The organism is Neobacillus novalis NBRC 102450, assembly GCF_001591805.1.
Lineage (GTDB): Bacteria > Bacillota > Bacilli > Bacillales > Cytobacillaceae > Neobacillus > Neobacillus novalis.
This window is the reverse complement of the sequence record NZ_BCVP01000039.1, coordinates 1-56503: the sequence shown is the minus strand read 5'-3', so window position 1 is coordinate 56503 and position 56503 is coordinate 1. Positions and strand designations below refer to the sequence as shown.

At 37.3% G+C, this 56503-nt stretch carries 63 protein-coding genes, 2 pseudogenes and 1 riboswitch (1 of these 66 cut by a window edge); of the genes and pseudogenes, 28 read left to right on the top strand and 37 right to left on the bottom strand.

Annotated elements, in window-relative coordinates; translation table 11 throughout:
* The 3 genes and pseudogenes from BANVL01_RS22175 to BANVL01_RS22165 form a co-directional block, all read left to right on the top strand.
* On the top strand, positions 1–100 hold the 3' end of the coding sequence (locus BANVL01_RS22175; protein WP_066083042.1) for a pirin family protein. The gene continues 743 nt to the left of window position 1, outside the view; the window shows 100 of its 843 coding nt (coding positions 744–843); the start codon falls outside the window, past its left edge; it ends in the stop codon at positions 98–100.
* An 80-nt stretch (positions 101–180) separates the two neighbouring features.
* Entirely contained in the window at positions 181–552 is a 372-nt protein-coding gene (locus BANVL01_RS22170; RefSeq protein ID WP_066083041.1) for a winged helix-turn-helix transcriptional regulator, read from the top strand.
* Positions 553–642: 90 nt separating this feature from the next.
* Positions 643–870: pseudogene (locus BANVL01_RS22165) on the top strand (hypothetical protein); the annotation flags it as partial.
* A gap of 63 nt (positions 871–933) precedes the next feature.
* On the opposite strand, the gene BANVL01_RS22160 reads toward BANVL01_RS22165, so the two are convergent.
* Entirely contained in the window at positions 934–1566 is a 633-nt protein-coding gene (locus BANVL01_RS22160; protein ID WP_066083036.1) for a flavodoxin family protein, read from the bottom strand.
* A gap of 354 nt (positions 1567–1920) precedes the next feature.
* Between BANVL01_RS22160 and BANVL01_RS22155 the strand changes: the two genes are divergently transcribed.
* The 3 genes from BANVL01_RS22155 (at position 1921) to BANVL01_RS22145 (ending at position 4409) form a co-directional block, all read left to right on the top strand.
* Positions 1921–2424: a DinB family protein gene (locus BANVL01_RS22155; protein WP_066083034.1), complete on the top strand. Its 504-nt coding sequence runs from the start codon at positions 1921–1923 to the stop codon at positions 2422–2424.
* 346 nt (positions 2425–2770) lie between these two features.
* Complete coding sequence (locus BANVL01_RS22150; protein ID WP_066083032.1) at positions 2771–3547, top strand: DeoR/GlpR family DNA-binding transcription regulator; 777 nt, start codon at positions 2771–2773, stop codon at positions 3545–3547.
* The gene (locus BANVL01_RS22145) at positions 3540–4409 is read left to right on the top strand and encodes a Cof-type HAD-IIB family hydrolase (protein WP_066083029.1); all 870 of its coding nucleotides are present in this window, start codon (positions 3540–3542) and stop codon (positions 4407–4409) included. Before BANVL01_RS22150 ends, BANVL01_RS22145 begins: the two co-directional genes overlap by 8 nt.
* A gap of 210 nt (positions 4410–4619) precedes the next feature.
* On the opposite strand, the gene BANVL01_RS22140 is transcribed toward BANVL01_RS22145, so the two are convergent.
* A complete protein-coding gene (locus tag BANVL01_RS22140; RefSeq protein WP_066083026.1) occupies positions 4620–4928 on the bottom strand; it encodes a winged helix-turn-helix transcriptional regulator in 309 nt (102 codons plus the stop codon).
* 195 nt (positions 4929–5123) lie between these two features.
* Between BANVL01_RS22140 and BANVL01_RS22135 the strand changes: the two genes are divergently transcribed.
* From BANVL01_RS22135 to BANVL01_RS22125, 3 genes are all read left to right on the top strand, one after another.
* Entirely contained in the window at positions 5124–5531 is a 408-nt protein-coding gene (locus tag BANVL01_RS22135; RefSeq protein ID WP_066083021.1) for a DoxX family protein, read from the top strand.
* A gap of 19 nt (positions 5532–5550) precedes the next feature.
* Positions 5551–6399 (top strand): VOC family protein, encoded by an 849-nt coding sequence (locus BANVL01_RS22130; protein WP_066083020.1) that lies wholly within the window; start codon positions 5551–5553, stop codon positions 6397–6399.
* A 113-nt stretch (positions 6400–6512) separates the two neighbouring features.
* A complete protein-coding gene (locus tag BANVL01_RS22125) occupies positions 6513–7112 on the top strand; it encodes an NADPH-dependent FMN reductase (RefSeq protein ID WP_066083018.1) in 600 nt (199 codons plus the stop codon).
* Between the two features lie 197 nt (positions 7113–7309).
* Here BANVL01_RS22125 and BANVL01_RS22120 read toward each other — a convergent pair whose 3' ends face one another.
* The 3 genes from BANVL01_RS22120 to BANVL01_RS22110 form a co-directional block, all read right to left on the bottom strand.
* Positions 7310–7885, bottom strand: a complete 576-nt coding sequence (locus BANVL01_RS22120; RefSeq protein ID WP_066083016.1) for a general stress protein — start codon at positions 7883–7885, stop codon at positions 7310–7312.
* Between the two features lie 109 nt (positions 7886–7994).
* A complete protein-coding gene (locus BANVL01_RS22115; RefSeq protein WP_066083013.1) occupies positions 7995–9092 on the bottom strand; it encodes a metallophosphoesterase in 1098 nt (365 codons plus the stop codon).
* A gap of 51 nt (positions 9093–9143) precedes the next feature.
* Positions 9144–9605, bottom strand: a complete 462-nt coding sequence (locus tag BANVL01_RS22110) for a GNAT family N-acetyltransferase (protein ID WP_066083008.1) — start codon at positions 9603–9605, stop codon at positions 9144–9146.
* A gap of 235 nt (positions 9606–9840) precedes the next feature.
* Between BANVL01_RS22110 and BANVL01_RS22105 the strand changes: the two genes are divergently transcribed.
* Positions 9841–10356, top strand: coding sequence for a type 1 glutamine amidotransferase domain-containing protein (locus tag BANVL01_RS22105; protein ID WP_066083006.1), 516 nt, complete (start codon positions 9841–9843; stop codon positions 10354–10356).
* 179 nt (positions 10357–10535) lie between these two features.
* Here BANVL01_RS22105 and BANVL01_RS22100 read toward each other — a convergent pair whose 3' ends face one another.
* The 3 genes from BANVL01_RS22100 to BANVL01_RS22090 form a co-directional block, all read right to left on the bottom strand.
* The gene (locus tag BANVL01_RS22100) at positions 10536–11414 is read right to left on the bottom strand and encodes a hypothetical protein (RefSeq protein ID WP_066148071.1); all 879 of its coding nucleotides are present in this window, start codon (positions 11412–11414) and stop codon (positions 10536–10538) included.
* A 29-nt stretch (positions 11415–11443) separates the two neighbouring features.
* Positions 11444–11857 carry a VOC family protein gene (locus BANVL01_RS22095; RefSeq protein ID WP_066083001.1) on the bottom strand — a complete coding sequence of 138 codons (414 nt, stop codon included), beginning with the start codon at positions 11855–11857 and terminating at the stop codon, positions 11444–11446.
* Positions 11858–12010: 153 nt separating this feature from the next.
* Positions 12011–12556: a GNAT family N-acetyltransferase gene (locus BANVL01_RS22090; protein WP_066096083.1), complete on the bottom strand. Its 546-nt coding sequence runs from the start codon at positions 12554–12556 to the stop codon at positions 12011–12013.
* A gap of 253 nt (positions 12557–12809) precedes the next feature.
* Here BANVL01_RS22090 and BANVL01_RS22085 point away from each other — a divergent pair, with 253 nt between their 5' ends.
* Positions 12810–14483 carry a ribonuclease J gene (locus BANVL01_RS22085; protein ID WP_066082997.1) on the top strand — a complete coding sequence of 558 codons (1674 nt, stop codon included), beginning with the start codon at positions 12810–12812 and terminating at the stop codon, positions 14481–14483.
* Positions 14484–15394: 911 nt separating this feature from the next.
* Here the strand turns inward: BANVL01_RS22085 and cysK are convergent.
* The 4 genes from cysK to BANVL01_RS22065 all read right to left on the bottom strand — a co-directional run bounded on the left by cysK (position 15395) and on the right by BANVL01_RS22065 (position 18943).
* On the bottom strand, positions 15395–16318 hold the full coding sequence (cysK, locus tag BANVL01_RS22080) for a cysteine synthase A (protein WP_066082996.1): 924 nt from the start codon (positions 16316–16318) through the stop codon (positions 15395–15397).
* Positions 16319–16398: 80 nt separating this feature from the next.
* A complete protein-coding gene (locus BANVL01_RS22075; RefSeq protein WP_066082991.1) occupies positions 16399–17397 on the bottom strand; it encodes an ABC transporter substrate-binding protein in 999 nt (332 codons plus the stop codon).
* Between the two features lie 15 nt (positions 17398–17412).
* Positions 17413–18174 carry an ABC transporter permease gene (locus BANVL01_RS22070; protein ID WP_066082987.1) on the bottom strand — a complete coding sequence of 254 codons (762 nt, stop codon included), beginning with the start codon at positions 18172–18174 and terminating at the stop codon, positions 17413–17415.
* On the bottom strand, positions 18158–18943 hold the full coding sequence (locus BANVL01_RS22065; protein WP_066082985.1) for an ABC transporter ATP-binding protein: 786 nt from the start codon (positions 18941–18943) through the stop codon (positions 18158–18160). Before BANVL01_RS22065 ends, BANVL01_RS22070 begins: the two co-directional genes overlap by 17 nt.
* 348 nt (positions 18944–19291) lie before the next feature.
* Here BANVL01_RS22065 and BANVL01_RS22060 point away from each other — a divergent pair, with 348 nt between their 5' ends.
* On the top strand, positions 19292–19561 hold the full coding sequence (locus tag BANVL01_RS22060) for a CD3324 family protein (protein WP_066082983.1): 270 nt from the start codon (positions 19292–19294) through the stop codon (positions 19559–19561).
* Positions 19562–19936: 375 nt separating this feature from the next.
* Positions 19937–20587 carry a FusB/FusC family EF-G-binding protein gene (locus BANVL01_RS22055; RefSeq protein WP_066082980.1) on the top strand — a complete coding sequence of 217 codons (651 nt, stop codon included), beginning with the start codon at positions 19937–19939 and terminating at the stop codon, positions 20585–20587.
* An 85-nt stretch (positions 20588–20672) separates the two neighbouring features.
* Here the strand turns inward: BANVL01_RS22055 and BANVL01_RS22050 are convergent, their stop codons facing one another.
* The gene (locus tag BANVL01_RS22050; protein ID WP_066082976.1) at positions 20673–21530 is read right to left on the bottom strand and encodes an alpha/beta fold hydrolase; all 858 of its coding nucleotides are present in this window, start codon (positions 21528–21530) and stop codon (positions 20673–20675) included.
* Positions 21531–21580: 50 nt separating this feature from the next.
* Positions 21581–22357, bottom strand: a complete 777-nt coding sequence (locus BANVL01_RS22045; RefSeq protein WP_066082975.1) for an SDR family NAD(P)-dependent oxidoreductase — start codon at positions 22355–22357, stop codon at positions 21581–21583.
* Between the two features lie 236 nt (positions 22358–22593).
* Positions 22594–22695, top strand: a riboswitch (purine riboswitch).
* Between the two features lie 130 nt (positions 22696–22825).
* Here BANVL01_RS22045 and BANVL01_RS22040 point away from each other — a divergent pair.
* Together BANVL01_RS22040 and BANVL01_RS22035 are read left to right on the top strand one after the other, a co-directional pair.
* On the top strand, positions 22826–23419 hold the full coding sequence (locus tag BANVL01_RS22040; RefSeq protein WP_066082971.1) for a xanthine phosphoribosyltransferase: 594 nt from the start codon (positions 22826–22828) through the stop codon (positions 23417–23419).
* Entirely contained in the window at positions 23419–24723 is a 1305-nt protein-coding gene (locus tag BANVL01_RS22035) for a nucleobase:cation symporter-2 family protein (RefSeq protein WP_066082969.1), read from the top strand. Before BANVL01_RS22040 ends, BANVL01_RS22035 begins: the two co-directional genes overlap by 1 nt.
* A 177-nt stretch (positions 24724–24900) precedes the next feature.
* Here the strand turns inward: BANVL01_RS22035 and BANVL01_RS22030 are convergent, their stop codons facing one another.
* Positions 24901–25488, bottom strand: coding sequence for an NAD(P)H-dependent oxidoreductase (locus BANVL01_RS22030; protein ID WP_066082967.1), 588 nt, complete (start codon positions 25486–25488; stop codon positions 24901–24903).
* Positions 25489–25607: 119 nt separating this feature from the next.
* On the opposite strand from BANVL01_RS22030, the gene BANVL01_RS22025 reads away from it, so the two are divergent.
* Both BANVL01_RS22025 and BANVL01_RS22020 read left to right on the top strand, forming a co-directional pair.
* A complete protein-coding gene (locus tag BANVL01_RS22025; RefSeq protein ID WP_066082965.1) occupies positions 25608–26039 on the top strand; it encodes a MarR family winged helix-turn-helix transcriptional regulator in 432 nt (143 codons plus the stop codon).
* 409 nt (positions 26040–26448) lie between these two features.
* The gene (locus BANVL01_RS22020) at positions 26449–27042 is read left to right on the top strand and encodes a hypothetical protein (RefSeq protein ID WP_066082963.1); all 594 of its coding nucleotides are present in this window, start codon (positions 26449–26451) and stop codon (positions 27040–27042) included.
* Here BANVL01_RS22020 and BANVL01_RS27500 read toward each other — a convergent pair.
* Both BANVL01_RS27500 and BANVL01_RS27495 read right to left on the bottom strand, forming a co-directional pair.
* Positions 27024–27189 (bottom strand): annotated as a pseudogene (locus BANVL01_RS27500) (IS1595 family transposase); the annotation flags it as partial. The gene BANVL01_RS22020 and the pseudogene BANVL01_RS27500 sit on opposite strands and share 19 nt — an antisense overlap.
* Positions 27190–27410: 221 nt before the next feature.
* On the bottom strand, positions 27411–27587 hold the full coding sequence (locus BANVL01_RS27495) for a molybdate metabolism regulator (protein ID WP_235845704.1): 177 nt from the start codon (positions 27585–27587) through the stop codon (positions 27411–27413).
* A 211-nt stretch (positions 27588–27798) separates the two neighbouring features.
* On the opposite strand from BANVL01_RS27495, the gene BANVL01_RS22015 reads away from it, so the two are divergent.
* Both BANVL01_RS22015 and BANVL01_RS28070 read left to right on the top strand, forming a co-directional pair.
* Positions 27799–28461 (top strand): hypothetical protein, encoded by a 663-nt coding sequence (locus BANVL01_RS22015; protein ID WP_218010685.1) that lies wholly within the window; start codon positions 27799–27801, stop codon positions 28459–28461.
* Positions 28458–28598 carry a hypothetical protein gene (locus tag BANVL01_RS28070; RefSeq protein WP_218010684.1) on the top strand — a complete coding sequence of 47 codons (141 nt, stop codon included), beginning with the start codon at positions 28458–28460 and terminating at the stop codon, positions 28596–28598. The genes BANVL01_RS22015 and BANVL01_RS28070 overlap by 4 nt, the downstream gene beginning before the upstream one ends.
* Here the strand turns inward: BANVL01_RS28070 and BANVL01_RS22010 are convergent.
* The 3 genes from BANVL01_RS22010 to BANVL01_RS22000 all read right to left on the bottom strand — a co-directional run bounded on the left by BANVL01_RS22010 (position 28595) and on the right by BANVL01_RS22000 (position 30323).
* Complete coding sequence (locus BANVL01_RS22010) at positions 28595–28861, bottom strand: hypothetical protein (protein ID WP_066082959.1); 267 nt, start codon at positions 28859–28861, stop codon at positions 28595–28597. The two genes, BANVL01_RS28070 and BANVL01_RS22010, sit on opposite strands and share 4 nt — an antisense overlap.
* A 49-nt stretch (positions 28862–28910) precedes the next feature.
* Positions 28911–29477 (bottom strand): HD domain-containing protein, encoded by a 567-nt coding sequence (locus tag BANVL01_RS22005; protein WP_066082958.1) that lies wholly within the window; start codon positions 29475–29477, stop codon positions 28911–28913.
* A gap of 396 nt (positions 29478–29873) precedes the next feature.
* Complete coding sequence (locus tag BANVL01_RS22000; protein ID WP_066082954.1) at positions 29874–30323, bottom strand: hypothetical protein; 450 nt, start codon at positions 30321–30323, stop codon at positions 29874–29876.
* 569 nt (positions 30324–30892) lie between these two features.
* Here BANVL01_RS22000 and BANVL01_RS26975 point away from each other — a divergent pair.
* A complete protein-coding gene (locus BANVL01_RS26975) occupies positions 30893–31183 on the top strand; it encodes a heterocycloanthracin/sonorensin family bacteriocin (RefSeq protein ID WP_082805100.1) in 291 nt (96 codons plus the stop codon).
* 438 nt (positions 31184–31621) lie between these two features.
* Here BANVL01_RS26975 and BANVL01_RS21990 read toward each other — a convergent pair whose 3' ends face one another.
* Complete coding sequence (locus tag BANVL01_RS21990; protein ID WP_066082950.1) at positions 31622–32182, bottom strand: isochorismatase family protein; 561 nt, start codon at positions 32180–32182, stop codon at positions 31622–31624.
* Positions 32183–32571: 389 nt separating this feature from the next.
* Complete coding sequence (locus BANVL01_RS21985; RefSeq protein ID WP_066082948.1) at positions 32572–33126, bottom strand: NADPH-dependent FMN reductase; 555 nt, start codon at positions 33124–33126, stop codon at positions 32572–32574.
* Between the two features lie 109 nt (positions 33127–33235).
* On the opposite strand from BANVL01_RS21985, the gene BANVL01_RS21980 reads away from it, so the two are divergent.
* Together BANVL01_RS21980 and BANVL01_RS21975 are read left to right on the top strand one after the other, a co-directional pair.
* A complete protein-coding gene (locus tag BANVL01_RS21980; protein WP_066082947.1) occupies positions 33236–33586 on the top strand; it encodes a winged helix-turn-helix transcriptional regulator in 351 nt (116 codons plus the stop codon).
* Positions 33587–34238: 652 nt separating this feature from the next.
* Entirely contained in the window at positions 34239–35045 is an 807-nt protein-coding gene (locus BANVL01_RS21975) for an aldo/keto reductase family protein (protein WP_066082946.1), read from the top strand.
* Positions 35046–35315: 270 nt separating this feature from the next.
* Here BANVL01_RS21975 and BANVL01_RS27900 read toward each other — a convergent pair whose 3' ends face one another.
* The 6 genes from BANVL01_RS27900 to BANVL01_RS21950 form a co-directional block, all read right to left on the bottom strand.
* Positions 35316–35480 (bottom strand): hypothetical protein, encoded by a 165-nt coding sequence (locus BANVL01_RS27900; RefSeq protein WP_169803208.1) that lies wholly within the window; start codon positions 35478–35480, stop codon positions 35316–35318.
* Between the two features lie 289 nt (positions 35481–35769).
* The gene (locus tag BANVL01_RS21970) at positions 35770–36066 is read right to left on the bottom strand and encodes a HesB/YadR/YfhF family protein (protein WP_066082944.1); all 297 of its coding nucleotides are present in this window, start codon (positions 36064–36066) and stop codon (positions 35770–35772) included.
* A gap of 77 nt (positions 36067–36143) precedes the next feature.
* Positions 36144–36662: a riboflavin kinase gene (locus BANVL01_RS21965; protein WP_066082942.1), complete on the bottom strand. Its 519-nt coding sequence runs from the start codon at positions 36660–36662 to the stop codon at positions 36144–36146.
* Between the two features lie 113 nt (positions 36663–36775).
* Positions 36776–37342 (bottom strand): NADPH-dependent FMN reductase, encoded by a 567-nt coding sequence (locus tag BANVL01_RS21960; protein WP_066082940.1) that lies wholly within the window; start codon positions 37340–37342, stop codon positions 36776–36778.
* Positions 37343–37355: 13 nt separating this feature from the next.
* On the bottom strand, positions 37356–38411 hold the full coding sequence (locus BANVL01_RS21955) for an LLM class flavin-dependent oxidoreductase (protein WP_066082938.1): 1056 nt from the start codon (positions 38409–38411) through the stop codon (positions 37356–37358).
* 32 nt (positions 38412–38443) lie between these two features.
* Positions 38444–39499, bottom strand: a complete 1056-nt coding sequence (locus BANVL01_RS21950) for an LLM class flavin-dependent oxidoreductase (RefSeq protein ID WP_066082936.1) — start codon at positions 39497–39499, stop codon at positions 38444–38446.
* A 134-nt stretch (positions 39500–39633) separates the two neighbouring features.
* On the opposite strand from BANVL01_RS21950, the gene BANVL01_RS21945 reads away from it, so the two are divergent.
* The 3 genes from BANVL01_RS21945 (at position 39634) to BANVL01_RS21935 (ending at position 43192) form a co-directional block, all read left to right on the top strand.
* The gene (locus BANVL01_RS21945) at positions 39634–39987 is read left to right on the top strand and encodes a winged helix-turn-helix transcriptional regulator (protein ID WP_066082934.1); all 354 of its coding nucleotides are present in this window, start codon (positions 39634–39636) and stop codon (positions 39985–39987) included.
* A gap of 483 nt (positions 39988–40470) precedes the next feature.
* Complete coding sequence (locus BANVL01_RS21940; protein WP_066082932.1) at positions 40471–42399, top strand: fructose-bisphosphatase class III; 1929 nt, start codon at positions 40471–40473, stop codon at positions 42397–42399.
* Between the two features lie 259 nt (positions 42400–42658).
* Positions 42659–43192 (top strand): YceI family protein, encoded by a 534-nt coding sequence (locus tag BANVL01_RS21935; RefSeq protein WP_066082930.1) that lies wholly within the window; start codon positions 42659–42661, stop codon positions 43190–43192.
* A gap of 273 nt (positions 43193–43465) precedes the next feature.
* Here BANVL01_RS21935 and BANVL01_RS21930 read toward each other — a convergent pair whose 3' ends face one another.
* The gene (locus BANVL01_RS21930) at positions 43466–43831 is read right to left on the bottom strand and encodes a hypothetical protein (protein ID WP_066082928.1); all 366 of its coding nucleotides are present in this window, start codon (positions 43829–43831) and stop codon (positions 43466–43468) included.
* 567 nt (positions 43832–44398) lie between these two features.
* Between BANVL01_RS21930 and BANVL01_RS21925 the strand changes: the two genes are divergently transcribed.
* On the top strand, positions 44399–45883 hold the full coding sequence (locus BANVL01_RS21925; protein ID WP_066082926.1) for a hypothetical protein: 1485 nt from the start codon (positions 44399–44401) through the stop codon (positions 45881–45883).
* Between the two features lie 493 nt (positions 45884–46376).
* Here BANVL01_RS21925 and BANVL01_RS21920 read toward each other — a convergent pair whose 3' ends face one another.
* From BANVL01_RS21920 to BANVL01_RS21885, 8 genes are all read right to left on the bottom strand, one after another.
* Positions 46377–47552 carry a GNAT family N-acetyltransferase gene (locus BANVL01_RS21920; RefSeq protein ID WP_066082924.1) on the bottom strand — a complete coding sequence of 392 codons (1176 nt, stop codon included), beginning with the start codon at positions 47550–47552 and terminating at the stop codon, positions 46377–46379.
* Between the two features lie 68 nt (positions 47553–47620).
* Complete coding sequence (locus tag BANVL01_RS21915) at positions 47621–48148, bottom strand: YfiT family bacillithiol transferase (RefSeq protein WP_066082923.1); 528 nt, start codon at positions 48146–48148, stop codon at positions 47621–47623.
* 221 nt (positions 48149–48369) lie between these two features.
* Positions 48370–48927, bottom strand: a complete 558-nt coding sequence (locus BANVL01_RS21910; RefSeq protein ID WP_066082921.1) for an isochorismatase family protein — start codon at positions 48925–48927, stop codon at positions 48370–48372.
* A 167-nt stretch (positions 48928–49094) separates the two neighbouring features.
* On the bottom strand, positions 49095–49391 hold the full coding sequence (locus tag BANVL01_RS21905; protein ID WP_066082919.1) for a DnaD domain-containing protein: 297 nt from the start codon (positions 49389–49391) through the stop codon (positions 49095–49097).
* Between the two features lie 331 nt (positions 49392–49722).
* Positions 49723–52194, bottom strand: a complete 2472-nt coding sequence (locus BANVL01_RS21900; protein ID WP_066082917.1) for a restriction endonuclease-like protein — start codon at positions 52192–52194, stop codon at positions 49723–49725.
* The gene (locus BANVL01_RS21895; protein ID WP_066082915.1) at positions 52166–53590 is read right to left on the bottom strand and encodes an McrB family protein; all 1425 of its coding nucleotides are present in this window, start codon (positions 53588–53590) and stop codon (positions 52166–52168) included. Before BANVL01_RS21895 ends, BANVL01_RS21900 begins: the two co-directional genes overlap by 29 nt.
* Positions 53591–53631: 41 nt before the next feature.
* Complete coding sequence (locus BANVL01_RS21890; protein WP_066082912.1) at positions 53632–53865, bottom strand: HTH-like domain-containing protein; 234 nt, start codon at positions 53863–53865, stop codon at positions 53632–53634.
* Positions 53866–54375: 510 nt separating this feature from the next.
* Positions 54376–55485 carry a competence protein CoiA-like family gene (locus BANVL01_RS21885; RefSeq protein ID WP_235845702.1) on the bottom strand — a complete coding sequence of 370 codons (1110 nt, stop codon included), beginning with the start codon at positions 55483–55485 and terminating at the stop codon, positions 54376–54378.
* A gap of 510 nt (positions 55486–55995) precedes the next feature.
* Between BANVL01_RS21885 and BANVL01_RS21880 the strand changes: the two genes are divergently transcribed.
* On the top strand, positions 55996–56262 hold the full coding sequence (locus tag BANVL01_RS21880) for a hypothetical protein (protein WP_066082910.1): 267 nt from the start codon (positions 55996–55998) through the stop codon (positions 56260–56262).
* Between the two features lie 47 nt (positions 56263–56309).
* Positions 56310–56503: DNA polymerase beta superfamily protein (locus BANVL01_RS21875; RefSeq protein ID WP_174524283.1), on the top strand; the 194-nt coding region annotated here is incomplete at its 3' end.

The window sequence follows — 56503 nt, the reverse complement described above, 5'->3', positions numbered from 1 at the left end:
TGGAGAACCTGTTGTTGCAAGAGGTCCATTTGTGATGAATACGGAAGATGAAATTCTCCAAGCCTATATTGATTATAGAAACGGGACTTTTCTGGACTAGTTTAGTGAATAAAGACAAAAAATAATCTAAAAGTAATCATCCCTAGCGTTGATAATTATTCTTTTAATGGAGGCAAAACAATGGACAATAAACCCGATCATTGCAGAGTAGCAACTACGATGGACATGATAATTGGGAAATGGAAAATTGCCATCATGCTAAATTTGATTCATTATGGGACGATGCGGTTTAGCGAACTGCAACATGTCATGCCTGGTGTTACCCAGAAAGTGTTGACTTCTCATCTTAGAGATCTTGAACAGGAAGGCATTGTCGAAAGGGTAGTGTATCCTCAAGTTCCGCCAAAAGTGGAATATTCCATGACAGAATATGGGAAATCCCTTCAAACCATTTTAGAATTGATGCATGAATGGGGAGAAGCCCATCTTCAAAGGAAAACACAAATGCTGTTCATTCAAGGTACTGACAATCAAAATGACAAAGATGATTAACACAAGGATAAAATAGACATCGAAATAGCAGACATTCGTTCCCTACCTCATTTTGACCAAGATGAGGAAAACAACCCACCGCAGGCAGTAAAGGATGCCATTTTAGTCGCATATTTATTGGAGCTGATTCAGGATTTAGCAGACCAGGCATTCGAAATTCATGACAGGCAGATCATGATTTTACTCTCCAAAGGGAGAAAAGCCCAAGAGGAACTTATAAAGCAAAACGGTAAATCGCTCAACGAAAAGGTGGTTCACTTTGCCGATCTGGGGGCAGCTCTAATCAAGGCCCGTAGCGAAGGCATTGATCCGTTTATTGCATCGGACTGATAATTTAGCATGTTATTTGAGTTTTAAATTCAAACTTTCCAAGCCACCTTACTATCGACTTTCATTCACATTTCCTTCTGCCGGAATCGGATACTCTTTCAGCAACCGGGCAAAATGCAGTAAATTGTAAGCAGTTATTTTTGCGTGTTGCATCGTAAAATCGTTCTCTTTCCCGTTTGCCTCAATAAAGGATGGACCAGGGCCCGCTTCCCCCACCCAATAGGTGTCCACATTTGGAGGAATCGTAAACCCAATATGCGACAATGCGTAAATTAGGTAGCTTGAGACGTTTTTCGCACCGTCTTCATTCCCGGTCACAACCACTCCGCCCACCTTGTTATAGTAAATGTACTGGCCTTTTTCGTTCGTAAGGCTGCTTCCACCATACAATCTTTCTACAACCAAAGTGGCTAGGCTGCTCTGTTCGCCAAGCCAAATCGGCGAGCCAAGCAAAAGGATATCCGCCTGCTTCACTTTTTCAAAAATCTCTGGCCATTGATCCTTATCATTCACCGCCTCATGGGTAATTCCAAAGCCGATATTATAATCAGCCATCCTGAGCACTTCCGTCTCCGCTCTGTTTTCATCAAAAATTTTTACAATCTCGTTAATCAGCGCACGGGTATTGGATTGCTGCGTGCTGTCTTTCAAACTGCAATTTAAAACTAGCGCTTTAATGCTCATTGCTACATCTCCTTAGATCATGGTAATAGTATTTCTTTACCCTGAGAATTTTTTATTAAACTAGAAATCCGGTTCGTTCGCGGTATAAAAGGCTGCTGCAACCGCATATGTAACGGCGTGACAACAAACTATGAAAGTGCCAAGTTCACGTCCCCAATTGGTTACAAATCATACATTTTATTAACTTTTAAAAAGATTACTAATACGAAATAAAACATACAATCCTGCAATCCAATCGTGAGTGCCAAGATGAGGTATAGGATCATGACAAAGTCGAAAAATATGAACAAATGTTTTATAATGTGTCTTCTGAAATAAAAAAATATTGAAATGTAGATTATGGAGGTATTGTATATGTATGTAACGATTGCAGACTTTATTAGAGAATGGAATTGGGAGGCAACGCTAACTCAAAAGGTCTTGGAAGGTTTAACTGATGATTCATTGAAACAAAAAGTTTACCCAGAAGGGCGTACTTTGGGAAGAATTGTCTGGCATTTCACAACAAATATCCCAGAATATCTAGCTCATTTTGGGTTGAAAGTAGACGAAGTTGAAAATGTAGAAAATGTACCTACCTCAGCTAAAGAAATTGCTGAAACCTTTAAAAATATAAGTTCTTATGCAGTCAAAGCCATTGAACAACAATGGGCAGACGAATCTTTGAAAGAATTGCGAACTGCATTTGGTAGGGAAGAAACAAATGCTCAAATTTTAATGGGACTAATTAAACACATTATTCATCATCGTGGACAAGTTACAATTCTTATGCGTCAAGCTGGAATCAAACCTTTTGGGGTTTATGGACCACCAAAAGAAGATTGGATTCACTTAGGTGTGGAAAATCCGCCACTTTAACATTATTTCAACGAGTTCGATAGTAATAGGAATGGGAAACCCAATAAATATAGAGTTTCCCATAATTTTGACCTATTTTCAACATTAAAGTTTAACAGAGCCTTTAAAAAAAAAGAATCTGTTTCCGTTACGGCGATAATATGATCGTTTTAATTCCTAATTTTTAATGGCTCTTTTCTAAAAGATTGTTGCTTTTATTGATTCGCTGATAAAATTGTAGATTCGCTGATAACTTATTTTTTATCATCAATTAAGTTTATTCACTTACAAAAACTTATATATACTTGCAATATTACTCGGAATACGTATAATTACTTATAAACACTTATGACTGCAGGTGATTTCCTTGTATCAAGAAGAGAGATTAGTATCGATTATGGATTTCCTTCAAAAGCATAACAGGATTTCAGTGGAACAAATTTGCACTATCTTTGATGTATCCAGAGATACAGCAAGAAGGGATCTTGTCAGGCTTGAAGAAGATAAAGCGATTGTTCGGACACGTGGAGGAGCAATTCTCCCTTCCGTTCATGATGAAGTCAAGAGCTATTCCAAGCGCTTAAATTTTGTAACTGAAGAAAAGCAGGTTATTGGAATTAAGGCTGCCTCACTCATCTATCCCGGTGACAGAGTGATTTTGGATGCCTCAACAACCGTTCAAGCCTGTGCAGAGCAAATCAAAAACATGGATTGTACGATTATTACCAATTCCATTAATCAGGCAGAAGTATTATCTTCCAATCAGGAAATCAATATTCAGCTCCTAGGAGGCACGCTTCAACAAGAGCACCGTTTCCTCTACGGCTCCACTGTGATAGAAAAACTCTCGGACTACCATGTAGATAAGGTGTTTATTGGAGTGGTAGGAATTTCCGAAAAAGGATTAACAATCGCTCATGAGGAGGATGGCCTCGTCAAACGGAAAATGATCCAGCAATCCAAGCAAGTGATTGTATTAGCCGACCATACGAAACTCGGACACACAGACTTTTTCCGATTTGCTGATTTACAGGATGTTGATCTTCTGATAACAGACCAAACTCCGTCAAAGGAGTTTAGGGAGTTGCTCTATAAAAACAATGTCGAGCTATTAACTGCTGACTTAGAAGAGGGAGATGAGTAAGTTGGTAAGATTAATTGCTGTTGATTTAGATGGCACCTTACTAAACGAAGAAAATCAGATAAGCCAGAAGAATTTGGAGGCAATCCAATATGCCCAAGCCAATGGAGTAGAAGTCGTTATTGCGACAGGGCGGGCCCATTTTGATGTCCAAAACCTTATTAAAAATACGGGCTTGAAAACCTGGATTATCGGGGCCAACGGAGCGACCATCCATCAGCCGGGCGGTGAACTGTTTCATTCTGTTCCGATCAATCCGGACGATGCATTCCATATTTTGAACTGGCTTGAGCAAGAAGAATACTATTATGAGATTTTTAGTCAAGATTCTATCTTGTCTCCGCAGAACGGCCGTGAACTTTTGGCCATCGAAATGGACAGAGTCAAAAGTGCCAACCCAGAGGTAAGCATCAAGCAGCTGAAAGAGGCCGCTGAGAAGCAATACAGCCAAACCGGATTTTCATTTATCACTTCATATAAAGAGCTGTGTGACACCAATGTCGATGTTTATAATATCCTTGCCTTTTCATTTGACGAAGAAAAGCTAAAAATAGGGAAGACACAATTTAAGCAGCTGAAAGATATAACGATGGTGACGTCTGCTAAGCATAACTTTGAATTCGAACACAAAAGCGCGTCAAAAGGTATTGCTTTAGAGATTCTGGCTAACAAACTAGAGTTGAACCTAGCCGATACGGCAGCGGTTGGTGACAGCAACAACGATTTATCTATGCTCCGAATGGCCGGAAGAAGTGCCGCTATGGGCAATGCCTCGAAGGAAATCAAGGATTCCTGCCAGGAAGTAACCCTGACAAATATTGAGGACGGAGTAGCTCATTTTATCTACTCTTTACTACGCGAGTAATGGTGATTTTTTATAATATTTATTAAAAAATACTTAAACCCACATTGGCGTAACGCAAAAAGCGGCGTGACAATGTGGGTTTAAGTATTAAAATAAGCTTAGAGTCAAGTCCTAAGCTCATTCAAGCATTGTTTAATTAAATCGTCAATTTGAACCATCGTGGTTCCACCGACTGCCTCTAAAGATGGTGCCCCCCTGCTGCCTTAATACTTATGCGTCCAACCAGTTTTGTGACCATTTTTCTATATCTTTCATAAGAGGTTCTAGTGCTAAACCTTTATCCGTTAAGGAATATTCGATCCGAACTGGAGTTTCTGGATAAACATCTCGTTTCACAATCCCCTCGTTCTCCAGAACCTTTAATCTCTCTGAAAGCACTCTGCCACTTACACCCACTGAAGATTCAATCGTACAAAAACGCTGCGGACCAGATAAAAGCTGGTAAATTATCATACCAGTCCACCTTTGGCTCAAAAACCCCATGGCTTTTTCAAATCTAGGACAAATCGACTTATCCAATTAAATCAACTCCTTACTTACTATTATAAACATTTTTAAAAATAATTAAATTACTTTTTACAGGAAACTTACTTGACTTTATTTAATTATGATAATATACTAACTTACATAAAGTAACTAACTAACGAATTGTTTTTTCTTAAAAAGCAGGTTGTTAGGTATGAACTAAATAAATAATGAAGGAGAGTTTAGTAAATGTTAAGAAAAAATGAAGTTATTACAACAATTTTAAGGGTATTTTTAGGTGCAACCTTCTTTATACATGGGTTAGCAAAATTTCAAGGCGGCATTGAAAATACGGTTGGTTGGTTTGAAAGTTTAGGTCTTCCAGGCTTTACAGCTTATATAGTAGCTCTAATTGAATTAATTGGTGGAATCGCTATTGTTTTAGGAGTAGGAACAAGGATTATTTCCATTCTATTTGCGATTGTATTGGCTGGTGCAATTGTTAAAGTTAAACTCGCTGTCGGATTTCTTGGAAATGGCCAAATGGCAGGGTACGAACTTGACTTAGCTTTAATAGCCATTTCAATATATCTCGCTACAACAAACAAATCGTTTTTAGCTTTAGATAACGTTCTTTTTCGTTCAGAGAAAGCTTAAGTAAAAGGAGGAAATTAAAATGAATTTCCATCATGAACCAATTACATTTGTAGGTCAAGTTAACTTAAAGGTCCAAAATTTTGAACGGTCGTTAGCGTTTTATCAAGAAGTAATCGGCTTTAAGGCATTAGAACAAACTGACAGGTCCGCAAACCTTACTGCGGATGGGAAGACAGTTTTATTATCCATTGAACAACCTAATAACGTTGTTCCTAAGAAGGGTAGAACAACAGGATTATATCACTATGCGCTTCTTCTCCCTAAACGCTCTGATCTAGCAAAAATAGTGCGGCATTTTCTGGAAATTGGTTTGCAATTTGGTTCTTCAGACCATCTTGTGAGTGAAGCTCTTTACTTATCTGACCCAGATGGAAATGGAATTGAAATCTATATAGACCGTGACCCTTCCGAATGGGTTTGGGAAAACGGTAAAGTGGATATGGCTGTTGATCCATTGAATTTTCCAGACCTCCTAGCTGAAGGTAAACAGCAATCATGGAAAGGTCTACCTGCTGGCACCGTTATGGGACATATTCATTTGCATGTATCCGAATTAAAAAAGACTGAAGAATTTTATATCATGGGACTCGGATTTGAAGTAGTAAACCGATATGGCGCTCAGGCCCTTTTCATTTCGGATGGTAAATACCATCATCATATTGGTTTAAATACTTGGAATGGCGTAGGTGCACCTACACCTGCTCCTAATAGTGTTGGACTTGAATCATTTACTTTGATGCTTCCAAATGAGGATAAGAGAAATAAAATTATTGTTCAGTTAAAAAATATTGGTGCATCCGTCACTGAAGAAAAAGGTTCTTTCGTTACCTCAGACCCTTCAGGTAATCGTATTTACTTACAAGTCTAATTGATGATTTTTAACTATTTTTATCTCTTGGATGACTAGCAGAAGAATGTCTCACTCCAAACCTTAGAAAAGAAAGAAATAAGCAAGTAAATAATTTACTGGTGGTGTAAAAGATGGGTTTATTAAACAAAATGTTTGGAAGATCAACTAAGGAGGAAGAAATCATGACACCTGAAAAATTAAAAATTGGAATCATTTTAGGAAGCACACGTCAAGGACGTGTTAGCCCACAAGTAGGAGAATGGATAAAAGGTATTGCTGACAAACGTGGAGAGGCCAATTATGAAATTGTAGACATTGCTGACTACAATCTTCCGTTTTTAGGAACAACCGATGGAACAGAACCAGGAATTGCGGCTTGGAATGAAAAACTTGCTAATTTGGATGGATTCGTATTCATCGTTCAAGAATATAATCATAGCATCACGGGGGCACTAAAAAATGCACTTGATTTTGCTCGTGAAGGATGGAATAACAAAGCAGCAGGGATCGTAAGTTATGGTTCAACTGGTGGAGCTCGTGCAGCTGAACATTTACGTGGAATTATGGGAGAATTAATGATTGCTGATGTTCGAGTACATCCAACATTGTCCTTATTTACTGATTTTGAAAACGGAACGGAATTCAAACCTGCTGAACTTCATCTAGATAATGTTAATGCAATGCTTGACCAGGTTATCGCTTGGAGTGGTGCATTAAAAACATTGCGATAAAATTCCGAATTGTTGCATGAACTAAAAACGGTGCCTGCCACTGCGCTATTACTTAATAGCACTTGGTGTCAGGCACCATTTTCAATTTGTTTATGCGGCGCTAGTCCTTTTACATACAAAAAATAGCCAATAGTGATCATAAAGAAAAATGGGCGCCTGCCCAAGTTGGGGACAGCCACCGTTGTCCATTTCGTTCATTAAAAACCTCTGTTGTTGTTGTCCAAGCGAGTGTTGGCTGGATTGTCGGATATGATCGGATCATTTGGAGTTATTGTTCCGCCAGTTACACCCTGGTTAACGCTAGTATCAAAATAGTCATCCCTAACACGGTTTTCACGGCGTTCAACTACGACTAGGATTTTTCCTTCATTAACATAGCCTTCATAACGGTCCGCTTCCTCTTCAGGTAGGCCCATTCCAATTAAAGCTCCTGTCAATCCGCCTGCCCCTGCACCGACAGCAGCGCCAGTGAGTGTTGCCGCTATTGGTCCAGCTGCTATAAACGGCCCGATGCCGGGTATCGCAAGAGCACCTACTCCTGCCAACAAACCGACAAGCCCTCCTAGCGCACCGCCTGTCGCCGCACCGGCAACAAGACCTTCTTCAGTCTTTGTACCAGTTACATCATTAATTTCGTCTACCTGTTCATTGTTTTTCCCAATAACCGAAATTTCCTCAGCTGCATAGCCCTGACGTTTTAAATCTTGAACCGCCTGGATGGCCTCATTTTCAGTATCATAAACTCCCACCAGGTGCTTTTCATGTGTATACATTGAAATTTCCTCCTTTGGACGAGTAGTCTTTTTTTAACTACCCGCCACTAGGTGGAATGAAACACCTATTTTGTTGATGAACCTCGATTGGTGCATGGGACCACAACATTCAACTACAGATGAAATTTTGTTCAACCCAGCCGACTGCACCGTCTTTTTTAATCAAGCTATATCCCGAACAGCTATCATCTAAAAGAGAGACGATGTCGCCATTCTTTACACTAATCTGAGCGCAGGATATATCTGTCTTCGCCTGGAATTGCCCTTTCTCATTTCTATGAATATATTCATTTTTAACATATCGCAGTTGATTCGTTCCCGGCTGCTTGCATAATGTAAAATGATTCTCTCTTTCAACCGGCACAATTTCGTAAAATGGATAGGAAATAGAACCGGACATCTTCGGATCCGCCTTAAAATCTCCACCTACCTTACATGTCGGGTAATGATCAACATAGGTAAAGGAATAGGCAGTTTCATTGTTCGTTCTTTGCATGATCAAGGCATTTAATTGTCCGCTTTCTTTAACGTTGTTTCCGCCATCAATGGCAATGATTTTTTTCTCGTGGTCAATAATTGGGTTATGTACCAAAACGTCGGTAGAATAATTTCCTACTGGCCAGTGCCCGACAACCACATATTTATCGGAACGGTGGGACTTTTCTAAAAAGGCTGGCAGTGAAACCGCTGTATCCCGATCTGTTTGTTTCCAGTCATCAATGTCGGCCAACCCTGCATGAACAAAAATATATTCATCGGTTTCAATAGCCGTAGGCAATGCGGTCAACCATTCTATTTCTTTGTAAAAATGCTTTGTCAGGCATTCCTTGATATGCTGGACCGTTGTCTCTTCGGTGATTTCAACCCCAATTTGCTGCAGCCATTCATGGAAGATGGAGTCCTTTCGTGCCCGCAGGTAGCCCAGTAACTGTGGATTTTCGTTTAACAGTTCTTCAACTAAGGTTTCGCAATTTCCTTCAATCACATGAACCCTTGGATTCGTTGCCGCAAGTTCCATGACATAACTGACAACGCCTTTGCTATTGCTGCCTTTTTCGCACAGATCACCATTTATAATCAAGTAATCCTCTGTGCTAAATTGAACTTTTTCTAGTAGCGCTTTAAAAAGGGCTAATTCTCCATGTATATCAGAAATCACAATCACTCTTGAATCCTTTGGAATCGATAGTTGTTTAATTTTATCCATTTAAAATACCCCTTTTATCAAATCGACCTCTAACTTGTACTCTATGTACGTTTACAAATCTCTCTCAAACATCACCATATCCAATGCCCTTATCCCATTCTCATAAATTGGTGTTGGATACTTTTTAAAGAAATTCTTTTTAATTTCTACCATTCTAAACCCGAGCTTTTGATAAAATGCTATGTTAGCAATACTTGAATTAGCCGTACCGACAAGCATTTTATTTAATCCCTTCATTTTATATAAATCGAAAGACTCATTAATTACTAATTTTCCTATGCCTTTTCCTCGGTAATCCTCGATAATAGCAATATTTTTAAGTTCAACGATTCCGTTCTGAAGGAAAATAAATTGAGCGACCCCTACGATTTGTCCCTCGCAAAGAATGGCGAACATCTCACCATCATTTATGTACTCGCTAACGATTTCTTCACTTTCATCCGCTAAAAGTAGATAGTCTAGAAATGAATTTCTTTTCTCCGTTTCAATTGCCTTCAATTGAACTTCAAGCATAAGCAGCATCCCTCCATATTACACTCTAATTTTAGCATAAGTTGGTAATGGGTATTGATTGTGGGGTAACGAAAAAGCCCAATTTCTCAGTAAAATGGCGAAATTAGGCTTTTTCATATTGGAATTTTTTTACCTTGTCATAAATTCGCTAACTATCGTTACTCCCTATAGAAAGTTTCAGCCAATGTAAAGAAGGGTACTTTAATCCGTAGTAATGGATAAGGAGTTGATTGCAATGAGTAAAAAAATTGCTGTTTTAGTAACGGATCATTTTGAGGATTCCGAATATGCGGAGCCCGTTCAGTCCTTGAAGGAAAAGGGCCATGAGATAACTGCAATCGAAATGGAAAAGGGAAAAACCGTAAAGGGGAAGCAGGGACAAAGTGAAGTCGTCATTGATGAAAGCATTGATGATGTCTCTCCTGAGGACTTTGATGCACTTTTCCTTCCAGGTGGATTTTCGCCGGATATACTTCGTGCAGACGAGCGTTTTGTACGCTTCACCAAAGCATTTATGGATGCTAAAAAACCTGTACTAGCCATTTGCCACGGCCCCCAGCTGCTGATCACAGCAGAAACGCTTGAAGGGCGTGATGTAACGGGATATAAGTCCATTCATGTAGACTTAAAGAATGCCGGCGCTAATTTGCATGACAAAGAAGTCGTCGTGTGCCAGAATCAGCTGGTCACCAGCCGACAGCCGGATGACATACCAGCCTTTGTACGAGAATCCTTGCGAGTTTTGGGTTAACGAAGAGAGCAGGAGGTGCTTCCTTCTGTCTCTTTTTTATGCCTTATAAAGATGGAAAGTAGGAAAAAAATTAATGTACCACTTCTTCATTTTAGATTTTATATTTCTAGGAAGAGTACTACGAACTTTACAACAAAAAGTAGGAATTTTATTAGTAATCTGATATTCTTCTAGTGATTTTAATAATAGTCAGCGGGGAGGTATTCTCTCCATTCTTTCCATGTTTCCATGTAACCACTTAAGTCCTGCGGATGTACTTTAATACATACTCCGATACGGTTATATAATTGAAAAAGAACTTCATCCAAAATTCGTTCCTTAGTAAAAGAAGCATAACTATTCCACAACGAAAATAATGACAATAGCGTGCTTAAATTTAGACTATCTGGAGAAGAACAAAATGCATAAGTAAAATCGTATACTTTTGGACCAATTAAAGGTGATGGGTCAATAACTCCTTTTAATTGATGATCCAAATATACAAAATTATGAACACCCGTATCCCCATGTAGATAATACTTCACTTCTTGATGATGATAGGTATCCAATTTATTTACCAATTTCACTATTCTTTTATGGTCCTCAATTGGCAGGAAATCACCTATAATCTCTTGAGCAGACTTTAAACTACTTTGGTTAAAATCTGACCATGAGTTTCTATGTATTCCATTTACTCTACCCCAGGGAATGTTATTACCAGCCATTTGGTATTTATCGAATAGCTCTTTTATTAATATTGTCATCCATTCTAATTTAGATCCCCGATTATAGTGTGTCTCTCCAGAAATATAAGAGTACGCGATAAATTCTTTGTCATCGTCTGTATAAAGAACGTCAGGAAACAAGTTTATATCCTTATAGGCTAGCAGAAAATCCTCAGTAGAAGTTATAATCGTCGGGTGGTCTATTTTTATTACAAAGGTCGGCATATTATTTGCAAGAAGAGTATATAACATGCCATTGGTTGTGCCACTTCTTAACCTCTTTAATTCCAGACCATCATTCATTATCAACCCTTTATTAATTAAGACATCAATGATTTCATTTATTTTTTTCATCATATTTTCCTCGTTATGTGAATCTTTCTTCAAGCAAGATATTTTTCTTTAAATATCGTACTCAATTCACTCCATACATCAAATTTATTTCCATTTAAATCATAAAAAACAAAGTTCCTTCCAGCGTGTCCCCGGTTCTCAATTTCTCCAACTTTTATTTCTTTTTCGATAAAGTTTCTATGAATAGCTTTTAATGCATCTAATCCATTCACTTCAAATGTTATCGAAAAACGCTCTTCACCGTAAATATCATAAAAGTTTGAACTTTGATTTTCCTTTGATTTAACAAGAAAAATGCTTTGGTTGGCAAAGTTCAAAATTGCTTTGTCTTCATCTTTGTAGCTTAACTCAGCTCCTAATTTATTTACGTACCATGTGGAGGAATTCTCCACATCCCTTACAGGTATATAAGTTGTACCCACCCTTACTAATTTTTCGTTCATTTGATTTCCTCCTATTCATAACAAAAGTATTATATTTATATTCTTCGTTAATCAATAAGAACCTTCTAAAATAGTTAAAACATAAACACCATTTTGTTGAAATAGAAAAAACTATCTCAGGAACAGCTTCAACCTTCATTATCCTCTAATCCCTTATTCGTTAAATCTCCCCATCAAAATAGTATTATAGTAATTCCCGTCAGACAGAACCTTGTCCTTTTTTAAAAGACCTTCCACTTCAAAACCATATTTTTGATAAAGCGTAATTGCTTTGTTATTGGTTTCAAGGACACTCAAAGTAATTTTCTTAATTCCATTTGAATCCGCCCAATGAATGGATTCTTTTAAAAGGCTTTGTCCTATACTGTACCCCCAAAACTCTTTTAATACACAAACGCCAAATTCTACCTTATGAGAAGTTCTTTTCAATTTGTTCCCTTCACACCTTGAAAAACCTACAATTTTTCCATTTACTTCAGCAACTAAAAATAGGTTATTCACACTTTCTGTATCATCTTTAATGATTTGCTTAAAACCTGATTCATCTATGTACGCCTCGCCACTTTCTCGATCTAAATTTTCTGTTTCACCATCGATTTGCACCCTTACCTCAGACAAATCTTTTGCATCCTTTTCGTTTGCAGACCTAATGATATAACGTAAATCATGAATAAAATATTCTCTTGAATTAATCCTAATTATCATTCACTCCCATCACTTCTTTTGAATTAAATTATACGTAAATCTAATAAGCATTTGCAAAAAATTGAGAATCTTTCCAGAAGCATTTTCTTTTTCTCTAATAAAATTGCCCAAAACAAAAAAAGTCTTCTCTTCCCATCAAATAGTTCAGTCATATCCGACCACTACCTGTATTTGTATTTCCGCCTTAAATAAACAATTTCAAAAATGGAATACTAACAGCATCTAATTGAAATTGGGTGGGATGAAATTGAAAACCAATGAAAATACATTATCTATTTTCGCTTTAGGCGGAATCAATGAAATCGGTAAAAACATGTATGTTATCGAATATGGAGAAGATCTCATCATTATCGACTGTGGCGGTAAATTTCCAGATGAGAGTCTATTAGGAATCGATTTAATTATTCCGGATGTTACTTACTTAGAAGAGAATCAAGAAAAAATCCGTGCATTAATTGTGACACATGGACACGAAGATCATATTGGCGGAATTCCTTACCTCTTGCGAAAAATAAATGTCCCCATTTATGCCACACGTTTTACTCTTGGTTTAATTGAATTAAAATTAGAGGAGCACCGGCTTACTAGGGATACAAAACTCATACCCATTAATTCCGATTCCAAACTCGACCTGGGAGAGTTGAACGTATCCTTTTTCCAAGTAAGCCATAGCATTCCGGATTGTTTAGGGATTGTCTTTCATACGCCTGCAGGGAATGTTGTTCATAGTGGCGACTTCAAATTCGATTTAACACCCGCAAATGACCAATATTCAGATATTCATAAAATGGCGGCTATCGGTCAGCAAGGTGTCTTATGTTTAATCTCTGAAAGTACCAATGCAGAGCGCTCCGGCCTGTCACCATCAGAGCGGATGGTCGGCAGCCATCTGAATGAGGCTTTTATGAAAGCAGATGGAAAGATTTTTGTTTCGACCTTCGCTTCGAATGTGAATCGTGTTCAGCAAATAGTCGAAGCTTGTATGAAGACGAATCGAAAGCTTGCCTTGCTTGGCCGCAGTATGGTCAATGTAGTCTCAGTAGCGATGGAACGTGGATATCTAACCGTACCGGATGGGATGCTGATTGAGGCAAGGGAAGTCGATCAATTTACTCCTGAAAAAGTTGCCATCCTCTGTACGGGGAGTCAGGGAGAACCCATGGCAGCCCTTGCCCGCCTTGCTAGTGGTAATTATCGGGATGTTTCTATTTATCCCGGGGACACCGTTATTTTAGCAGCATCGCCAATACCCGGAAATGAGAAAGATGTTTCACGCATTATCGATAACTTATTTCAACTGGGCGCTATAGTGATTTATGGATCTGGAAGCTCAACAGGCATGCATGTTTCTGGGCATGGATACCAGGAAGACTTAAAGCTCATGCTTACCTTAATGAAGCCAACCTATTTTATTCCCGTTCACGGTGAATTTAGAATGCTGCATCACCATCGTTTGCTCGCCGAATCGGTTGGAGTCGTGCCAGGAAACACGTTTATTATTAAAAATGGGGATGTAGTTGATATCGAAAACTCCATTGCCCGCCAGACTCGGAGGATACCGGCTGGGGATACGTATGTGGACGGAATGGGCGTCGGCGATGTAGGCGAAATTGTGCTCCGAGACCGCAAACAGCTTTCTGAGGATGGTATGCTCGTGATTGTTTTAACCTTAAGCAAAACGGAGGGAAAAATTATTCAAGGTCCTGACACGATAACCCGTGGTTTCGTATACGTAAAAAATTCTGAAGATCTCCTCAGAGAGATTAACCGCATCGTTAAAAAAACAGTTACTGACTTACAAGCGGAGAAAATTCGCCAGTGGAATGTAGTCAAACAAAATATTAAAAAATCGGTTGGCCAATATTTATTTACAAGAACAAAGAGAAGGCCGATGATCCTTCCGATTATTATTGAAATATAAGGACGCTCACAAATGAAAATACGAAAAAATAAAGCTTCCTCGTTGGAGTATAGGGCTCCATTCTCTGGTGCTTTGTTGTTAAAAGACACAAGAATTGACGTATGAATTGGCATACGTCTTTTTCTTTATTTATCAAGGTTTCTACAAAATTCTATTAACTTTGACATAGCAATTGACATCATTATTATGGTGGACAATAAGTATTGTACAATTAAAAAAGAGGATTAAAACTTCTGTCATTTGCAGTACCGTTTTGAGTTCCAATTTTATTGATCTTTATAAGCTGCAGATTCCTGCATCTAGGATCAAGGAGGGTCCGCACTTATCGGTTGGGGGAGCAAGGTAAGCACCCAATCTGATAAATAGACGGAAAAATTCCGCTTAATGAGAAATTATTATAAAAAAAAGCGTAAATAGACGGAGAGATTCCGCCTATTGACTCGAAAAATTCGAAAATGGGGGTATTTGCTTGGTATAATCGGAAAACCTCCCCTTATTTACTCCGAAATCAGCTCCAATCTGCATTTAACCGGAAAACCTCCCCTTATTTACTCCGAAACTAGCTCCAATCTGCATTTAACCGGAAAATTTCTGCTTATTATGCTTTGCTGATTACTCGATTAAGGACAAGACATTTTTATTTAAAAGGGAGTGAGTTTTAGCTCAAAAATGCAAAAGAACCTCATTTTGATGTGTTACGGTAAACCGTATCCAAGTAGGTGAGATTTTATATATATATAAGGTTTTAGTATTCCTAATAAAGAAACTCGCCAATTACTTCTGCGAGTTTCACATTTAATATACCAATAACGGTGTCAATACGACTGTCTTTTCAGCAGGTATTTTTTTAATATACACCTCAATACGGAACCCTTTATCGTTGGAGGAAACTTTATTTTTATTCGATTACTTTAACCCGGAAACAAGTCAGAAGATAAATATCTCTCGCCTGTATCCGGAGCCAAGCATAGAACTCTTGCCGAAGACGGGAGTCTTTTGGCAATTTCAACAGCAAAATGGGCAGTGGATGCACCTGATGCCCCGACAAAGATTCCTTCTTGTGCGGCAAGTTGGCGGGCCATGACTTCAGCATCTTCATCTTTAATGAGCAGGATTTCATCGAAAATTTCACGGTTTAAGATTTTCGGGATAAACCCTGGACCTGTTCCGGGAATTTTATGAGGCCCCGGTTTACCGCCTGATAGGACCGGTGATCCGAATGGCTCGATCACATATATTTTTAAGTTTGGGATTGATTTCTTTAATTCTTCTCCGACACCGGTAACAGTCCCGCCCGTTCCTGCCGTTACCACTAAGGCATCCAGCTTTCCTGCAAAAGCTTCCAAAATCTCGACAGCAGTCGTTCCACGGTGGGCATCTGCATTGGCCGGATTCTCAAACTGCATGGGAATAAAACTGTCCGGAAGTTCTCGGGCCAAACGGTTGGCCTCATCAATTGCTCCTTGCATGCGCATGGCCCCTGGAGTTAAATGAACTTCCGCTCCATAAGCCTTTAAGATTTTTACACGCTCTTGAGTGGCATTGTCAGGCATGGTGATAATACAGCGATAGCCTTTCACCGCAGCTACCATGGCAATGCCAATCCCCGTATTTCCAGATGTCGGCTCAATAATCGTACTTTTTCCAGGAATCAGTTTCCCCGTTTCCTCCGCACGCTCAATCATGTTCACCGCTGCACGGTCCTTCACGCTTCCCCCGGGGTTAAAAGATTCAAGTTTCATATATACTTCAGCACCTGATGGGTCTGGAATTTTATTAAGTTTGACAGTTGGGGTATTCCCAATTAAATCAAGAATAGAGCTATAAAGTTTCATTTTCTTCACCTTTCAAAATCATTTTTACAAAACAGAAGCAGGGATCTAAGTGAACTCACCTAGTATCCCTTCGCTCATGTTTAATTAATAAATTGCGTATCAATTAATGCGTTAAACTCTGGCAGTTCTTTTAAAAATTTTAGGTAAACAGAAGAATTGGCAAATTGTTCAATTACATCCTGATTTACATCTTCAGTAAAGTGGATGTGTCCCCAAGCCGTATCCATTACGTCTTGGTCAAGTCCTTGCTTTGTAATCTCCTTAATACTCTTAACCGTAATTTTCTTTGCTTCATCAGGGTTTTTATTGATAAAATCAATCGCTTCTTTTTGTGCCTTGACAATTTTCGCAATCACTTCTTTGTTAGCTTTAATTTTCTTGCCACTAGCCACTAAAATGGTATTCGGTAATGTATTTCCGTAAGAAATTTGGGAGCTGTCAACAATAATTTTTGCTCCTGTCTCTTTTACTAATTGTGATGCCCACGGTTCTGGTACAGCGGCTAAATCCACTTTACCAGATTCAAACATACTTGCATATTGTGCAGGGTTTCCGGTTACATGCTTCAAGGTTCCCCCGATTCTAGCCGATGAAATGCCATAGTCTTGCAGGAATGTTTCCATTTGGACATCATGTGTGCAGCCGACACCAGGTGTGATAAACGTTTTGCCCTTGAAATCCTCAACAGCATTGATCCCGCTTTTTTTACTTGCAACGATTGCTGTTCCGCCTGATGATGCCCCCGCAATAATTTTAACATCTGCACCGTTTGTAAAGTTATTCATAACCGGCCCAGGACCTACCAAACCGGCATCGATATCACCTGTCTTTAATGCCGTCATAAAGGCGCCGCCATCAGGAAACGTTTTGTATTCCACTTTCACGTTTTTACCTAATTCCTTTTCATAATACCCTTTTTCTCTCGCTACCATTGCCGGTGCATGATCGATATTTGGAAAATAGCCAATTACGACCTTTTCGGAACCAGCACCGCCGCTCGATGCGTTTGAACCGCAGCCAGCTAATAATCCCATACTTAGCAAAAATGACATACCGATGATTTTTGTCTTTTTCTTCATCTTTCTTTCTCCCCCTTATTTACTTGTTTCCAATCCCCAACGGCGAATGACATTTTGTTCGATTCGTTGGAAGAAAGTAAGATCTACAATCGTCCCAATGACTCCGATAATAATCATAATACCAATGACCATACTCATATTTCCGAAATCGGATGCGTACTTGAGCGTATAACCCAGCCCAGGCCCGGTACTCAAAATTTCTCCTGCCATCAGCGCGCGCCAGGCGAATGCCCAGCCCAGTCTAATCCCGGTAACGGCATACGGAACGGAAGCAGGAAGAATAACCTTTGCAAACAGATCAAGTCCGCCAGACCCCATCGTTTGTGCAGCCCTGATATAAAGAGGCGGTACATTCTTAATCCCAATCCGCATATTGATGGTAATAACAAGGGTTGCCCCCAGAATCACAATAAAAATAACAGAGCTTTCATTTAGGCCAAACCACATAATCGCAATTGGTAGCCAGACAATACTTGGTACACTCTGCAGCGCTAAGATCAAGGTACCTAATGTTTCATCCGCTGTTTTATTTTTTGCTAACAAGATTCCTAAACAGAAGCCAATGATAATGGCAATTACTAAACCAATGGCTAATCTTCGAAAACTTGCAAGAATATCGTAAATAAGGGTTTTATCTTCAAAGCCTGTAGCAAGTGCTTTCACTACGTCAGTCGGTGCAGGCATAAGGGCCGGCGAAACATTCAATATCTTCACAGCTGCCTGCCATATGATGAGTAAAAGTGTAAAGAATATAATTCGTTTAATTGTTCGCTGCATATGCCAGTTCCTCTTTTACCACTTTATCAATCTCCGTTTTTAACAAGCCATTAATTTTTTCTGCTAATTTAGCTACTGCTTGCGGATGCTCACCGCGAGGTCTTGGAGTTTTCACATGGATGTCTTCAAGAACAACACCCGGTCTCGTTCCCATGACAATGATTCTGTCCGATAGTTTAATAGACTCACTAATACTATGGGTGACGAATAGAATCGTCTTTTTTGTTTCAATCCAGATTTTCTCTAATTCATGATGAAGTCTTGCGCGTGTCTGTTCATCAAGAGCACCAAACGGTTCATCCATCAGCAATACCTTGGGATTCATCGAAAGTGCCCTGGCAATGGAGACCCGTTGCTGCATTCCGCCAGAAAGCTCATGCGGGGAATGCTTTGTATAGTTGCTTAGCTGAACCATTTGTAAATACTGATGGGCAACTTCCCTTGCTTCACTTTTCTTCATTTCCTTTCGAAGCGGGAACATCACATTTTCTTCGACCGTCATCCAAGGAAATAAGGCTGCCTCTTGAAAAACCATCCCCCGGTCCTTCCCCGGTTTTTTGATTGGATTCCCACCCAACAAGATCTCACCGCTCGTTGGCTTCGTTAAGCCGGCAACAATCGATAACAAGGTCGATTTCCCGCAGCCTGAAGGTCCAAGAATCGAGACAAACTCTCCTTCTTTAATATCGAGATTTATATTTGTTAAAACATCACTTGTAACCTTTTGATTGATAAATTGTTTGTTAATGTTATTTATTTGGAGAAACAAGTCATCACCCACTTTACCTATAATTCACATTGACTTAATCGGATTAATATTGTTTATTATATAATTTCCAATACTAAAGTCAAGGAATTTTCAGAAAATTATTCAGGTTTTTTTATACTAGCTAAATTGAAGAATGATATAATAATAGCATTAAATGTTAAGGGGGTGCTTACAGTTGGAGAATCACGTAAGATTGTCTGGTACTTCTTCCACTCATGCAAAGCCGATTATTGGAAAGGCGATACTTTGTATGGGGCGAAACATTTAATTAAATCGCTGAACAAGCTTTTCTAATATTTTGGCTTTGCACCTTATTTTTTTCAAAATTAAAATAAGGAGCGGGCAAAATTGAAATATATTAATGCAAACAAAGTTTTACCTGAAAAGCTAATCGTGGAAATCCAAAAGTATGTCCAGGGGGAAACTCTTTACATTCCCAAGCTCGAAACGGAATATCGCAAATGGGGAACCTCAAGTGGAGGGAGACGGCTGCTTGATCGCCGTAATGCCACCATTAGAAATTCTTTTATTAGTGGCAACAGCATCCAGCAACTTGCTAAGGAATATTACCTTTCAACTGAAACGATAAAGAAAATTGTATACTCACATAAAAAGTAAATAAAACAGCACTGGTGAAAATCCTTCATCAGTGCTGTTTTATGTAAAGGCTCTTTTCTAAAAGATTGTTGCTTTTATTGATTCGCTAATAAAATTGAAAATTCGCTGATAAATTGGTCGAATTCGCTAATAAAATTGTAGATTCGCTAATAAACATCCAAAATCCGCTGATATATCTGTTCCACTTATTAATAAGGTGTAATTTTACACTGTTTTAACGATTTTTGGGAGCATAATGAGGGTTAATAACAACATTCTTTACGAAAACAGCCTATGTAAAAAACGTTTCTAAGTCATTTTTTCTATTTTATAAGCTTGCTGCACTCGTTAAAATAAGTGTAATGAGGAACCGAAATATGATAGGAGATAAACACGATGACCGAAAAATTTATTAAAAATGAACAGTTAAATTTTATAAAAAGACAGATTGCTCTGATTAAGGACAGCACCAAAAAAAATGTACCACCAAACGTTTTGGCTGCTGTGATTGACTTAGCCAATGCCAAAATCTTGGACCTCTTTCCAAATGCAGCATTGGATCAACAAGAAATGCTGGATCTATCCAGACTGAAGACAGATGCCGAATATGAGCAATATATCCAGCATCTTTCGGCCTTTTTACTGCCATTTCCAAGAATCACCGAACAGCAGCTGAAAAAAATGTTTCCGAAGAATAAAAAATTAAAGCTTCCAGATTTATCAAATATAGACCACAGCCTGCTGACCTATTTAAGCTGGAACGATCTAAGCTCCAATAAAAAATTTATTGTATATGAGTTAGATGGAAAAATGGTCGGCATTGAATGTAAATTTGCACCGACTAGTAAAAATAATATTTGTTCATTCTGTAATTGTTTTGGCCAGGTTTCCTATTTTTCTACCGTAACTAAAGCGAAAAATCCTAAAAATCCGGATTATTACAAGGCCATCGGCAACCTGATTTGCGCCGATAGCAGCGAATGCAATAAAAAAATAACCGATACCGACTATTTAACAACTTTTCTAAGAGACTCCCTAAGAATGTGAAAACTTCACATGGTGCCTGACACCATTGTGAAGTTTTCACATTTGCTTTTTCTCCCCATACTCAATATTTTCCTTCTTCTTAAATCTAGTTAGAATTTAGAAATTTAATAAGGTTGATGTCTGTTTCCTCAGCCGATTTACCAAGCCAAATTAAATGCCCCCATGAGTCAAGCAGACATAGTTCTGATGAAGGAATGTTTTCATTAGCATGAAAGGCATGTTCTAACGGGACAGAGCCATCGTGTTTACTATGCATGATAAGGGTTGGACACCCAATAGCTTGTAAATCTTCGCTAGCTATATCATTGACTTGTATTAGATCTATAAAGAATCCATATCCTGACTGTTGGCGATTATTCATTTTTCTAATCGCTTCTACATCTTCCTTATTCATTTTCCTTTTTGCTTCATCATAAGTTAGATTACTAAACGAAGGGAACATTTTTTTAAAAATAAACTGAGGAAACTGATTGTTCATAAGTGAAATTAATTTCCATGTATATTTTTCAACTTTTGGACGGAATAAAATCCTAGCCGCTTTATATTCCTTATCCTTAGGAGTAAGCCATTCCTTTGTTACTGCAGATTGCAAGGTTAATGAAGCAACAAGTTCCGGATAGTGTGCAGCAAAATAAATCCCGCTGGGTCCCCCTGCAGAAATAGAAAGTAGATGAACCTTTTCGATGTTTAAATGGGCTAGCAATCTTGAATAATAGCTACAGGCAGTTGCTAAGCTTTTTCCAACTTCTTTTGATGTGCCCCCATATCCCGCTCTTGATGGGGTTATGATGGAGAAACCATTCTCTACTAATGCCTTATAACCAAATTCCTCATGACAATTGGAATGTCCCCCGTGCATGACAAATATGGGTTCCCCTTTTCCGATTATTGAATATTCAATGGATATGTCTTCAAATGAAAATAGCTTGATTATTCTTTCCATTAATCGTTCCCCTTTTGAACACAATCCTATATATAGCTACTGACTTCCGTTTAATTTGAATTTGCAGACATCCCGCCATCAATCCGGTACTGACTGCCGCTGATAAATGAACTATCATCGGAAGCAAGGAATAGAACCAATTTGGCGATTTCAATTGGTTCTGCGTATCTTCCAAAAGGAATAAGCTGTTTATACTCTTCATAAGCCTGTTCAGGCTGACCTGGATATGTTCTTTCTTCAATCGATCTCATCATTCTCGTATTCACACTTGTAGGATGAATCGAATTGACGCGTACATTTTTGTTTGCTGCTTCTAGTGCTGCTGTTTTTGTTAGACCAACTACCGCATGCTTCGAAGCAACATAGGGTGATAGAGTAGGATATCCCATCCAGCTCGCATCAGAAGCTGTATTGATAATACTCCCCCCTCCTCGCTCCATCATGACGGGCAGAACATGCTTTAATCCTAAAAAGACACCTCGTACGTTGATATTCATCACTTCATCAAAGTCCTCGACTGATTGTTCAACCAAAGGCGCAATTTTTCCTTCTATTCCTGCATTATTGAAGAAAATATCAATTTTTCCAAAGCGATCCACTGCTGTTTTGACATAATGAATGGTATCAGATTCTTGGGAAACATCTGCTTTAATTGTGATTACCTCACCAAACGAATCAAGTTCAGCTTTAGCATTCTGAAGGGATTCAACTGATCTACCCACTAAAACAACCTTTGCACCTTCTGTTAAAAATAATTCAGCGGTTTCCTTTCCAATCCCGCCTGCTCCACCTGTGATCACCGCTACTTTTCCTTCTAATTTAGCCATTTGGAATCCTCGCTCTCTCTTTTCAGATAATTCAAGTTTATTCTTTTTGCCAGTCTTCTTCAAATGTTATTACTAGAAAAAGAGTCTTCAAAAAGTGGTGCCTGACCTACAGTCAATGCACTTTATCTAATGAAAGCGTTCTAAAAAGACGAACAATCTTTACATTGTATGAATTAATGTTCGCTTTTTTTGAAATTTAGGGTTGAATTACTGTGTCAACATGCTATAATGTGAACATATATTTATAAGACTTCGCTCATATAATCGCAGGAATATGGCCTGCAAGTTTCTACCGGATTACCGTAAATAATCTGACTATGAGTGGGTAATGAGAAAAATGCACAGGTTAATCGTGCACTTTTTCTATTTCCTTTTGGACATTTAGCCCAAAGGTCATTGCCTCACTCGATTATTGAAGTGAGCGATGATCTTTGGGCTTTTTAATTTTCATTAGGGGGAAACTACACAATGAACTTTTTAGAAAAAAGAATTAAAAAGGACGGAAAAGTACTGTCAGAGCATGTATTAAAGGTCGATTCGTTTTTAAACCACCAAATTGATCCCAACTTAATGCTCGAAATTGGAAAAGAGTTTGCAGAACGATTTGCGAATGATGGAGTTACGAAAATCGTAACGATTGAATCATCGGGGATTGCACCTGCGGTAATGGCTGGTTTATTTTTAAAGGTTCCGGTTGTATTTGCTCGAAAAAGAAAATCCTTAACACTTAATGGAGATTTACTGACAGCAAGTGTTCATTCTTTTACCAAGAATGAAACAAACGAAATCTCTATTTCAAAAAAATATGTAAATAAAGAAGATCGTGTGCTAATCATAGATGATTTCCTTGCAAATGGACAAGCAGCTCTTGGTTTAGTAGAAATCGTTCAACAAAGCGGTGCCAAGGTTAAAGGGATTGGCATCGTGATTGAAAAGTCTTTCCAACCAGGAGCTCAACTATTAACGAAACAAGGGATTAGGGTTGAATCCATAGCAAGAATTGCCTCTTTAGAAAATGGAGAAGTCACCTTTATCAATGAAAAAGTGGAGGAGTTAGTCTAATGAAACAACATCCATTGAAAACCACCTCTTTAGGGATTCAGCATGTATTAGCGATGTATGCAGGGGCCGTCATCGTTCCTCTTATTATCGGCGGGGCACTTGGTCTTTCTAGTAAACAATTAGCCTATTTAGTCTCACTTGATATTCTGACAAGTGGAATCGCTACATTACTACAAGTATGGCAAAACCGTTATTTCGGTATTGGACTGCCCATCGTGTTGGGCTGTACGTTTACCGCTGTGGGGCCGATCATTGCGATTGGAGGACAGTATGGTCTTTCCGCTATCTATGGATCGATACTGGTTTCTGGAATCATTGTTATGCTCATTGCGACTTTCTTTGGTAAGATGATCCGTTTCTTTCCGCCAGTCGTTACCGGATCTGTCGTAACCATCATTGGAACAACACTGATTCCAGTCGCTATGAATAACGTTGCTGGGGGTCAAGGCAGCCTTGATTTCGGTTCCATTACCAATATTACGCTTGCATTTGGGACATTATTATTCATTATTATCCTTTACCGAATTTTTAAAGGCTTTATTCGCGCGATATCTATTCTTTTAGGATTGATGGCTGGAACAAGTGTAGCTTTTTTTATGGGAAAAGTTAACTTTTCTTCAGTCGGTGAGGCTTCCTGGTTCCATATGGTAACCCCTTTCCATTTTGCCACACCATCATTTGAGCTGGCTCCGATCATTACCATGACTCTTGTAGCGATGGTGAGTCTCGTAGAATCATCAGGTGTCTATTTTGCTTTAAGTGATATTACTGGGAGGAAACTTACGGAAAAAGACTTGGTAAGAGGCTATCGTTCCGAAGGTCTGGCTAGTGTCATTGGAGCCGTATTTAATTCATTCCCTTATACCACCTATTCGCAAAATGTCGGACTTGTCCAGTTTTCAGGCGTGAAAGACAAAAAGGTCATTTATACAACAGCTGGCATATTGATTCTTCTTGGATTTGTTCCAAAAATTGCTGCCTTAACAACCATAATTCCTACCTCCGTACTCGGCGGTGCGATGGTGGCTATGTTTGGGATGGTGATTGCTTCCGGAATAAAAATGCTTAGCAAAGTTGATTTTTCATCTCAAGAAAACCTCTTGATCATCGCTTGCTCTGTTGGTGTCGGTTTAGGTGTCACAACGGTTCCAAATCTATTTGCACAGTTGCCAGACAGTATTAAAATCCTAACAAGCAGCGGGATTGTTGCTGGCAGTTTTACGGCCATTTTTCTAAATATCGTCTTTAATGTCTCTAAACCGTTAAAGCAAAGCCAACCTTCTCAAGGCTTAAAGGTATCTTAATGGGGTACCACCAAGATTATGTAAAATGGGGTCAGGAAGTGGTGCCTGACCCCCAGTATGTTAAAGCATTACTGCACCGGGGGACAGGCACCAATATTTGATCGCTGTTTTATTACTAGTGAAAAGGACTAAGAAAAAATTCATTCACATCTAACAATAGAGAAACAATAATGTTGCTTAACGGTCTACTTTTTTAAAATAAAAATAAATTTTTTCTAGTTTTTTTGTTTGTTTTCCCATCGGACTTTCCATGTTACCAAATTCAAAAAACTTCACTTTTTTGATCCCTACAAAATTAAATAAGGCTTTTTTCATCAATATTTTATGCGAATTATTTAACCAGAAAAGTGGATATTTTGTAGGTCCCTTCATAGTAGACACACATACAACTGATTTCCCTTTCAATAATCCTTCTGGCAGAAGCCCCTTTTTATCTTTGTAGGCAAAATTTGCTGCAAATAATTGATCAATGTACCCCATCAGCATTGCTGGAGGTCTTCCCCACCAGATTGGATAGACAAAGACAATCTTGTCAGCCCAAGAAATTTGCTTTCTATATTTTTCAAGGTGAGGATCACAATACATATCACGTCTTCGTTTATTCTCATTAAACACTAGGAGCGGATTAAAGCCTTCTTCATACAAATCTAAGACCTGTAACTCCTTTATGTTAGGATTTTCATTACTTCCTTTGATAATCTTTTCTAAAAATGCGTAACATAAACTTTTGTGATTAGGATGCGTGTAAATAACCAGGATTTTCATAACCCACCCCCATTACTTATCATTTGATAACAAAATCATAACACCGCTCTTTTTTATTGTCAAATGATAATTGTATTATGATAACAAATTTGTTATCTTCTTAATAAGAGGTGAGCAATATGGACAAAAAAGCTCTTTTTTTTAAATGTGTGTCTTTTACAACTTCAGTTCATCGTGTGACACATGAATTAACACAAAATGCCAAATCTGATTCCATCACTCCAGTTCAATATAGCATTCTTGAGTATATAACCGTCAGTCAGCCTGTTACCCTTAGTGATATTAGTGATTGTCAGCATATATCGATGCCAAATACTAGTCGTGAGGTGAAAAAATTAAGCGAAAAAAATTTAATTGAAAAGATAAGTGATACCGAAGATCGACGAAAACAATACATTCGTCTCTCTAAAGATGGAGAAATCATGATGAACGAAGCCTTTGCATGTGTAGAATCTCGCTTCCAAAATCGAATACAAAATGCTTCGAAAGAAGATTTAGAGGATATTGAACGCGCCCTGGATATTCTTCAGACAAAACTATTTTATAAATAGATATGAAATTACAAGAAAATAGCATCCTCAAATGAAAATTGTTTACAACTAATCAATTGAGGGTGTTTAAGTATTCATTTTTATCGCGGTCAATTTTTGAATCTAAAAAATGTTTTTCAATTCGTTTGGATAGGAATTATTGTAGAATGGATTTTCAGTAAAATAAAACCAAAAAGGTGCCTGACCCTTATTACCAAGCATAAAACTCCATCTTCTTAAAAATTGACCAATTATTTACACTTCAAATACTAAAAGTTAATAAAGTACATATATACTTAAACTCTGAAAAGTCAATTCAAAAGGAGTTGCCTTAATGGTCGTGACCCATGGTGACCCACTGGCATGTGAATGAACAGGAACACTCGACCAACGCCAATCTTTTCTTTACAAATGTCAAAGGAGTGAAACTATGACTCAGTCCATTGCAAGGCTAGGAAAATTCACCTCCATTCTTTCAGGAATTCTCCTTATCTTTGCCCATTCTTTCAATTTCGGAGCAGGCGAATTTGGTACCAGTTTCGGAAATCTACTCGTCTTTTTTGCTCATTTGCTTTTGGTCTTTGCTTTTTTTAGCCTGTACTTCTTTCTTGGTGAGAACAATGGAATCTTGGGATTTTTGGCCATGCTTTTTGGGATTATTGGCAATATTATTGTCACATCGATTGTCTACGTAGAAATAGCTCAGGCATTCATGGAAAAAGCCAGTCCTGTTTTCAACACACCCCTTACCGAACCGTCCTTTTTATTTGGTCCGCTCTTATTTGTTTTAGGTATGATTCTATTTGGAATTACCATTATTCGCAGTAAAGTGCTGCCAGCCTACTCGGGCTGCCTTCTGTTAATCGGCACTATCGTGTTTGCAGCAGCGAGTGTCGCAGGTATTTTTCAGGCCATAATTGAAGTCCTTGGGGCAATTTTTACAGGGGCGGGATTGATTTTAACAGGAATAAAATTCGATCATAAATCTTTTAACGAAAAAAATGGTCAGTCCCCATCATTATAGTTTGATTTTTTGCAGGCAGAAATAAGCATTTGTTCAACTTGTTTTTCAAAGGATAAATGCTTACCATTTCTAGCCACTGAACCAATATAGATAAATATCAAGATATTTAGTTGCTACATCTTGGAATCTATCCATCCAGTTTTTTAGAATGAGCTTTGCTTGCAATCTGTAGGGCTTTTTCAATCACATTTGTTTTAGTTGACCTTAATCATTTTCAAAGGATTTTTTCTAAAATGAAATTCTATTTTTTGTTATTGCTTAGCATATTATTTTCCAATAGAAAAACCGCTCATAGAAGATAGCGGTTGAAATTTTGACGATCTAACATCTATGATCGATTGACAGCTTAAAATTCATTTCTTATTATCTTAATAACCCAATGGTTCTTCTCCAAAATGCTCCCATAGTGTTGGGAACATCTCCGCTAAATCATCTTCGTCTTCCCAATCAAATTCTATATCACTATTAGATTTTAATCCTTTGTCAGCTAGTAAATCTTGCATTTCATCGCTTCTAAATGCTCCTATTACATTCGCCTTTTTCATCCAATTTCCTGCAACCCTGACCTTTTTCCTAATAACAAATAATAAATCCCGATTAACATGTGAAAGGGTTGTACTCGGAGCTAAATTAAACTTAACTTTTGGCAGCCAATAGCCTTCAAAAATCGGTCAATTAAACGTCATGTTACAAAAGGTAATGTTATAATTATAGGCAATGTTCGAGAAGTCTGAATGGAAAGGATAAATCCATCATATGGAAAAATATAACTTGGTTACTAAAAATAAAAGTTTAACGCCTAATTATAAAATTGACGATAAATCCATTTATTTTGACATCTATATCAGCGCTGGAAAAGAAGTTTGTATTATTGGAGAATTAGACAACAACTATCTATGTTGGTGTTCGATTACAAGTCTTTCTGAAAGGGAAACAAATGTTCAAATCTTTCAACATTTATTAAACCTTAATCCAAACATCATTTCCAACAAAACAAGTGCATTAGGTGCGCGTTTTCAGGAGGTCAGAAACTGGCATAGGTTCCGCATCGAGAAAAGGCATTATAAAAATGGTGAATATCTTTACTACTCTGCAGGAACCCAGATTTTTTGCGGAGAAAATACTAATAAAGAAAACGTTTTTGAAAGTGAAATGAATAGCTTTTATCGTGCTGAATTAGCGAAATGTGAATACCGTTTGATTGATCGTTCCTATCTAAAAATCCTAGAAAAATATAAAAAGATTTTAACTGCCAAACAGCATTTTGAGTATTATGTTGAAATGAAACCCCTCATATCCATATTAGAAACCGAAAGTTATCTTAAATTATGCCCTAATGAAAAAATAAGTGGTCTATATCTTGAATGTATGAAAGAGTGTTCTAACTTATATAACAGTTATATGACGGCAGTACGATGATCAAGTATCTTACAGCGAGGTTTTTTCGAAAGAATATCGTTGTTATGGATTTTATTCAGTATGTTAATCAAAAGAATCATCTGCCTGCCCCGTGTATTAAGCGCGTTACTTCATTGGGGGACAGGCACCAATATTAATTTTTTAACTTTGAACCTAAATCCAACAGCAAAGCAACTAAAACAGAGATGGCCGATAACACTAAAAAGCCCGTACTAATAATGCCAGTCATTAACCAGCCCGAGCCAATCCAAATATACAGCCATCCTAGTAAACCAATGATTAAGAAGCAGAGAGAGATTACATATTTTAGATTTTTCTTTTTCGGCAGATATAAATTAATTGCGTAAAAGCCATAAAGAACAAAAAATGAAATGAAAAAGACTATAACCCATCCGCCCATTCCTTTGACCTCCCAGTCTCAATTATCTAGATATAAGGGAATCTACTTCTCATTGCTGTTTTTGGATTTCTCTATCGTTAGGGCTAAACAATCGATCTATTTCAATCTTTAACTCATCTAACAACTTAAAGTTTGACTGGTAACCCACACTTGCAGCCACGTTCCGGTAGTACCATTCCTGATCCACTTTACCACGATTAAACCTTTCCCAGACCATATCACCGATTTGTTCATAGTCGTTCATGATGGACTTTAAATTATGTAATTTATCAGCACAGGCAACAACTCTGATATCTTCTGGGGCAGTCTTTAGAAACTCAATCGTATGCTGCTTTCTTTTCTCCCAAGATAATGTTTTATCAGGTTCTGAGCATCCTTCTACAATACTAGCGATTGTAGGGCCAAATTCCCGTTCAATATCTGCTAATGAAAGTGTTGTATCTTCAACTGTATCGTGTAAGATTCCTGCGGCAACAATATCATCACCATACCCTGCTTTCATTAACATCATCCCAACTGCAACCGGATGAGTGATATAGGGAATATCGGTATGTTTTCTACACTGATTTACATGTGCACGACCTGCAACCTCTAGGGCTTTTTCAATCACATTCATAAGAGGCTTTCCTCCCTTTCCTTTAAAAGACCAATTACTAAAATACTGATTAGACCTTTTCAAATAGCCTAACTCATCATAATCACCGAATAAAAAACCAACAAATAAATGATTTACATTTTATTTACAATTAGTTTATCAGAGATTAATAAACAGGCGTTATACTGAAACTATAAAAAGTCATGCTAATGGAGGTCCGTGATGATCGAATTCATGGTTCGACTGGTTATTCTCATTCCCATTTGCACAATTCTTTGAGTGGATCACTAATGGGATATTTTCCTAAACAAATTTCGTGACGAATTGGAAACCTATGCGGGATTTCAGTTTTATTCTCACTCATCAACTGCATTTGGATATATTTGTACCAGCTGATATCCCCTCTTTTCAAACATACTACAAAGTAATTTCCCAAAATTCACGATCTGTTAGCACAAGATCGTAGGGTGTTTTGATATTCACCCACTGAATGCTTCGTTTATTCGTAATAGGCAGCGCTTCTTCACCGTTCCAACAAGTAAAATACTCAACAATCCCACTAGCTTGAAGGGCATTGCCAATATATGAATGGAGCAGCCCCAAACATTTTTCATCGATTGCATTCCCTTTTAAACAATCTTTTAGAAACAGGAAATTATAACTACACGCTACTTGATAGTTGAAACTGAAATGCGGACTATAGTTAAATCTCACTTTGGTTTCACTATCATAATTGTTTTCAAATGACAAATGTGCAAAATCCAATTCAGTTTCAAATACATTGGGCTGTTCAGGGGAAACTGGGTTTAAGCCATAGGAACCTTCTGGCAGGTTCAGGGGTGAGGCTAGATAAATGTATTGTGTCAAAAGATTATTCACCTCTTTTACCTTAGGTTAGATCGGTAATTATTAGTTTAACTGCAAGCCTTCACAATCTCTCCTGAACTCCCAAACTCATTAATTAAGATTGCAGTGCATCTTGTTCCTCTTCGCCTTCGGGACCGTAATAGTGGTTAAGCTATACACAATCTATTTTAACTATAAATTAATTTTTTTAGTGGAACTAAATCTGTACCCTTATCGTAAAAAGAAAAAGAGCTGCCGCAGCAACCCTTTCTTCACTAAAGCCTCCGTTACTTTAAGTGCATTCTTTCACATTCTATATCCTAGTTTTCATACATTGAATCATCAACTTCAACAGTATATCAGATTAATCAACCACAAGTTTTTATGTAATGAATCAACATTTAATATTACCTCAAACTGAAATAGGCACTTAAATCAGTGACAATGACCTAACAGAAATCATAATTTGTTGAAGAGAGTACAGGTGTATATGATGGTTTCATTTAAACGAAACTGACGAATTACCCTCGTGTATCTCTCTATATAGGTGTATGACTAACCTAATTAATAAATACAAAGGGGAGGAAAAAATGCAGAATCTTCAAAACGAACTTCAAATGTTAGGAATGGATAATTTCCAAGTTGGTAATTTAATTACCATTGATCCAAACCTCAATGATCCGCGTCATTTTGGCGGAATGCGTTGCGGCGGCGGCATGATGTGTGGTGGCATGCGTTGCGGCGGTATGCGTTGCGGGGGCTTTCGTTGTGGAGGATTCCGATGTTTCGGTTGCTTCGGCTGCTTCGGCTGTGGCGGTTGTGGCGGTTGTGGTGGTTGTTATAGCGGCTACAACGATTACAACGGTTGGTACAATTACTAATTCACAAAAGAAAAAATGGATATCTATTGAAATAAAGTGCCCATGCATAATTTGCCGCAAGGGCACTACTTTACTGATTATCATTTTGTACAAAAAATCATACACTAACTGATAGTGCACAATTGGAACGATTAGGAATTCGTTCTTTCACTAACCTGCCCCGTTTACACAAAAAGAAAAGAGATCGCAGCAGCCGCTCAGAGTTTAACTCCTGCAACCGTTGGATTAGCAAAATATTTTTATAAAAGTTTAGACATATAACATTCAACGACAAAATTGCCGTTAATGTAAAACGAATGTCAATAGATTATGCTGCCTTATTCATTTCTAACATCCACTTCATTAAAAGATCTCGATCAATTAATACAACCATATTAGAGGTTGCCAGACCATTTACACCTTCCTTCTGGGTTTATTGATTAATTAAGTTATTCAAGACTATAGTGCTGCAAGTACCTCCTCGGTCGTGTGCATTCGACTCATAAGTGGAAAGATAAACTTACATGGAAATTCATGAGCTTCTATAAATGGTGCAGTCATGGCATCTGTTACAAAAATTTGATTATAGTTGTGTTGATATGCTTCACGAGCAGTAGTATCAACCCCAACATGGGTGGAGATTCCACCTAACACAATGGTTTCTATTCCACGTCTACGAAGTTGCAAGTCAAGGTCAGTACCATAGAAAGCTCCGAAATGACGTTTTGTTACGATATGGTCTGTAGGTTGCACATTCAGTTCGGGAGGAAATTCAGCCCAATCTTCAGACAGTTTAGGAGGCAATTGCATTTCCGCGTCAGGATGCAACTCATCTTTTCCGTCTAAAAAATCGACATGTGCAAATGTGACAAATGCACTCGCCCGACGAAAGGCATCTGCGAGTTGTGCCGCATTGTTGACAACTGTGGAAGTATCGTGAGGTTCACCTTTTAAACCAATAATTCCTTTCTGTAGGTCAATAAGGACTAATGCTGTTTTTTCTACTTTAATTTTTTTCATAAATTACACTTCTTTCCTAAAATTTAATATTGATTTTCCAACTTATTGATTGTATTAATTTCTAAAGCTATGATTCAAACACCTATATAAAGGAATCCATTGATTTTTTTCCACTTACCACTCCCACATAAAACTTCTTACTATTACTTTTTATTTCCCCTTATTATTGGCAATTATGCTTTTCTTATTTCACTCCTGCTTACCTGATTCGTTAGCTCCATAACAAAAATGGATCGCCGCAACGATTCCTCTTGAGTTCAAGCACCCTTTACTTTAAGTACAATACTTTACAATCCTTTTTACACCTCAATAAACTCAATCCCTTAAATGTGTTGTCCATGCAAAAAGACGCCTTCTTATTCAAGAAAGCGCCCGATTGCTGAATAAAACTAAACTTGATATCTCTTCATCAAATCTACAAACGTATCGACGAATGATTGTAAGAATTGAACAGTTCCTTCATTCTTAACTTTGCCGTTTTCATCCAATAAAGCTGCCGCGTTACTAATATAAGCTTCTGGTTGTTGAACCACTGGCATATTTAAGCATACAAGTGATTGACGTAAATGGTGGTTTGCACCAAACCCACCTAAATTACCAGGTGATTGACTAATAATAGCTGCTGGTTTACCACTCCATACACTCGCTCCATAAGGACGTGAACCTATATCTAGTGCATTACTTAATACAGCTGGCACAGAACGGTTATATTCAGGTGTTACAAATAAAAAAGCATCAAATTGCTTTGTTTTGTTACGAAATGCCGTATATTCTGTTAGGACATTATTTTCACTATCATCATCCTGATTATAGAATGGGAGATTCCCGATTTCGATAAATTCTGTTTCATATCCTTCGGGGAAGAAAGCTGCAACATTCGATGCGATTTTTTTAGAAAAAGATTCTTTTCGTAAGCTACCAACTAAAATACCGATTTTTGTCATTTAATATCATCCTTTCTCTCAATGTTATTATTACTAATAATCACCACTTTTAAAAGTACGCACTTTAAAGTGGTATAGTATACAAAAGGATACTAAAGGAGTAATTAGGATGAATATAGAACCAGAATTATGTCGTGTAGAAGATGCTTTAGGCATATTAGTCGGGAAATGGAAACCAATTATCTTATTGCATTTATTGAAGAACGGTACTCAAAGGTTCAGTGAATTAAAACGAAGAATGCCTGGAATCACGCAAAAAATGCTGACTAATCAATTACGTGAGTTAGAAAACGAGGATATTATTCAGCGTGTTGTCTATCCACAGGTTCCTCCTAAAGTGGAATATTCGATTACTGAATACGGCAGGAGCTTGGAACCAATCTTACACGCAATGCATGAATGGGGAACAAAGCATACATTGCATAGAAGACAAATAATGAACGAAAGAGCGAGTAAATAAAAAACTGCCTTTATTGGTAGCTTTTTTTAATTAAATATCCAGTTTTTTTTAAAGGTGTTGCTCAATTAAAAGCCCCTGATTGTTGAACACAAGTTAAACATCGATCTTCAACTGCAACTTTAACTTAAATTCTTCACTATACTTAGCCATAAAAAACACCCCAAGAATTAGATTTCACTCTAACTTTTGGGGTGCAGTACAACTCCGCTGCCTTTTTACTATTGCACCCTTTACTTAAAGTACATTCCTTCACAAAGTCAAAAAAGACCTCCATAGTGACGATCTCGTTGTTGTGTTAAAGCACCCGATGATCGAATAGGATTTGGACTAAAATACCTTCCTCATGTCTTCATTTCCTCAATATTTTAATGATTACCGTTTTGCTCTGTTCCCCTTTCATGGGGATATGTATATCGTTCATACATCATTGTTTAGTTTTTTTAACGGTTTTCTTATGAAGTGTTGGAGTAGATTCCAACACTTCACTAGTCTGCTCAAACTATTCTACATAGTTTGGTGCCTGTCCCCAAGTTTAAATTATTCAAATTTTATATTTTAAGGCATTTCACATACTGATTTTTAACAAATCACTTTGATTGATTCTTTTTTCTAGTAAAGGTAAAGTAAGAAATACAGCATAGGAGGAATTAGGATGAAAAATTATAAATTAAACAATGACGTTGAAATTCCAATTGTTGGTAGTGGTACGAATACTTACGGTAAAGAGGAAAACCAATTCTCAGGTGCCTTAAGAGGAGACACTCAAGAGATCGACTGGGCAATTGAAAATGGCTACCGTCATTTTGACTCTGCTCAAATTTATAACAATGAAGAAGTTGTCGGAAAAGGTTTAAAAAAATCCTCTCTACCACGTGAAGATTTCTTTATCACTACGAAGCTAAATACTTATGAAGGTTTCGGTGGTGCAGACTGGGCACATGATGAAATTGAAAAAAGTTTAGAGAAATTACAAACTGACTATGTTGATTTATTCCTAATCCATTTCCCATGGGACAATCATGATGAAATTTTGGAAGCTTGGAATATTTTAGAAGACTACTATAACCGCGGTGTGTTTCGAACAATTGGTGTTTCGAACTTTGAAAAAGAACATCTTGATTTAATTCTTGAAAATGGAAAAATTAAACCAGTTGTTAACCAGATTGAATCTCACGTTGGAAAATGGAATGAAGAATTAATTGCTTATAATAAAGGTAATGATATCGCAACTGAAGCATGGTCACCATTAGGCGGTATCGATGAAAATGCTAAGCAGGTTCTAGAAGAAATTGGTAACCAGTACGGAAAGACATACGCACAAGTTGTATTACGTTACCAAATTGAACGTGATGTTATCGTCATTCCTAAGTCTCATAATAAAGATCGTCAAGCACAAAGTTTAGATATTTTTGACTTTGATCTAACAGCAAGCGATCGTGAACGTATTGCTGCCCTTTAATTAAAGACAGATTTTAGCGTTTCATTTTGGAAGATTCTTCTAAAATGAAACGTTTTTTTATTTATTGAGTTAATTTCATAATTTTTATCCTTACTGACTTAAGGCTTTGATTTGAAATAAATTCCAAAAACCCAACCAAGGGTTATTTGTATTAATCGCAAAATCATTCCTCCCACATAAACCAATTGACCTGAATAGTATTAAGACGAATGCAATTTATCCTATGGGCTTCGTTTGTTGTGCAATCGCACCCTTTAGAAAACAACCTACCTATTCAATATCATTTATCTGGTTTCCTTCCTCATCTATTTGGAAACTCCATCCTTTATTTTCAACAATTTCAATAAATGCATTCAAAAACTCATCGTTCTTTATATTGTCACCGTTGTTTGTATAAATGCAACCCTCTATTTTAACTCTAATTGGTCGCTTCAATTCAATTCCCTCCAACAACAACTATAAATAACTTTATTTTAGCATTTTCTTGTTCCACTAACCGTTAGCACAAGAAGAAAGCCGCCAAAAATGGCAGCTTGATCTTAACCTCAAGCTACCCGTTTGTTTAAGTAGATTTCTTCACAAACTTGTCCTTTCTCATTGTTCTTTTATTAAAATGCTGCCTGTATACATCAAGCACAAAAAAAGCCGCTAATAGGACCTTTACTAATTAACTTTTTAGAAAACAAACTGTGATTTTACAATGACACAGTTTGTTTTCTTGATATTATGGTCTTATATATTTGTATTCCAATTCATCATTAGCCTGATTATATTCCACATATAAATCATGACCATTAAAAAACCATAAGTCTGAATCTTCAATAAAAAAAGTAATATCATCTGAAACTGTATGCACAGCAACTTCTTTCAAATCATTATCTATTGTAAAGGCAAGTGCAAAACTTTCTTGTACAGGGCTGGACCCATATGCTTGAGGATAAAACTTAACAGCACTCCCCTCTTCTAAACCTACTTCCTCTTTAAACCAGCGTAATGCCCTTTCATTAACCTCTATTTTCATCAATAATAACTCCTGTATAATTTATTTTCTGTAACTACTATTTTTCAATTTATAGTTGCTTTCGTGAATTTCCTTTTTTAAATTTTTAAAAAACAAAAAAATACCTTAGCATTCAATTTATCTTGTTCCATTTGATTTATAAGTGAGTTCAGGTCAGGGAACTTTATTTCCTCTCTCAAATAATGTACAAAAGAGACAGAAACTTTTTTTCCATATAAATCCCCATTAAAATCAATTAAATGAGCCTCAATTAAATAATCCTTGCCATCTACTGTGGGACGATAACCTGCACTAATAATGGCTTTCTGTATTTCATTTCCACCGTCTTTATGGTGTATTTCAGCAGCCCCAATGTAGACCCCAGGCTTAGGAGAAACATAAGATTCTGTTACATCCAAATTAATTGTGGGAAAACCAAGTGTTCTGCCTAAGGCTTGACCATGTATAACTTTACCGCTAATTAAATAAGGTCTTCCCAGCAGGGCTAGTACAGCTTCCATTTTGCCATCCTTATCAAGGAAATGTATCTCGCTGCTGCTTATTTCCCCTTCATCTTTCTTATGAAAGGATGCTGATGTAGCTTGAATTACTTCCATTTATTCCACTTCCTTTTAAGGTTAAAAAGTAGAAATCAATAGAACAAGAAGCCAATAGGCACTTCATTCTATTGATGAAAAAAATAAATAAGGTAAATCCTAAAGGATACTTTTTAAAAATCGTATTGAGCCTCTTTTTCTTTTCGGATGTTTGTATATGTTTCTGTTAACATAACAGTGTCCTCAACTAATCGATCTAACCTAAAGAGAACATCATCGTTTACTATTTCCTTACGATGAAAATCCTGTTCTTCAATAAACACATACGTTTGAACGATTTGGGCTTTCATATATGCCAAGATCGGCTTTAACTGCTGCTCAACAATTAAGAAATGTTTTGAGGTGCCAGCCGTCACAAGCATACTGACAACTTTATCACGAAACGCATTTACAGGTAGCAAATCAAAAATATTCTTTAAAGTGCCTGGAATAGAAGCCTGGAAAACAGGAGTACCAATGATTATGGCATCCGCTTCCATAATGGTCTTTGTAACATATCCTGTATCGCCTTCATATTCCATATAATTTCGACCATCACTGAATTGAACCTTATATTCGGCTAAATCAATTAAAGTCACTTCTGCATCTGGATACTTTTCAGCTATCGCTTTAAAAGTGTATTCCATTGCTGTCCGTGTTTTTGAACCTACAATTGAACCTGAGATACCAACAATTTTCATATTTAAAATCTCCTTATTTTGCTGTGTATTTTTTTATGGCTGGTAAAATTTCAGTCGCAATGAGTTCAATATTTTTTGCCCATAATTCGAATGGCAACCCACCAAAATCCATTTGAGCAATATACCGTTGATGACCAAACAGCTCATGCTGATAAAGTATTTTTTCAATCACCTGTTGTGGACTTCCCACCATTAAAGCATCACGTGGGTCAGCAGACTGTGCAAATTGGCGTTTAGGATAACTATGCCCATTAATCAGTTCCAACCCAATATTAATATGAGGATAGGAATCCTTCATCGCTTGCTGTGAAGTCTCTGCTGTATAGAAAAATCCTGCTGTTGCAATTGGAAGTGTCGCTGGGTCAAAACCACTTCGCTTAGCAGCCTCGCGGTATGCATCGACAGAAACTTTAAAGTTAGCTGATGGACCACCCAGGGTAGCAAGGAACATCGGAACACCTGCAATCCCAGCCTTGATCGCACTTCCAGGAGATCCTCCAACTGCTCGCCAAATTGGGAGCGACCCATTTTTCGGACGTGGAATGACCTTCGCATCTATTAATGGAGAACGGAATTGCCCACTCCAGTTCACAACCTCTTCCTCATTAATTTTCAATAACAGCTCAAATTTCTCCTCAAACAACTCCTCATAATCCCGAAGATTGTAGCCGAGTAAATCAAATAGCCCTACCCTTGAAGCACGTCCAGCTATAATTTCCGTGCGTCCATTTGAAATCAAATCGATTGTAGAAAAATCTTCATATACCCGTACTGGATCGCATGTACTGATAATTGTGGAAGAACTTCCTATTTTGATTTTTTCGGTTGCCTGAGCAATCGCAGACAAAACAACCGAATGTGCTTGAGTTGTAAAATAATCTTGATGACTTTCGCCTACACTAAAAAAGTCTATACCTGCTTGTTCTGCCAGCTTTGCGGCTTCAATGATTTCCTGAATTCGCTGCTGTGCTGAAATCCTCTTTCTTGTATGAGGGTTCGGGATATGATCTCCCAATGTATAAATTCCAAATTCTATTCCTTTACTTGGATCAATTCTGTATTTTTCCATTTATGTCACTACCTTTTCTTTTTTATGCTCGTTTAATTTTTTATGGCTTTTCGAACTGCTGGAGCGACTTCAGTAGCGAACAACTCGATTACTTCCCTTACTTTTTTAAAAGGCATGTTCCCATGGTCGATCTGAACTATAAATCGGTTATGTCGATACAGTTCATGCTGGTAGAGTATTTTCTCAATGATTTGTTGTGGGCTTCCCACCATTATGGCATTTTTGATGCTGGTTGCTTCAGCATAACGGTCCATTGGAAAAGGGATGCCCCTTGCCCTCGTGAATGTATGATTAAGATAAGGAAAGTAGTCCTTTAATGCTTTTTTGGAATCCTTATCCAGATACATCATCGTCGCCACAGCAATTGGCAGTTTTTTTGGATCAAATCCTGATTCAGTTGCAGCACGCCGATATGCGTCAACTCTTTTTTCAAATACACTTGATGCTCCGTAAAGTGCTGCTATGTGCATTGGTACACCCAATTTTCCAGCTTGAATGGCACTTGAGTGGTGCTCACCAACTGCACGCCATATAGGGAGTTTCCCATTTAAGGGTTTTGGGAAGATTTCAGCATTCCGTAAAGGAGAGCGGAATCTTCCCTCCCAAGAAATTGGCTGTTTAGTATTTAACTTAAGCAATAGGTCAAATTTCTCTTCAAATAATTCATCATAGTCATTCAGGTTATATCCGAATAAATCATAGGCTCCATATCGAGACCCCCTGCCTGCCACTATTTCTGCTCTTCCATCAGATAATAGATCCAGAGTGGAAAAGTTCTCATAAACACGGACAGGATCGGATGTGCTTAATACAGTGGAAGCACTGATTAATTTAATTTTTTTCGTAACACCAGCAATTGTTCCAAGAATAGTTGGAGTGGATGAAGCAATGAAATATTTTTGGTGACTTTCGCCAACGCCAAATACATCTAAGCCCGCTTCTTCTGCAAGTTTTGCCATGGAAATCATGTCTTTCATTCGCTGGTGCTCGCTCATTTGTTGGGCAGTTGATTGAGCCGAAAAGAGGTCTCCCAATGTGTATAGTCCTAGTTCCATTCCATTGGTTCGTTCAATCCGATAAGTTTCCAAAAAGCCTGCCTCCCTTCCAAAAAGTCTTGACAATTTTTGTTTACAAGGTCATTATAAACCCTAACAAGATTTAATGTTAGTACGCACATTAAAGTGGTATAGTATACAAAAGGATACTATTGGAGGTGTTATAGGTGGAAAAAGTGCCAGAACTATGTAAGGTAGAAGATGCGTTAGGTATATTAGTTGGAAAGTGGAAACCTCTTATTTTATTGCATTTATTGAAGAACGGCACTCAAAGATTTAGTGAACTAAAAAGAAGTGTTCCTGGAATTACACAAAAAATGCTAACCAATCAATTACGGGAATTAGAAGATGAGGATATTATTAAGCGTTACGTATATCCACAGGTCCCTCCAAAAGTAGAATATTCCATTACTGACTACGGAAGGACCTTGGAACCGATTTTAGAGGCAATGCATGAGTGGGGAACAAAGCACACGCTGCATAAAATGGAAAAAATAAACAAAAAAACTGAAAAACTTTAGAAGGCTGTCTTTCTTAAAGAGAGCCTTTTAAACGTTAAATTCCGCTTATCAGATATCGATAATACCTTGTTGAACTCCCCGTTACTTCAATAAGGAAAAAAGCTATACCAATGGTTTAAAAATGATTTTTAACAGCGGAAGTTAAGTTACTTAAATATTCAAGAATATAACAGTTAACAATTTGCCCATTCACTTTAAAGTGTTAAATTATCACCATGTTAATAGACAATCTTTCTTTTAGTGTTACTCCTTAGCCAAAGAAGCACAAATTACATATAGTGGTTTGCGCTTTTTGTTTTTATAGAAACCATAAGACCTACTTACCATAATGCCTCTTTGCGGAACCCAACCAAAAAGAACCCTTGTAGCTGAGCCCTCTGAATAGACATTATTGAGCTGTTAAGCATTCAAGATGGAAATAAAACATTTTTATTGTGGAATAATGGAAAATATATGATGAATTTTGAAAGGGGATACATAATTTTGAACACAAAATATCTAGATTTGCTTGCCCAAAAGTATGATAGCGAAGAAAAAGTGGTAACTGAAATTATTAATCTTGAGGCCACCCTTAATCTCCCCAAGGGGACGGAACATTTTGTCAGTGATTTACATGGGGAGTATCAAGCCTTTCAACATGTGTTAAGAAATGGTTCAGGGAATGTAAAGGAGAAAATCAAAGACCTTTTTAAAAATGTGTTATCTGAGAAAGAAATTAATGAATTTGCTACATTAGTTTATTATCCTAAAGAAAAATTATCGTTGATTAAGGCTAACTGCAGAAATAAACAAGAACTCTATCAATGGTATATAGAAATCATTGATCATATGATTCATCTAATTTCGTATGCTTCCTCTAAATATACACGCTCTAAATTACGTAAAGCATTGCCCGACCAGTTTGTTTATATTATTGAAGAACTGCTATACAAAACCGATGAATTCACAAATAAGGAACAGTATTATGCAAAAATTGTTCAGAAAATAATTTCTTTAAATCAGGCTGATAAGCTCATTATAGGCCTTGCTTATACGACGCAGAGATTGGTTGTGGACCATCTGCATGTAGTGGGGGATATTTATGATCGTGGACCTGAACCTGATAAAATTATGGATACTCTAATCAATTATCATTCCGTTGATATTCAGTGGGGAAATCATGATGTACTATGGTTAGGTGCATTTGCTGGTTCAAAGGTGTGTCTTGCTAATATTATTCGTATTTGTGCTAGATATAACAATTTGGATATTATTGAAGATGTATATGGCATCAATCTTATACCTCTACTTAATCTTGCGGAGAAATACTATGATGACAATCCAGTCTTTAGACCAAAAGTAAGTTCAGATGAAAACCTATCTGATCATGAACGATCACAGATTACGAAAATTCATCAAGCCATTGCCATGATTCAGTTCAAACTTGAAATGCCGATCATCAAAAGACGACCTTACTTTAATATGTCGGAAAGACTGTTGCTTGAGAAAATTGATTATGACAAAAACGAAATAACGATACATGGGAAGACGTATCCATTAGAAAATAGCTGCTTTGCAACGGTTAATCCCTTGCAACCGGATCAATTATTAGAGGAAGAAGAGCAGGTGATGGAAGGGTTATTACTTGCTGTGCAGCACTCGGAAAAGCTAGCTAGACACATGAACTTTCTTATGAAGAAAGGAAGCCTTTATTTAAAATATAACGGGAACTTATTAATACATGGCTGCATTCCTTTAGATAAAGAAGGAAATATGGAAAAAATGGTGATTGAAGATAAAACCTATGCAGGCCGTAATTTACTTGATGTTTTTGAAGAATATCTGCGCCATGCTTTTGCACATCCAGAAGAGATAGATGATCTGGCAACAGATATGGTCTGGTATTTATGGACAGGAGAATATTCATCACTCTTTGGGAAAAAAGCAATGACAACTTTCGAGAGGTATTTCATTAAAAATAAGGAAACCCATAAAGAGAAGAAGAACCCATATTATCATTTACGTGAAAATGAGGAAATTTGCCGTAAAATCCTAGCTGAATTTAATCTTAATCCTGATCACGGTCATATTATAAATGGTCATACACCCGTTAAGGAAATTGAAGGAGAAAATCCAATCAAAGCAAATGGAAAGATGATAGTTATTGACGGTGGTTTTTCAAAAGCGTATCAATCCAAAACAGGTATAGCTGGATACACGTTATTATATAATTCTTGCGGTATGCTACTAGTTGCTCATAAACATTTTAATTCAAAAGAAAATATCCTCTTAAACGGAACAGATGTGTTATCAGTAAAAAGAGTGGTGGATAAAGAACTGGAGAGAAAAAAGATTCTGGAAACGAATGTTGGAGAGAAATTATTACAGGAAATCTCTATTTTGAATGATCTGAGGAAATATCGCTACAGCTAAAGTGTGGAAGCCTTGGGCTACCAATAAAAGCGACCGTTTACGGAAGATCAAGATAATTATTATGAATGCATCCTTTAGCTTGTTGAAATAACACACTCGTTGAATAAAAAATCAACTTTTTATAAATTTGAATAAATTTGAATCAATAAAAGTGATAGAAGGCTGTTTGAATGAAAAATAAAGTATATCTTGGAGTATATAATATTAGTTTTTGTCTAGGATGTATGTTGTAGTTTATAAATGAACAGGAGTGATTTTTATGGAAAAGACTAAATGGAATGTAGATACTGCACATAGTAGTGTTGATTTTTCTATCAGACATATGATGGTATCAAAAGTTAGAGGTACTTTTCATAATTTCGAAGCATCAATAGAAGCTGACCTTGATGACTTAACCACGGCGTCAATTGAATTTTCAGTGGATGTTAACAGTGTAGATACTCGTAACGAAGAACGTGATAATCACTTACGTTCAGCGGACTTCTTTGATGTAGAAAACAATCCTAAAATGACGTTTAAATCAACAAAAATTATTAAGAAGAGTCCCGGTGAATACGAGATAACTGGAGACTTAACCATTCGTGGGACAACTAATCCTGAAACGTTTAGTTTAACCTATGAAGGAAGTGGGAAAGATCCTTGGGGGAATGTAAAGGCTGGTTTTGAAGCTCACGGTTCCATTAGTAGAAGTGAGTATGGTTTGAAGTGGAATGCAGCATTAGAAACCGGTGGAGTATTAGTGGCTGATCAGGTTCAAATTACACTTGAAGTACAAGCAGCCAAAGGCGCTTAAATATCTTTCTCTAACTTAATTATTAATAATGTATAAAAAAACATACCAAGTGGTATGTTTTTTTATGGCTTACCTCTTCAAGTAAATATAACCTCTCCTTCTCCAACCTGCCACGTTAGCTTAAATATTATTATTCACAATCTTCTCCATAAACTTAGCATAAATATCCAATTTCCTCACAAAGAGTTTTTCCATATAATGGTCCGATTGTTGAATAAAAATAAATGACCATTCTTCTACTATATTGCCCGTAAGCTTAAGAAAGGTGCAATATTAATACACACTAAATATATCATCATCTACTTCACCTGTTTCATAATCAAAAACCATTCTATATTCGCCTATCACTGAATCATCGTACTCAAAATTGAGTCTTATAACTACGTGAATAAAGTCCTCATCTGGATAGTTTGTAATTGTAAAAGAAACTGTATTAATATAAATGGAAAGTTTTTCAGATTTAAAGCCTTCCTTAAAGGTTTCTTCATATTCCTCAGGGTACTCTTCCTTCCAATTATTAAAAGTTTCCCAAAACCCTTCAATAGTTTTCGCTCTAAATCTTTCTCTAGTATCCATTTTTAAAAGTCCTTTACATTTATAAAATTGGACATAAAATCCTCCTATAATGGCATAATCCATTGATTTCTTAATTGAATTGTTTAATTCCTTCTTTAAGTAACCTGACCGTGACTTCAATAAGAAAGCCGCAAAAAAAGGCAGCTATGTCTTCAACTATTGTACGTGTTACTTTAAGTGTAATTGTTCACATACTTGGCTGCATACAATTTTTTATACATTCATATATTTATATCAATGTATATGGGGAATCAATCTGAACGAAGTAATAAACAAGTTGGGGGTATAAAATTGAATAACAAGGAAAAGGATTCTTAAAGGAAATTACAGACTTTTTCGAACGAGAAAGCCCATGCATGGCGTTAGCCCGTCTTTAGACATGGGATGATAGTAAGGTCAAATGCGGGGTACCACTAGAAATTGCAAGGTTTGTGTACTTCAAGCATTAGAAAATTTCACTATCTTTATTTCCTTATAATGGTTGTATCAGTTTTTAAAAACTGATACAATTAAGGCGCTAGCGAATGTATGTTCTTATTCTGTGTTCGCTGCTGAAATTGTATCATGTACAAACGATTAAGCAATACATTGAAAATCAGAAAAAGCGTAACTAAAAGGGAGGTGAAACCTATGGCAAGAAAGTCTACACCATCCTATATAATTGAATTTCCGCTAAACATCCCTGATTGGCAAAAACACCGTTTAGAAAAGAGATTTAAGATTGCCCGTGCAGTCTACAATTCTTGCCTGGGTGAAGCTCTTAAACGTCATAAACGTGTGAAAGCCGATAAGGAATATCGCGGGTTACTGAAAGAATCCAAGACCAACGATAGAGATAAAAGACTTTCGGATATACGGTTAGCTTATAGTTTTTCTGAATATGGTTTGCACGATTTTGTGAAAGCTGTTCAACATAAATTCAAAGAAAACATCGGCAGCTTTGAAGCACAAAAACTTGCAACAAGAGCCTTTAAAGCGGTAGAAAAGCTGCATTTTGGCAAGGCACGAAAAGTACACTTCAAAAAGCTCGATGATACTATCTCTGTTGAAAACAAATCAAACAAGACGGGATTAAGATATGCGGAGGGAAATATTCTTTGGGGCAACAAACCAACAAAGAAACGTCCAAACCCAAAGAATTGGGTGTGTATGCCGATTTCCCCGAAAGCCAATGATGAATATGCCCACCTAGGCTTAATGGATAAGACAAAATATGTACGGATCTTAAAACGAGAAGTACGTGGAAAGGTTCGTTATTTTGTACAACTTATTCAAGAAGGTTATCCACCAACAAAACGTAATCGTAAATCTGCAAATGATGAAACCAAACGTGTAGGGATCGACATAGGTTCCTCTACCATCGCAGTTTGTAGCGAAACTTCTGTTGAACTTCGTGAACTCGCACCAGAGTGTAATGTAGATCACTCAAAAGTAAGACGTATTCAGCGAGCAATGGATCGTTCTAAGCGAACGACGAATAACGACAATTTCAAAAAAGATGGCACGATTAAGAAAGGCCGCTTGCAATGGAACTACTCCAACCAATACAAAAAACTTCGTACGATACGAAAAGAACTGTATCGGAAAATCGCTGTCCAGCGAAAAATATCGCATGAGAAACTAGCGAACGATATTCTTGCATTAGGTTCGGATGTGCGAGTAGAAACGATGAGGTTTCAATCGCTTCAAAAGCGAACAAAGAAAACAACCCACAACAAGAAGAATGGGAAGATCAACCTCAAGAAACGGTTTGGGAAATCAATCGCAAACCATGCCCCAGCCATGCTCCTCACAATCATTGACCGAAAACTTGGCTATCAAGGACGATCCATCAAGAAAATAGATACCTATGCTACAAAAGCAAGCCAGTTTAAACATATCACGGGCGAATACACCAAGAAACAGCTTTCGGGACGATGGAATGATTTTGGAACATTTCGTATCCAGCGTGATTTATATAGCGCTTTTTTGATAGGAAACACCACTGAAACGCTAAACTCCGTTGATGTAGACTTATGCAGCGCCGGGTGGAATAACTTCGTTAAATTACATAATCATGAAATAGAACGTTTAAAACAATCGCCAAGCAAAACATTGCGTTGGTTTGTCGCATAAACACAAACCTGATTGGTCGTGACAACGCCCAAAAGAAGTCGGAACGATAAACACATAAGGAGTCCAAAAGGGCTTGCTTGGAGAAGTGTCTTGCATACGCAATACGTCCGTTAATGTTCTGGGAGAACGTACACCAGTGCTCCGATAGAAACTCTATCCGCAAGGAAAGATAAGGGTATCGTTGAGAAGTGTACTAGGCAGCAAGTTTGCCTCTATACCTTAGAACCCCACTGCTTTAGCTGTGGGAGTTGTCAGTCTTTCTTTTAATTTCGGTGATTCATTAAACTTATTAGCTCTAATTGCAGGTTTCTTTGTCATTAAAAGTATTTCTAAACAATACAAAATAAATAAGAAATTACTAAAAGAAAATAAAAGAAAATAAAAGAAAAGTTTGACCTCTTAGGGAACAGAAAAACCAGGAGTGTGCTTGAACAATAAAGTAGACCTTACTTCACAGTAGCAAGGTCTCTATTTAAGGATTTCTAGAAAAATATCAAAAGAAATCCAAAAATGCTGATTTTAGCGCTGGAACCATTTTTTCAAAAAGTTCAATCTCTGTCTTGGAACCTTTCAAGTATCCCATATCATAAAGCTCCATTGGTCGTTTGTAACCGAATAGAATCGTTGAGAGAGAATTGATGTTTAATTGAATCCCTTTTTTCGGAGGGTGAACACATTGAGCTCCGGTTTTTTCTTTATATACCTTGATTTCTCCCTTTCCGAGTAAATAGCTCCCATTATTCCAGGGTGCATGTACATCTTCAAGATGCAGGAATAGGGACTCACTGTCCTGAATGAACGGAAATCTCCGCAAACACTCTTCAGCATTTACGACCCTTGCCATAAAATAAGGATATAACTCTGTTTTCACCTTTGGCTGCGGCATTAAATATGGTAAAGGATCATGAATGGGGAGGCTAATTGTCACGGTCTCCACCATGGAATCATGCTGGCAGATGAAATTCCAAAGTCCGACTCTTCCTTCGTGGTCAAGAGCAACGAGCTCCTCCACCGTCATTTTTCTTTCCTTTACCTCGTAGAGAATATAGCCCTTGGCCTCTTGATTGGGATTGTAATAAACAGCTAGCTGCGAATCTCCACTATAAACATTTTGTTTCCACCAATTTGTATCGCGTTTGAGCATTCCTGTATATTGAGTGCAAAATTGGTCGTAAATCTTTTCGATCTCTTCATTATGAGTCTCTTTTGTATATCTTCTGATAAATCCTAGCTGCATTTTGTGGAACTTAAGGTCGATTTTTTTAATCGTTAACTTTTTCTGTTCGCTTAATATTTCCCATCCATATTTCCTATAGAAAGAGATATCAAATGGATGTAATAAAGATACAATCTGCCCATTATTTTGCATGTGTTTTAACGAATCAATCATGAGTGTTTTTACATAACCATTTCGTCTATATTCCGGGTAGGTAGCAACTCCTGCGATTCCCCCCATTTCCCAGTCAGCATCCTTCATGAAAACTTTTAGCGGAGTCATGTGCAGTTTGGCCACCAGCATGTTGTCATCCCAGATTCCTAAAATCTTGTGGTTTTTCAAGAATTCTTTTCTAGCTGGTTTGTCAGCTTCAGGAACCTTATATTGAAACGCATACTCTGACAGTTTGATTGCTTCTATGTATTCATTTTCCGTCACTTCTCTAACTAACATTGATCCCCATCCCCTTCTCTTTTCCATCTAGATATCTAGACTAGACATGAGCTTTAACATAGCCTTGATTATGAAAAATCCCCAGCACGTTTTAACGCCTGATGAATATGTGCTAAATGATGATTACCATGCCAAGCATAAATACCAATGTTTTTTTCAAGTGAGACAGCACCTGACTCAGGATGAATGAAAGTTCTCTTTAATTGTTCATCTGTTAATGTTTCCAGTAAACAGGTCCAACGTTTATGAAGCGATTCAAGCAGCGTTAAGGAGACCATAATCGGCATTGTTGAATCGACCAGCTCTGCCCATTTGTCTTCTTGATAAGGCTTAATCGTCGGTTGATCTTCAGTTAAGGCTAATTTAAATCGAATATAAGAATTCATATGACTATCGACAAGATGATGAACAAGCTGACGAATAGTCCAACTATTTTCACGATATGTATAGGACAATGCCTTGTCCTCTAAGTTTCCAACAGATTCTTTTAGTTTTTGTGGGAATGTTTTTAATTCCTCGATCCACCCTTGTACATTTTCTTTTGAAACCACTTTAGGACATAGAAACTGCCCTATTGGGTAACGCTCATTCTCCATCCGTACATCATTTCCTTTCTATCGAATGCTTAATTTGCATGTATAAGATGCAACAATACTGTTTGAAATGAACCATATCGAAATAAGAATTCAAATCATCGAAAAATAACCCGTCTACTTGGACACTTCCCAATAATTTTAGCTAAAACATTAACGTAGGTCTATGTAAGGGGATTCGCTGAATTTCTAGCCAACACACTACCAGTTTGAATGCCTAAATATTACCGGTATTGATTATGAACAGGTTTAAACAACTCTTCATTTGAATTTCTAGCCATTGAAAAATTATCCACATTATAATGACCGTGAAGGGTTTTATTATGATGAAGAATGATTTGCTCTGCCGATAAGATTTCTGAATCCGAAGTAGAATGGCCATCTCCAACCAGTGTTACATCAAAGTGATTAACAGTTGCTGTTCTAACTGCCGTATCAATACAATGTTCCGTCTTGCATCCCATAATAACAAGGTGTTCTATTGTTTGACCATGTAAATATTCATTTAATGGTGTTCCATAAAATGAATTTGTAGCAGCTTTATCAAATATGACAGCAGTAGAGGGCACATTAATATCCTTATGTATCTGAAATCCTACCCCCTCCCCATTCGAAACATCTAAATCTCTTATAAAAACAATCTGCACTCTCTCATTTATCGCTTTTTCAATTACCATATTAATATTTTGTATCAGTTTCTCTTTCTTAAATACTCCTTGTTCTTCACTATTACCTTCGACTAAATCCTGTTGAACATCAATAATCAGTAAAGCCTGTTTCATTTTATCTCTCCTTAGCTATAGCTATAAGTAAGTTTTCACGTTTAAAATATATTCGTGACTCGATTTACAAATACCTTCTTACTTTATTATTGATTTTTGCTCGGCCCCTCCCCTAAGTACTCTGCCTTCATTCATGCTTCCTAAAAACACTTTTTCAGCTATACTAATCACTTTTCACCTGCCGTAAGGTCAAGTACAAATCCACCTGGAATCGCTCTTCCGGCAGGAAACGACCCGGTTGATTGCCTATGCTTTGGTGCGGAATTTTGATTCTCATAATGGGAATCAATTTCTTCTACGGTCAGTAAGGAGTCATTTTGCCAGTTTTTCAGAATTCCCACCACATAGCTCAGCCTTTGCTTGTTATTGGCACAGGCAATATTCATCGCTTTTAAAATCACCTCTTTCGGCTGTAAAAAACTAGAATCATCTACCCAAGACAACAGTTGCTGTTTCGCATTCACGTTTGAAAATCCATTGAGGGTATTTTAGAGCGAAACATTAAAAAACGCCTTCAAAAGTGATTTTTGAAGGCGCTTTTTGTAATTTCGAGTGATTTTATAGACTATTTTTGTGAAGGTGTTTATCTTTCTTAAGTTATTTAAAAAGAATAACTCATCGGGGTTCAGGCACTATTTTTGTACATTAAATATCAGCTGCTTTCAGCATAAGTTTTCCAAATGTTATCTCAATTATAACAAAGAACTTGCCAACTAAATCAGCAAGGTTCTCTTTTCTTAAAGCCCCATATGGATGACTAAGATGCAACACACAATATAATCTGTTAAAAGTTCATTAGTCCTTTTCAATTATTGATAGGACCTCTTTAAAAACTAAAGAAGGCTGTTGGGTTAATATTTTTGAACTTATAATCCGCTCTTCTTCACCTTGCCTAATGGAAAGGGTTTGCTCCTCTTTATTCAATTGAATCTCAATATTATTATTTGAAAAAGTTTCAACCGCCGAGACAACATCAAGACTTTGTTCATTTAGCCGAATAGTAATCCTATCCGAAATCCTGCGCAACATTCTCCAGATAGTTGTTTCTTGTTTGTTTTTCATATAAAGCTCTGGCAGCTCTTTCGCATCATTCAACTGTGTTAGGGTTGTCATCATATAAGTGGCAATCCCATATTTTACAGGCTTGATTAACTGCTTTGTTGGTTGCCATGATTTGACGTGAAATCTAACGGCTCCACCCTCTGTAGAAATCTGCTCAATTTCACCATATTCTGCAATGCCATTTCGATTACCAACATCAACAGTAGTATATAGAGCCACATATTTCGCTTCCTGCCATCCTTTATTCAAATGATCAACAGGTATTCGAAAATACCTACTTTGGATAAACGCATTGTAGTCTTCTACATTTGAAACAGTCCCTACTAGCACCTTTTCAACTAAGCTTGACTCCCACTCTTCTTTAATTCCACGTGGTAAAATACCTTCTCGCTGAATTTCTTCAGGACTTTTTTCAATTAATCGCTCAACGAATTGTTCCACTAAATCCGTTGCCTGTGGTAAAAATGGCAGTCCACCTATGTTGACTTGATTGATGCTCTTATAGAGCGGATGCTCCCGATACCCGTCCTGGTCCCCCCAAGGAAATAACACATAAGCTCCAAATGCAGTTCGTTCATATGGTCCATTATTCATATCACTCATGGCAACTATGGAGTCACGATAACGGTGCATCGTATTAATATCTTCTTCTAATGGACCGGGATATTGATAGCGATTCTCGTAAGAACTATCTTTTTGGGCATAATCAACTCGATATTTAGCATCAAAGACATAGTTAAAGCTATAATCCCTGCCCTTTTTGGAAATCGTCAGCATCGTATCAGGCTTTTGAGAAATAGTTGGAAGTCCACCCTCATACTTTTGATAAGTAAGGGTAATTTTTTCTTTTGTAATTGGATGTTCAAATTTTCGCTCAGCCTTTTGATTGGAATCTAAATTTACGAACAACCCTTCTCGATTCACTTTTATAATATCCTGACTAAGCATCGTATATTTGCGGCTTAAAATTTGACCAAGCTTTAAGAACGTCCAATATTCATATATTGTCGCAACGTCTTTTACCGACATTTGATAGAACCTAGATTGGAGCATTAACCCTTTAGAGACAATTATGAAAATCTGAAATGCCTCCCGATAACCTGGGGCCATTTGCAGCACTAAGCTCATTACCGAACGGTCAAGACGACCAATTTTTCTCCAGAAATGGTTCTTTCTTCGCGACTCTAAAGTTTCCTTCATCTTTGAAAGCCGCTCCATCAACTCTGAATCCGGTTCTATTTTCCATCGTTTATTTTGATTATTCAAGGTACTAATTAAATCTGCCAATTTATCGTCAAGCCGCTGCATCATCCATTTTACATAACGATTCTCCAATGTATCGTATACTAGTTCCTTCTTTGCCTTTATGCCCTCAAGCGGCATTAGCGTTCTACCATGAATCGGAATTCCATGGGTAACATCAACAAATTGACTTTTCTTCTGAAGGTACTTTTTGGTATTAGTGTCAGGTTTACTAAGCTGGTCTCCTCGCACCTTCACATACGTTGTTTCTAGTTTATGATGGGGCTGTTGCTCAATCCGATTAATGGTCTGAATAAACTGTTGAAAATGCTCGGTGATTAATCGATAAAATTCCGCTCGACTTGGGTTTCCGTCAAGTTTAATCCTTGCACCCAAATACGTTTTCCGAATAAAATGGAACGCCAAATTATAAATTTCATCATTTACTTCATTTAGTAATCTTTTATAATCGTTTTGATAATCCAATTTGGCAGGAAAAATTTCAAGCGTTACTTCTAGAAGCTTCCTTCCCTCATTGCGGATTTCAAAAGTCGAATACCCCACTTCATTTTGGAACTGGAGATTCCCCATTAAAACAGGAATCCCTGCCAATTCCACTTTTGAAATTGCCTCTCGAAACATCGGGTACTCATGATAAAATTCCAGCTGCTGATTCTGTTTTGGAACAACAATTAGCTGATATATGCCATTTTCAAAAAAGATGGGTCGAACCTTCTGCTCTACTGTTAATTCACCATGTTCAATATCATAAACCTGAACGGCCTCCACCGAGGAACCAGTAACATCAAACTCCATGACATCATGGTAATCCATCTTCCGATACTGTTTAAGACCTTCATAACGATGATGATATGGCTTCCCTTTTATGACCAAAGAGAAATCTGTGGCATCTATTTTAGCCAGCTCAACGTCATCACGAGATCCAGAAGGAAGTGAAACCATCGTCTCTTAACCTCCTAAGCATCTCTAATACCTTGGCTGCACTTTTTGGATACTTAGCGTGTTTAAGTTCTTCTTCAAAACCATCCTGATTTTCTATATATCCTCTGCCTGTGAATAATCGATAAAGTTCTGTTAATAACTGCTCTACCCGTTTATCACTACCCGAAATCCTCGGCAAGATTTTTTGGAGAATACAATGGTCAAAAGCAACTTTTTGTTCCAAAAGGTCGCTATTCTCGTTGTAATCAAGATAAAAACAGATTTCATCCCGTACACGATAACCAACATGCGCATTGATTAATTGTAACGACTCATTCATTTTTTCTAATTCAGCAGTCGCATTGTCAACCAGTTTTTTATTTGAACTGTATAAATCTTTTAAATGCAAATAGCTTGCGCGGAATTTACCGTCTGAAACAGCAATGGGTTCAACTACTTTCTTTTCTTCAAGAAAGGATAAATTGGTTAAATCCACACGGTTAAACTCTATGGTATTCGCCCGGTCCAGTACTTTTTTACTAAATGGATGGGTGGTTTCATCCATATTGACCGTTCCAATAATATAAAGATTCGGTGGTAGCTTGATGTCATGGTTCGCTGTTTCCATCGTTAATAAAGCGGATGTAACTAACTCCCCGTTCTGCCAATTCCGGCTTTCCATCACACTCAAAATATCACTGAAATAATGCTCCACTCTCGCCAAATTCATCTCATCTAGTAACACAAAATATGGGAGGTTAGAATTTTTCTCAGCTTTTTCAATTACCTTTGTAAGCGGACCAGGCTTAAAATCACCTTTAATATCAACATAACCGAGCAAATCCGAACTGTCATTCCAATCTGGCCGTACTGGAATCAGGGTAAATCGACCATTCTCTTCGGTGGCACCAACGCTTTCCGCAAACCACTGAACAATTTTGGTCTTTCCTGTTCCTGAAATTCCGGATAGAATTACAAACGGTTTTGTTTTGATTGATAGAAATAGGTTGATTACTTCTTCTTTTGTATAATAAAAACCTTTTGATCTTATGTAGGAATAGATGTGGTTAATGAGATCTTTATTTGTTACTAAAGGATCAGGATTCTCCCTTATGTTTTCTATAGTATTTCCCCCTATATATGAATACCTTTTTAATAAATCTAATGCCTCTTTATATTTTCCATTCGCTTTAGAATATTCTTCAACAAAACTATTATTTTTTAAGATTCCTTTCTTTGTTCCATCTATTTCATAGGAATGAAGAATATCCATTGCTAAAAACCCACCACCACGGGCAGGTGCATCTTTCTTTAGAATTTCTTTTTGAATTCTCCGATGACTTTTACTATCATTCAAATATGCCCAAATTACTTTAGCCCATATTTCCTCATTAAAATATTTTGTATCCACGCTCACAAAATTCTCTCCTATTTACAATTTGATTATATAAATGGTACTTACGCTAATTCCTTTGGCACTACATATTTTGATAATTTTATACCTTTGCTTACTTCTGTTGCGTATGATCGATTCAATCCTGAAATATTTATTATATCGCTCACTTTATAGTTATTTCTATGAATAATAGAAGCGTATTTTATGCCAAATAAATGAATGTTTGCCACCTGATAACCATGCGGTGCACTATTGTACATTTGTTTTAAAATTCCACCTAATTCATTTACCGTCATCATTTTTACTCCATTCTAATATATTATTTTTGAGCTCTTTATTTTCCTTCATGAAAATTCAGTTACTTTATACCTTTTGCATATTTAATTGCAAGGACGAAGATTACGATAACTAAACAAACCTTTACTACGCACTATAATATTTAATTTTTTGCATATTAGAGTGACTATTAATAATACCTCACCGAACTTTATTTGAAATAGGCATTTGAAAATCACCATAATTTTTCCATCTATCTATCATACTATCATATGAGAATAGCAACTGTATTTAGCAAATTCATGGCTAACAATAATCACTAATCCTATTCAATCAAAAAGTGGTGCCCAACCCCCAGCGGGTTAAAACTTTAACCCATCGGGGGTCAGGCACCTACATGACAGGTGAATAGAGTACGGGAACAAAAAAATTGGAGGAAAACGGAAGATTCTATGGAGGAACCCAAGGGGACGGTTTCTGGTGGTCAGACTAATCTCATTAAAAAGCCATGAGAACCCTCCCCGCTTAGTTTACTTTCGAATTACGTTTTGTAAAATAATCCTTAAATCATTAAAAGACTGACAATTATTTTCAACAACTAATTCCCATACCCTGCTTGAATTACCCAAACCAAGCTGTGGCATAAACCGTGTCCATAATTCCATCTGCTCCTTCTGGGTCAAATGGATTCTCTCCCGCAAAAGTATTTTGAGTTCACCGTAGCTTATATTTCTGGCTGCCTGATTGCTGGTTTGGTTCTTTTGTTCTAGCATTTGCTGCAATAACTGCTTTTTCCGTTCCTGCTCCTGTTCTATCTTTTCCTGCATTAATTGCTCTCTTTGCATTGCCTCTACTTGTTTTTGCTCTTCTAGAATTCTTTGCTGCTCTTGAAATTGGAAACGAAGCAGCTGAAATTTCTTGATAAATTCCTTCCGATTTTCCTCTTCCACCTTTGGCTGGCTCAACAAGATTTCTTTTTTCACCACTAAAGCATCAGCAAAAGGAATCTCATAGCCTTCATTTAATAGAAAGGCGCGGTATGGTTTTACCACCCGATCCTTTAAGAAGCGCATGACCTTCACAACAGTCCTGTCCTCATTGGAATAAATGTAATACATACTTCTTACATCTACCGTTGGTGGATCCATTGAAACAGGGTAATTGTAATACGAAAAAAAGTGCTGATCCTTGACCAGTTCTGTAAGCATGGCATCCCAATTCTTATCTTCTTCGGTTTTAGCAGAAATCGATAATTCTGTATCCCACAGTACTAAGGCATTTTTACTCATTTCAATTGATTGTTCTTCTTTTTCGATAAACCAAATCGGTTCCATCCCGTGCTCAAGGAAATATTGCTGTCTTTTGGTGATTTGATTTGCTAGTTTGCTATCCATGGAAGATGTAACACTCGTCACGATAGACAGCCCATACTCTTTTTCACCAATCTTCATCCAAATATCCGGGTACTCTTTTAGCTCCGGTTTTACTTTATAGCCATAATCAAGCTGAATCATTGAATTCATTTTTGCCTGGTTAGCCAGTTCATCATGGAGTATTGCAAGCATTGCATGATGATTCGTTGTTTCTCTAACAAGCTGTTTTCTATACCTTTTTTCTGCCTGATCAATCTTCTTGGACACTTCACAGGCTTCCGAGTGTTGATGGGAAAAATATTGTCCTCTTTCTTCACCATACTTGACAATTAATTTTTACTTTACAGTAAGGGCATTGAAAAAGACCTTTCTCCGCCAACTTCTTAAGGTTATCTATTTCTTCTCTAGTTGCTGACTCTGGGAGACTAGTAATTTCATTATCAATCACATGTAGTGCTTCTCTCAAAATTTAGTCACCTCGAAAATTCCCCTTTTTTACAAGAATCTCCTTTTAGGAAATGGAAGTCAAGTGGAAATTTTAAAAGATTTGAATCCATTGCTAGCATGGTGGAAATTTGGACATTGCTTGCCGTCCAAATGCTTAAAGTAAAAGGGTCTTCCTTCCTCTATTGTTAGATTCAGATTGACTGGTTCATCACAACATGGACAGGTGAATACATTTTCTAATCATGGAAATTTTATTGAGGACAACTTCTAATATTAATATAATAAAACTGTGATGGGATAAGCTTAATCCAGTCTGAAGGAGTAGTACATATGGGGAAAAAGAGGAATAAATCCAAACAGAAGCAAAAAAAAGAGTTCGGAAGTGCCGAATTTTACTGTTCTAAATGTGATTACAAGTTTGAAGTAGATTGGGAAACAATCTGGGCCATTCAAGAATGCACCCACGGGTATGTAGGGTATCATTTAAATGATACTTTTATCAGCTGTGAAAAATGTGGTGAAATTTGTGGTGACGAAGAAAAAATCGAAATTTCGAAGCCAGTACCAATGATTACAGATGATGAACTTCCTTTCTAAAAAGAGGCTGTGAAGGAATTTACTTAAGGTAAAAGGTGGGGTATTAATTGAGAGATATTATTTTAACATCATTGAAAAAAATTGAAGAAGACTTTCACGTTAAAATTCTTTTTGCTTGTGAATCAGGGAGCAGAGCTTGGCAGTTCCCATCAAAAGATAGTGACTATGATGTCCGATTTATTTATGTACATAAAAAGGAAGAGTATCTAGCCATCGACCCAATCGGTATTGGATCAAAACG

Excerpts from the sequence above, each read along its gene's own strand:
- BANVL01_RS22170 (WP_066083041.1), top strand. The coding sequence starts at position 181 with ATGGACAATAAACCCGATCATTGCAGAGTAGCAACTACGATGGACATG.
- BANVL01_RS22160 (WP_066083036.1), bottom strand. The coding sequence starts at position 1,566 with ATGAGCATTAAAGCGCTAGTTTTAAATTGCAGTTTGAAAGACAGCACG.
- BANVL01_RS22155 (WP_066083034.1), top strand. The coding sequence starts at position 1,921 with ATGTATGTAACGATTGCAGACTTTATTAGAGAATGGAATTGGGAGGCA.
- BANVL01_RS22145 (WP_066083029.1), top strand. The coding sequence starts at position 3,540 with ATGAGTAAGTTGGTAAGATTAATTGCTGTTGATTTAGATGGCACCTTA.
- BANVL01_RS22135 (WP_066083021.1), top strand. The coding sequence starts at position 5,124 with ATGTTAAGAAAAAATGAAGTTATTACAACAATTTTAAGGGTATTTTTA.
- BANVL01_RS22130 (WP_066083020.1), top strand. The coding sequence starts at position 5,551 with ATGAATTTCCATCATGAACCAATTACATTTGTAGGTCAAGTTAACTTA.
- BANVL01_RS22125 (WP_066083018.1), top strand. The coding sequence starts at position 6,513 with ATGGGTTTATTAAACAAAATGTTTGGAAGATCAACTAAGGAGGAAGAA.
- BANVL01_RS22120 (WP_066083016.1), bottom strand. The coding sequence starts at position 7,885 with ATGTATACACATGAAAAGCACCTGGTGGGAGTTTATGATACTGAAAAT.
- BANVL01_RS22115 (WP_066083013.1), bottom strand. The coding sequence starts at position 9,092 with ATGGATAAAATTAAACAACTATCGATTCCAAAGGATTCAAGAGTGATT.
- BANVL01_RS22110 (WP_066083008.1), bottom strand. The coding sequence starts at position 9,605 with ATGCTTGAAGTTCAATTGAAGGCAATTGAAACGGAGAAAAGAAATTCA.
- BANVL01_RS22105 (WP_066083006.1), top strand. The coding sequence starts at position 9,841 with ATGAGTAAAAAAATTGCTGTTTTAGTAACGGATCATTTTGAGGATTCC.
- BANVL01_RS22100 (WP_066148071.1), bottom strand. The coding sequence starts at position 11,414 with ATGAAAAAAATAAATGAAATCATTGATGTCTTAATTAATAAAGGGTTG.
- BANVL01_RS22095 (WP_066083001.1), bottom strand. The coding sequence starts at position 11,857 with ATGAACGAAAAATTAGTAAGGGTGGGTACAACTTATATACCTGTAAGG.
- cysK (WP_066082996.1), bottom strand. The coding sequence starts at position 16,318 with ATGAAACTTTATAGCTCTATTCTTGATTTAATTGGGAATACCCCAACT.
- BANVL01_RS22075 (WP_066082991.1), bottom strand. The coding sequence starts at position 17,397 with ATGAAGAAAAAGACAAAAATCATCGGTATGTCATTTTTGCTAAGTATG.
- BANVL01_RS22070 (WP_066082987.1), bottom strand. The coding sequence starts at position 18,174 with ATGCAGCGAACAATTAAACGAATTATATTCTTTACACTTTTACTCATC.
- BANVL01_RS22055 (WP_066082980.1), top strand. The coding sequence starts at position 19,937 with ATGACCGAAAAATTTATTAAAAATGAACAGTTAAATTTTATAAAAAGA.
- BANVL01_RS22050 (WP_066082976.1), bottom strand. The coding sequence starts at position 21,530 with ATGGAAAGAATAATCAAGCTATTTTCATTTGAAGACATATCCATTGAA.
- BANVL01_RS22045 (WP_066082975.1), bottom strand. The coding sequence starts at position 22,357 with ATGGCTAAATTAGAAGGAAAAGTAGCGGTGATCACAGGTGGAGCAGGC.
- BANVL01_RS22040 (WP_066082971.1), top strand. The coding sequence starts at position 22,826 with ATGAACTTTTTAGAAAAAAGAATTAAAAAGGACGGAAAAGTACTGTCA.
- BANVL01_RS22035 (WP_066082969.1), top strand. The coding sequence starts at position 23,419 with ATGAAACAACATCCATTGAAAACCACCTCTTTAGGGATTCAGCATGTA.
- BANVL01_RS22030 (WP_066082967.1), bottom strand. The coding sequence starts at position 25,488 with ATGAAAATCCTGGTTATTTACACGCATCCTAATCACAAAAGTTTATGT.
- BANVL01_RS22025 (WP_066082965.1), top strand. The coding sequence starts at position 25,608 with ATGGACAAAAAAGCTCTTTTTTTTAAATGTGTGTCTTTTACAACTTCA.
- BANVL01_RS22020 (WP_066082963.1), top strand. The coding sequence starts at position 26,449 with ATGACTCAGTCCATTGCAAGGCTAGGAAAATTCACCTCCATTCTTTCA.
- BANVL01_RS27495 (WP_235845704.1), bottom strand. The coding sequence starts at position 27,587 with ATGAAAAAGGCGAATGTAATAGGAGCATTTAGAAGCGATGAAATGCAA.
- BANVL01_RS22015 (WP_218010685.1), top strand. The coding sequence starts at position 27,799 with ATGGAAAAATATAACTTGGTTACTAAAAATAAAAGTTTAACGCCTAAT.
- BANVL01_RS28070 (WP_218010684.1), top strand. The coding sequence starts at position 28,458 with ATGATCAAGTATCTTACAGCGAGGTTTTTTCGAAAGAATATCGTTGTT.
- BANVL01_RS22010 (WP_066082959.1), bottom strand. The coding sequence starts at position 28,861 with ATGGGCGGATGGGTTATAGTCTTTTTCATTTCATTTTTTGTTCTTTAT.
- BANVL01_RS22005 (WP_066082958.1), bottom strand. The coding sequence starts at position 29,477 with ATGAATGTGATTGAAAAAGCCCTAGAGGTTGCAGGTCGTGCACATGTA.
- BANVL01_RS26975 (WP_082805100.1), top strand. The coding sequence starts at position 30,893 with ATGCAGAATCTTCAAAACGAACTTCAAATGTTAGGAATGGATAATTTC.
- BANVL01_RS21990 (WP_066082950.1), bottom strand. The coding sequence starts at position 32,182 with ATGAAAAAAATTAAAGTAGAAAAAACAGCATTAGTCCTTATTGACCTA.
- BANVL01_RS21985 (WP_066082948.1), bottom strand. The coding sequence starts at position 33,126 with ATGACAAAAATCGGTATTTTAGTTGGTAGCTTACGAAAAGAATCTTTT.
- BANVL01_RS21980 (WP_066082947.1), top strand. The coding sequence starts at position 33,236 with ATGAATATAGAACCAGAATTATGTCGTGTAGAAGATGCTTTAGGCATA.
- BANVL01_RS21975 (WP_066082946.1), top strand. The coding sequence starts at position 34,239 with ATGAAAAATTATAAATTAAACAATGACGTTGAAATTCCAATTGTTGGT.
- BANVL01_RS21970 (WP_066082944.1), bottom strand. The coding sequence starts at position 36,066 with ATGAAAATAGAGGTTAATGAAAGGGCATTACGCTGGTTTAAAGAGGAA.
- BANVL01_RS21965 (WP_066082942.1), bottom strand. The coding sequence starts at position 36,662 with ATGGAAGTAATTCAAGCTACATCAGCATCCTTTCATAAGAAAGATGAA.
- BANVL01_RS21960 (WP_066082940.1), bottom strand. The coding sequence starts at position 37,342 with ATGAAAATTGTTGGTATCTCAGGTTCAATTGTAGGTTCAAAAACACGG.
- BANVL01_RS21955 (WP_066082938.1), bottom strand. The coding sequence starts at position 38,411 with ATGGAAAAATACAGAATTGATCCAAGTAAAGGAATAGAATTTGGAATT.
- BANVL01_RS21935 (WP_066082930.1), top strand. The coding sequence starts at position 42,659 with ATGGAAAAGACTAAATGGAATGTAGATACTGCACATAGTAGTGTTGAT.
- BANVL01_RS21930 (WP_066082928.1), bottom strand. The coding sequence starts at position 43,831 with ATGGATTATGCCATTATAGGAGGATTTTATGTCCAATTTTATAAATGT.
- BANVL01_RS21925 (WP_066082926.1), top strand. The coding sequence starts at position 44,399 with ATGGCAAGAAAGTCTACACCATCCTATATAATTGAATTTCCGCTAAAC.
- BANVL01_RS21920 (WP_066082924.1), bottom strand. The coding sequence starts at position 47,552 with ATGTTAGTTAGAGAAGTGACGGAAAATGAATACATAGAAGCAATCAAA.
- BANVL01_RS21915 (WP_066082923.1), bottom strand. The coding sequence starts at position 48,148 with ATGGAGAATGAGCGTTACCCAATAGGGCAGTTTCTATGTCCTAAAGTG.
- BANVL01_RS21910 (WP_066082921.1), bottom strand. The coding sequence starts at position 48,927 with ATGAAACAGGCTTTACTGATTATTGATGTTCAACAGGATTTAGTCGAA.
- BANVL01_RS21900 (WP_066082917.1), bottom strand. The coding sequence starts at position 52,194 with ATGGTTTCACTTCCTTCTGGATCTCGTGATGACGTTGAGCTGGCTAAA.
- BANVL01_RS21890 (WP_066082912.1), bottom strand. The coding sequence starts at position 53,865 with ATGACGGTAAATGAATTAGGTGGAATTTTAAAACAAATGTACAATAGT.
- BANVL01_RS21880 (WP_066082910.1), top strand. The coding sequence starts at position 55,996 with ATGGGGAAAAAGAGGAATAAATCCAAACAGAAGCAAAAAAAAGAGTTC.